Origin of the sequence: Cytobacillus firmus (assembly GCF_023657595.1) — a bacterium.
Taxonomy (GTDB): Bacteria; Bacillota; Bacilli; order Bacillales; family Cytobacillaceae; genus Cytobacillus; species Cytobacillus firmus_B.
In genome coordinates this window covers 4086832-4144502 of sequence record NZ_CP098323.1, presented here as the reverse complement: position 1 = coordinate 4144502, position 57671 = coordinate 4086832, and the positions used below count along the sequence as shown (strand labels likewise).

The 57671-nt window shown below is 39.3% G+C and carries 45 protein-coding genes, 21 tRNA genes and 3 rRNA genes (2 of these 69 only partly in view); 62 read left to right on the top strand and 7 right to left on the bottom strand.

What is annotated here, in order from left to right; translation table 11 throughout:
- From NAF01_RS20945 to NAF01_RS20855, 19 genes are all read left to right on the top strand, one after another.
- A protein-coding gene (locus NAF01_RS20945) for a glycosyltransferase family 4 protein (protein ID WP_226620249.1) crosses the window boundary here: on the top strand, positions 1-1042 show its 3' portion. It extends 110 nt beyond the left edge of the window; 1042 of the gene's 1152 nt are visible here — the last part of the coding sequence; the start codon falls outside the window, past its left edge; it ends in the stop codon at positions 1040-1042.
- Positions 1027-2136: a glycosyltransferase family 1 protein gene (locus tag NAF01_RS20940; protein WP_226620250.1), complete on the top strand. Its 1110-nt coding sequence runs from the start codon at positions 1027-1029 to the stop codon at positions 2134-2136. Before NAF01_RS20945 ends, NAF01_RS20940 begins: the two co-directional genes overlap by 16 nt.
- A 5-nt stretch (positions 2137-2141) precedes the next feature.
- Positions 2142-3032 (top strand): glycosyltransferase family 2 protein, encoded by an 891-nt coding sequence (locus NAF01_RS20935; protein ID WP_226620251.1) that lies wholly within the window; start codon positions 2142-2144, stop codon positions 3030-3032.
- Between the two features lie 39 nt (positions 3033-3071).
- Entirely contained in the window at positions 3072-4151 is a 1080-nt protein-coding gene (locus tag NAF01_RS20930; RefSeq protein ID WP_226620252.1) for an EpsG family protein, read from the top strand.
- A gap of 19 nt (positions 4152-4170) precedes the next feature.
- Positions 4171-5331, top strand: a complete 1161-nt coding sequence (locus NAF01_RS20925; RefSeq protein ID WP_226620253.1) for a glycosyltransferase family 1 protein — start codon at positions 4171-4173, stop codon at positions 5329-5331.
- 1 nt (position 5332) lies between these two features.
- Positions 5333-6535 carry a glycosyltransferase gene (locus NAF01_RS20920; RefSeq protein WP_226620277.1) on the top strand — a complete coding sequence of 401 codons (1203 nt, stop codon included), beginning with the start codon at positions 5333-5335 and terminating at the stop codon, positions 6533-6535.
- A gap of 17 nt (positions 6536-6552) precedes the next feature.
- On the top strand, positions 6553-7644 hold the full coding sequence (gene galE / locus NAF01_RS20915; protein ID WP_226620254.1) for a UDP-glucose 4-epimerase GalE: 1092 nt from the start codon (positions 6553-6555) through the stop codon (positions 7642-7644).
- Between the two features lie 9 nt (positions 7645-7653).
- A complete protein-coding gene (locus NAF01_RS20910) occupies positions 7654-7821 on the top strand; it encodes a YwzD family small protein (protein ID WP_226620255.1) in 168 nt (55 codons plus the stop codon).
- Positions 7822-7824: 3 nt separating this feature from the next.
- A complete protein-coding gene (locus NAF01_RS20905) occupies positions 7825-8439 on the top strand; it encodes a sugar transferase (RefSeq protein ID WP_226620256.1) in 615 nt (204 codons plus the stop codon).
- Positions 8436-9080: an acetyltransferase gene (locus NAF01_RS20900; RefSeq protein WP_226620257.1), complete on the top strand. Its 645-nt coding sequence runs from the start codon at positions 8436-8438 to the stop codon at positions 9078-9080. Before NAF01_RS20905 ends, NAF01_RS20900 begins: the two co-directional genes overlap by 4 nt.
- On the top strand, positions 9081-10244 hold the full coding sequence (locus tag NAF01_RS20895; protein ID WP_250801072.1) for a DegT/DnrJ/EryC1/StrS family aminotransferase: 1164 nt from the start codon (positions 9081-9083) through the stop codon (positions 10242-10244). It begins immediately after the preceding gene.
- Between the two features lie 37 nt (positions 10245-10281).
- Positions 10282-10632 carry an XRE family transcriptional regulator gene (locus tag NAF01_RS20890; protein WP_250801071.1) on the top strand — a complete coding sequence of 117 codons (351 nt, stop codon included), beginning with the start codon at positions 10282-10284 and terminating at the stop codon, positions 10630-10632.
- 41 nt (positions 10633-10673) lie between these two features.
- On the top strand, positions 10674-11864 hold the full coding sequence (locus tag NAF01_RS20885) for a glycosyltransferase (RefSeq protein ID WP_250801070.1): 1191 nt from the start codon (positions 10674-10676) through the stop codon (positions 11862-11864).
- A gap of 18 nt (positions 11865-11882) precedes the next feature.
- Positions 11883-13079 carry a glycosyltransferase gene (locus tag NAF01_RS20880; RefSeq protein ID WP_250801069.1) on the top strand — a complete coding sequence of 399 codons (1197 nt, stop codon included), beginning with the start codon at positions 11883-11885 and terminating at the stop codon, positions 13077-13079.
- Between the two features lie 86 nt (positions 13080-13165).
- Complete coding sequence (locus NAF01_RS20875; protein WP_250801068.1) at positions 13166-14356, top strand: glycosyltransferase; 1191 nt, start codon at positions 13166-13168, stop codon at positions 14354-14356.
- A gap of 14 nt (positions 14357-14370) precedes the next feature.
- Entirely contained in the window at positions 14371-15345 is a 975-nt protein-coding gene (locus NAF01_RS20870) for a glycosyltransferase family 2 protein (protein ID WP_250801067.1), read from the top strand.
- Positions 15342-16241: an SP_1767 family glycosyltransferase gene (locus NAF01_RS20865; protein ID WP_250801066.1), complete on the top strand. Its 900-nt coding sequence runs from the start codon at positions 15342-15344 to the stop codon at positions 16239-16241. The genes NAF01_RS20870 and NAF01_RS20865 overlap by 4 nt, the downstream gene beginning before the upstream one ends.
- Before the next feature lie 53 nt (positions 16242-16294).
- Positions 16295-17842 (top strand): lipopolysaccharide biosynthesis protein, encoded by a 1548-nt coding sequence (locus NAF01_RS20860; protein WP_250801065.1) that lies wholly within the window; start codon positions 16295-16297, stop codon positions 17840-17842.
- A 345-nt stretch (positions 17843-18187) separates the two neighbouring features.
- Positions 18188-19291 (top strand): acyltransferase family protein, encoded by a 1104-nt coding sequence (locus NAF01_RS20855; protein WP_250801064.1) that lies wholly within the window; start codon positions 18188-18190, stop codon positions 19289-19291.
- A gap of 141 nt (positions 19292-19432) precedes the next feature.
- Here the strand turns inward: NAF01_RS20855 and NAF01_RS20850 are convergent, their stop codons facing one another.
- Positions 19433-22006, bottom strand: a complete 2574-nt coding sequence (locus tag NAF01_RS20850) for a right-handed parallel beta-helix repeat-containing protein (RefSeq protein WP_250801063.1) — start codon at positions 22004-22006, stop codon at positions 19433-19435.
- Positions 22007-22900: 894 nt separating this feature from the next.
- On the opposite strand from NAF01_RS20850, the gene NAF01_RS20845 reads away from it, so the two are divergent.
- The 7 genes from NAF01_RS20845 (at position 22901) to NAF01_RS20815 (ending at position 28231) form a co-directional block, all read left to right on the top strand.
- The gene (locus NAF01_RS20845) at positions 22901-23365 is read left to right on the top strand and encodes a VanZ family protein (RefSeq protein ID WP_250801062.1); all 465 of its coding nucleotides are present in this window, start codon (positions 22901-22903) and stop codon (positions 23363-23365) included.
- Positions 23366-23579: 214 nt separating this feature from the next.
- A complete protein-coding gene (locus NAF01_RS20840; protein ID WP_226620269.1) occupies positions 23580-23816 on the top strand; it encodes a hypothetical protein in 237 nt (78 codons plus the stop codon).
- Between the two features lie 66 nt (positions 23817-23882).
- Positions 23883-24665: a hypothetical protein gene (locus NAF01_RS20835; RefSeq protein WP_250801061.1), complete on the top strand. Its 783-nt coding sequence runs from the start codon at positions 23883-23885 to the stop codon at positions 24663-24665.
- Positions 24665-24928: a PqqD family protein gene (locus tag NAF01_RS20830; protein ID WP_226620271.1), complete on the top strand. Its 264-nt coding sequence runs from the start codon at positions 24665-24667 to the stop codon at positions 24926-24928. The genes NAF01_RS20835 and NAF01_RS20830 overlap by 1 nt, the downstream gene beginning before the upstream one ends.
- A gap of 157 nt (positions 24929-25085) precedes the next feature.
- Positions 25086-25373, top strand: coding sequence for a hypothetical protein (locus tag NAF01_RS20825; RefSeq protein ID WP_250801060.1), 288 nt, complete (start codon positions 25086-25088; stop codon positions 25371-25373).
- 20 nt (positions 25374-25393) lie between these two features.
- Complete coding sequence (locus NAF01_RS20820) at positions 25394-27205, top strand: ABC transporter ATP-binding protein (RefSeq protein WP_250801059.1); 1812 nt, start codon at positions 25394-25396, stop codon at positions 27203-27205.
- A 24-nt stretch (positions 27206-27229) separates the two neighbouring features.
- Positions 27230-28231 carry a nucleotidyltransferase family protein gene (locus NAF01_RS20815; RefSeq protein ID WP_250801058.1) on the top strand — a complete coding sequence of 334 codons (1002 nt, stop codon included), beginning with the start codon at positions 27230-27232 and terminating at the stop codon, positions 28229-28231.
- A 49-nt stretch (positions 28232-28280) separates the two neighbouring features.
- Here the strand turns inward: NAF01_RS20815 and NAF01_RS20810 are convergent.
- Positions 28281-28353: transfer RNA gene (locus NAF01_RS20810), tRNA-Ala, on the bottom strand.
- 66 nt (positions 28354-28419) lie between these two features.
- Positions 28420-29118, bottom strand: a complete 699-nt coding sequence (locus NAF01_RS20805) for an MgtC/SapB family protein (RefSeq protein WP_048011874.1) — start codon at positions 29116-29118, stop codon at positions 28420-28422.
- A gap of 131 nt (positions 29119-29249) precedes the next feature.
- On the opposite strand from NAF01_RS20805, the gene NAF01_RS20800 reads away from it, so the two are divergent.
- From NAF01_RS20800 to NAF01_RS20685, 24 genes are all read left to right on the top strand, one after another.
- Positions 29250-30164: a DMT family transporter gene (locus NAF01_RS20800; RefSeq protein WP_250801057.1), complete on the top strand. Its 915-nt coding sequence runs from the start codon at positions 29250-29252 to the stop codon at positions 30162-30164.
- 993 nt (positions 30165-31157) lie between these two features.
- Positions 31158-32707: ribosomal RNA gene (locus tag NAF01_RS20795) — 16S ribosomal RNA — on the top strand.
- A 207-nt stretch (positions 32708-32914) separates the two neighbouring features.
- A 23S ribosomal RNA gene (locus tag NAF01_RS20790) occupies positions 32915-35850 on the top strand.
- A 126-nt stretch (positions 35851-35976) separates the two neighbouring features.
- Positions 35977-36093: ribosomal RNA gene (gene rrf / locus NAF01_RS20785) — 5S ribosomal RNA — on the top strand.
- Together the 16S, 23S and 5S rRNA genes with 20 tRNA genes alongside form the textbook arrangement of a ribosomal RNA operon.
- A gap of 9 nt (positions 36094-36102) precedes the next feature.
- A tRNA-Val gene (locus NAF01_RS20780) sits at positions 36103-36178 on the top strand.
- Positions 36179-36198: 20 nt separating this feature from the next.
- Positions 36199-36274 (top strand) — tRNA-Thr (locus tag NAF01_RS20775).
- Between the two features lie 23 nt (positions 36275-36297).
- Positions 36298-36373, top strand: a tRNA-Lys gene (locus tag NAF01_RS20770).
- Between the two features lie 16 nt (positions 36374-36389).
- A tRNA-Leu gene (locus tag NAF01_RS20765) sits at positions 36390-36474 on the top strand.
- Positions 36475-36482: 8 nt separating this feature from the next.
- Positions 36483-36557 (top strand) — tRNA-Gly (locus NAF01_RS20760).
- A gap of 6 nt (positions 36558-36563) precedes the next feature.
- Positions 36564-36652: transfer RNA gene (locus tag NAF01_RS20755), tRNA-Leu, on the top strand.
- A 15-nt stretch (positions 36653-36667) separates the two neighbouring features.
- Positions 36668-36744: transfer RNA gene (locus NAF01_RS20750), tRNA-Arg, on the top strand.
- 7 nt (positions 36745-36751) lie between these two features.
- Positions 36752-36828 (top strand) — tRNA-Pro (locus NAF01_RS20745).
- A 9-nt stretch (positions 36829-36837) separates the two neighbouring features.
- Positions 36838-36913: transfer RNA gene (locus NAF01_RS20740), tRNA-Ala, on the top strand.
- Between the two features lie 18 nt (positions 36914-36931).
- Positions 36932-37008 (top strand) — tRNA-Met (locus NAF01_RS20735).
- Between the two features lie 17 nt (positions 37009-37025).
- A tRNA-Ile gene (locus tag NAF01_RS20730) sits at positions 37026-37102 on the top strand.
- Positions 37103-37115: 13 nt separating this feature from the next.
- A tRNA-Ser gene (locus NAF01_RS20725) sits at positions 37116-37208 on the top strand.
- A 23-nt stretch (positions 37209-37231) separates the two neighbouring features.
- Positions 37232-37305, top strand: a tRNA-Met gene (locus tag NAF01_RS20720).
- Between the two features lie 3 nt (positions 37306-37308).
- Positions 37309-37385, top strand: a tRNA-Asp gene (locus tag NAF01_RS20715).
- Positions 37386-37411: 26 nt separating this feature from the next.
- Positions 37412-37487 (top strand) — tRNA-Phe (locus NAF01_RS20710).
- A gap of 14 nt (positions 37488-37501) precedes the next feature.
- Positions 37502-37575 (top strand) — tRNA-Gly (locus NAF01_RS20705).
- A gap of 4 nt (positions 37576-37579) precedes the next feature.
- Positions 37580-37656, top strand: a tRNA-Ile gene (locus NAF01_RS20700).
- A gap of 14 nt (positions 37657-37670) precedes the next feature.
- A tRNA-Asn gene (locus NAF01_RS20695) sits at positions 37671-37745 on the top strand.
- 5 nt (positions 37746-37750) lie between these two features.
- Positions 37751-37841: transfer RNA gene (locus NAF01_RS20690), tRNA-Ser, on the top strand.
- A 4-nt stretch (positions 37842-37845) separates the two neighbouring features.
- Positions 37846-37917 (top strand) — tRNA-Glu (locus NAF01_RS20685).
- A gap of 93 nt (positions 37918-38010) precedes the next feature.
- Here NAF01_RS20685 and NAF01_RS20680 read toward each other — a convergent pair.
- Positions 38011-38208, bottom strand: coding sequence for a hypothetical protein (locus tag NAF01_RS20680; RefSeq protein WP_048011086.1), 198 nt, complete (start codon positions 38206-38208; stop codon positions 38011-38013).
- Positions 38209-38431: 223 nt separating this feature from the next.
- Between NAF01_RS20680 and glgB the strand changes: the two genes are divergently transcribed.
- Genes glgB through NAF01_RS20655 form a run of 5 tightly spaced genes read left to right on the top strand, consistent with a single transcriptional unit; the run spans position 38432 to position 46398 of the window.
- Positions 38432-40378 (top strand): 1,4-alpha-glucan branching enzyme, encoded by a 1947-nt coding sequence (gene glgB, locus NAF01_RS20675; RefSeq protein ID WP_250801056.1) that lies wholly within the window; start codon positions 38432-38434, stop codon positions 40376-40378.
- On the top strand, positions 40320-41465 hold the full coding sequence (locus NAF01_RS20670) for a glucose-1-phosphate adenylyltransferase (protein WP_048011088.1): 1146 nt from the start codon (positions 40320-40322) through the stop codon (positions 41463-41465). The genes glgB and NAF01_RS20670 overlap by 59 nt, the downstream gene beginning before the upstream one ends.
- 52 nt (positions 41466-41517) lie before the next feature.
- The gene (locus NAF01_RS20665) at positions 41518-42546 is read left to right on the top strand and encodes a GlgC family sugar phosphate nucleotidyltransferase (protein WP_222500089.1); all 1029 of its coding nucleotides are present in this window, start codon (positions 41518-41520) and stop codon (positions 42544-42546) included.
- Positions 42543-43994, top strand: coding sequence for a glycogen synthase GlgA (gene glgA, locus NAF01_RS20660; protein ID WP_250801055.1), 1452 nt, complete (start codon positions 42543-42545; stop codon positions 43992-43994). Before NAF01_RS20665 ends, glgA begins: the two co-directional genes overlap by 4 nt.
- The gene (locus NAF01_RS20655) at positions 43984-46398 is read left to right on the top strand and encodes a glycogen/starch/alpha-glucan phosphorylase (RefSeq protein WP_250801054.1); all 2415 of its coding nucleotides are present in this window, start codon (positions 43984-43986) and stop codon (positions 46396-46398) included. The genes glgA and NAF01_RS20655 overlap by 11 nt, the downstream gene beginning before the upstream one ends.
- Before the next feature lie 343 nt (positions 46399-46741).
- Here the strand turns inward: NAF01_RS20655 and NAF01_RS20650 are convergent, their stop codons facing one another.
- On the bottom strand, positions 46742-47590 hold the full coding sequence (locus tag NAF01_RS20650; RefSeq protein ID WP_250801053.1) for a dimethylarginine dimethylaminohydrolase family protein: 849 nt from the start codon (positions 47588-47590) through the stop codon (positions 46742-46744).
- Positions 47591-47744: 154 nt separating this feature from the next.
- Between NAF01_RS20650 and NAF01_RS20645 the strand changes: the two genes are divergently transcribed.
- Positions 47745-47957, top strand: coding sequence for a hypothetical protein (locus tag NAF01_RS20645; RefSeq protein WP_048011093.1), 213 nt, complete (start codon positions 47745-47747; stop codon positions 47955-47957).
- A 67-nt stretch (positions 47958-48024) separates the two neighbouring features.
- Here NAF01_RS20645 and NAF01_RS20640 read toward each other — a convergent pair whose 3' ends face one another.
- Positions 48025-48780, bottom strand: coding sequence for a TraR/DksA C4-type zinc finger protein (locus NAF01_RS20640; protein ID WP_197212949.1), 756 nt, complete (start codon positions 48778-48780; stop codon positions 48025-48027).
- Positions 48781-49075: 295 nt separating this feature from the next.
- A complete protein-coding gene (locus tag NAF01_RS20635; protein WP_197248475.1) occupies positions 49076-50008 on the bottom strand; it encodes a 1,4-dihydroxy-2-naphthoate polyprenyltransferase in 933 nt (310 codons plus the stop codon).
- 395 nt (positions 50009-50403) lie between these two features.
- On the opposite strand from NAF01_RS20635, the gene NAF01_RS20630 reads away from it, so the two are divergent.
- The 6 genes from NAF01_RS20630 to menC form a co-directional block, all read left to right on the top strand.
- Positions 50404-51813, top strand: a complete 1410-nt coding sequence (locus NAF01_RS20630; protein ID WP_197212951.1) for an isochorismate synthase — start codon at positions 50404-50406, stop codon at positions 51811-51813.
- Positions 51810-53555: a 2-succinyl-5-enolpyruvyl-6-hydroxy-3-cyclohexene-1-carboxylic-acid synthase gene (menD, locus tag NAF01_RS20625; RefSeq protein WP_250801052.1), complete on the top strand. Its 1746-nt coding sequence runs from the start codon at positions 51810-51812 to the stop codon at positions 53553-53555. Before NAF01_RS20630 ends, menD begins: the two co-directional genes overlap by 4 nt.
- A gap of 6 nt (positions 53556-53561) precedes the next feature.
- Positions 53562-54401 carry a 2-succinyl-6-hydroxy-2,4-cyclohexadiene-1-carboxylate synthase gene (menH, locus tag NAF01_RS20620; RefSeq protein ID WP_197248466.1) on the top strand — a complete coding sequence of 280 codons (840 nt, stop codon included), beginning with the start codon at positions 53562-53564 and terminating at the stop codon, positions 54399-54401.
- An 81-nt stretch (positions 54402-54482) separates the two neighbouring features.
- Positions 54483-55304 (top strand): 1,4-dihydroxy-2-naphthoyl-CoA synthase, encoded by an 822-nt coding sequence (gene menB / locus NAF01_RS20615; protein WP_048011098.1) that lies wholly within the window; start codon positions 54483-54485, stop codon positions 55302-55304.
- Positions 55305-55392: 88 nt separating this feature from the next.
- On the top strand, positions 55393-56880 hold the full coding sequence (locus tag NAF01_RS20610) for an o-succinylbenzoate--CoA ligase (RefSeq protein ID WP_163144808.1): 1488 nt from the start codon (positions 55393-55395) through the stop codon (positions 56878-56880).
- Between the two features lies 1 nt (position 56881).
- A protein-coding gene (menC, locus tag NAF01_RS20605) for an o-succinylbenzoate synthase (RefSeq protein WP_250801051.1) crosses the window boundary here: on the top strand, positions 56882-57671 show its 5' portion. The gene runs 317 nt beyond the window's last position; only the first 790 of its 1107 coding nucleotides appear in the window; it begins with the start codon at positions 56882-56884; its stop codon lies off the right edge, out of view.

Sequence of the window (57671 nt, the reverse complement as noted above, 5' to 3'; positions counted from 1 at the left end):
TGCCGGTGAGTTAGGTCTCCCTTATGTAGATAAGAAATTTAATATACCTATTCAAAGATCTCCCTTCAAGTGGAAGAACATTGTAGCATATAAGCAATTAAAGGCAATTATTGATGAAAACGAGTATAAAATCATCCATTGCCACACTCCGATGGGCGGTGTATTGGCCAGGCTGGCTGCGGGATCAGCCAGAGGGCATGGCACAAAGGTCATTTATACGGCACATGGATTCCATTTTTGCAAAGGTGCATCTCTATTAAATTGGCTTATCTATTATCCTATTGAAAGAGCGCTTTCTAGCCTAACAGACTGTCTTATTACTATTAATAATGAGGATTATAAACTTGCTGTAAAGCATAAGTTTAAGGCAAAACAGATAGAGCATGTTCATGGTGTTGGAGTGGACACAGAAAGATTTTCCCGAATAGAAGGATTTCACAAATCTGTCTTAAGAGCAGAGCATCATTATGATCATGATGCTTTTTTGCTGTTTTATGCAGCAGAATTTAACCGAAATAAGAATCAGCAGTTACTGATTAAGGCAATGGGATTGATAAAAGAACAAGTTCCCAGTGCTAAGCTGCTTTTAGCGGGCGAAGGAGTTTTATTGGAAGACTGCAGACAGCTTGCGAAGAAACTTGGAGTAGAAGATATGGTTCATTTCTTAGGTTTCAGGAAAGATGTGGAATACCTGGTAAAAATGAGTGATCTTGCTGTTGCTTCAAGTTTGCGGGAAGGCCTTCCAGTTAACATAATGGAGGCAATGGCTTGCGGCCTTCCAATAATAGCTGTGGATAACAGAGGTCATCGGGAATTGGTGCAAAATGATATAAATGGCTGGCTCATTGGCAGAAATGATCTAGAACTGGCAGATAGGATTATGACTCTTGCCAAGAACAATAATTTAAGAAGGCAGCTAGGCTTACAAAGCCGAAGAATTATTTTAGAAAAATACAGTTTGAATAGAACACTAAATGAACAAAAGATGTTGTATGCAAAACTCATGGATGAGATGGAGGTGGTTCAGTGGGCAGTCCATTAAGGGTATTACACGTTGTGGTTAATATGAATAGGGGCGGAGCTGAGACCCTGATTATGAATTTATACCGCAATATCGACCGTTCCAAGGTACAATTTGATTTCCTGACATGTAAACCAGGTGCCTTTGATGATGAAATCAGAAAAATGGGCGGGAAGATTCATAGAATTCCTTATGTATCAGAAGTGGGACATTTTAAATATATGCGGGAATTGGATCAATTCTTCTTAGGACATAAATATTATAAGATCGTTCATTCACATATGGATAAGATGAGCGGAATCGTTTTAAGATCAGCCAAAAAAGCAGGATTACCTATTCGAATTTCGCATAGCCATAATACACAAAGTGAGGGAGGGTTGCCTGCAAGGACCTATAAATGGATGGCAGGAAAACTCATTATTCCGAACTCAACAAGTTTTTTTGCTTGCTCTAATTATGCTGCTAAATGGTTATTCAATAAGAAATCCGGGCTTACTAGGATTTTGAAAAATGGAATAGAGTATGATAAATTCTCTTATTCTTCTGAAGTGAGGAAACAAGTACGGAAAGAGTTACAGCTAAATCAAAATAATTTTGTTTTAGGTCATGTTGGCAGGTTTGCTCATCAAAAGAACCATTCGTTTCTTATTGATGTTTTTGCGGATTTTTGTAAGGTAAATGAAAATGCAGTTTTGCTGCTGGTTGGAGATGGGCCATTGCGGAAAGACATTGAAAAAAAAGTTAGCGGTTTACATTTAGATAAAAAGGTTAAGTTTTTGGGAGTGCGAAGTGATATCAATCGGATTCTACAAGGGCTGGATGTATTTGTTTTTCCATCGTTGCACGAGGGTTTGCCGGTTTCGTTAATTGAAGCACAAGGTGCCGGACTGCCTTGTTTTATTTCAGACCAGGTTTCACCAGAAGTTGATCTGGGGATGAACTTAGTTGAATTCGTTTCCATAAACGAAAAGTCTCTTTGGAGGGATAAGCTGGAAAGATTGCCTTTATCAGATACTTCAAGAAGAAGCTTCAAAGAGCCTTTTAAAGCTAAGGGATATGATATAACTGCAACTGCACTTGAAATTGAAGCCTTTTATTTAACGGTAGCGGGGTGAATAGAATGAAGAAAAAGTTAACTGTATTTACCCCCACTTATAACCGTGCCTATTGTCTGGATAAATGCTATCAAAGTCTAATCCGCCAAACCAGCAAGGACTTTATCTGGCTTATCATTGATGATGGGTCTACAGATCATACTCAAAAATTAGTAAATGGATGGATAAAGGAAAATGAAATTGAAATCAAATATGTTTGGCAGGAAAACCAGGGAATGCATGGAGCCCACAACACTGCGTATGAGCTTATTGATACTGAACTAAATGTCTGCATAGACTCTGATGATTATATGCCTGTTGATGCGGTTGAAAAAATTAATTCATTCTGGGGACAATATGGCAGTGAAAAAGTAAGCGGAATAATTGGTTTGGATACAAATACAGATTTTGAAGTTATTGGCACTAGAATGCCTGATCATTTAGAGACGTCTACATTGTTTGATCTTTATAATAATCACGGTGTTAAAGGTGATAAAAAGCTGGTGTATCGTACGGATTTAACAAAACAATACCCCTACCCTATTTTCCAGAATGAAAAATATGTTGGGCTGGCTTACAAGTACTATATGCTTGATCAGCAATATGAAATGCTTCTCATGAATGAAGTACTATGCTGTGTAGAGTATCTTCCAGATGGTTCTTCTTTGAATATGTTAAATCAATATCGGAGAAATCCAAAAGGCTTTGCCTTCTATCGGAAAGAGTTAATGAAGCTCCCATTTGCCAGTCTTTCGTTCAAGTTTAGGCAGGCCATCCATTATGTGTCCAGCAGCTTGTTAATAAATAATAAGAGGTTTATAGCTGAAGCTCCGAATAAAATATTTACTTTCTTAGCCGTTCCTTTTGGAATGCTGCTCTATTTCTATATCAAATCAAAAACAGAGGCTGTAACCTAACAATTATGAATGGGTATCTTTTTTGAAAGGATAGGTAAAATGACGTTTTTATGGATCAATCTTTCTATCGTTTTTATTTGTTCTTTCTTAGCAAGATACTTCTCGAAACCAGTGTTAGCATTTGGATCCATCAAACCTTTAAAACTCAACAAAATCTTGCTGTTAGGAGTTTTATTTTCACTAGTAATTGTATCAGGTCTTAGATCAAACATAGGTGATACATATTTTTATAAACATATTTATGAAATGAATGATTTTACTTGGGACTACATAGCTTCTCAGAAAGATATCGGATTCGGAATACTCCAGATGTTTTTGAAACTGTACTCCGATGACCCTCAGATTATGATTCTAACTACGGCCTTAATTACAAATGTCCTTATTGTTTCTGTTCTCTCAAAGTATTCGAGGTTATTTGAACTCAGCACCTATGTATATATTACAGGCGGATTATTTCTAATATCCATGAATGGAATAAGGCAAGTACTGGCTGCTGCGATTATTTTTACAGGTACAAAGTATTTAATAAATGGAAATTGGCTTATGTATTTTTTTATTGTACTCTTGGCTTCAACTTTTCATCAAAGTGCAATAGTTCTAATACCCATATACTTTTTAGTAAGATATAAAGCCTGGTCCAAAGCCACTTATATTCTCCTGTTTTTTTCGATTGTAATCGTCATCGGATTTGATCAATTTTCATCCCTTTTATTTTCAGCAATAGAAGATACGCAATATGGCCATTATTCTAACTTTCAAGAAGGCGGTGCCAATGTCATAAGGGTGGCAGTAGATGCTGCACCTCTATTGATAGCATACCTGGGAAGAGATAAGTTAAGAGAAATATTCCCAAGTGGCGATTATATAGTAAATATGGCTCTAATTGGATTTGTTTTTATGATTATTTCAACACAAAATTGGATTTTCGCCAGGTTTTCAATCTATTTCAGTTTGTATCAATTAATTCTCATTTCATGGATTGTAAAACTTTTTAATAAGAAAGAACAAAGATTTGTATATTATGCATTATTAATTTGTTATTTTTTATATTTCTATTATGAAAATGTTGTCAGTTTAAACATTATATATAAAAGTGACTTTCTTGATAAATTACTTTAAAGGGCATGGGGGGAAGAGAATGAATAAGTTAGAACATCCGGTTAGAATCTTGCACATTGTCAGTTCAATGGGGCGAGGCGGAGCGGAAAGCCTTATCATGAATATTTATCGAATGATTGACCGTTCAGAAATTCAATTTGATTTTATTACGCATAGCAAGGGAGAAGAAGACTATGATGAAGAAATTAAATTGATGGGCGGAAGAATATATAGGATCGCCAGTCTGGGGGCATCTGGCCCGATAAACTACATGAAAAGTTTGGTCAAAATCATGTCGGCAAACAATTATGCTGCAATCCACGCCCACACCGATTATCAAAGCGGATTTCCGGCATTAGCAGCAAAGCTATGCGGAATAAGTACAAGAATTTGTCATTCTCATAGTAATAACTGGCTAAAAAATAGTAGCTTTAAAGAAATGTTCGTCCTAAGAGGATTGCAAACGATGATTAAGCTTTCAGCTACTAAATATTGCAGCTGCAGTGAAGAAGCGGCAAAGTTTTTATTTGGAAAGAAAAACGTATCAAAAGTACAAATCCTGAAAAACGGAATCAATGTAAATGAGTATACCAATATCGGTACTAGTTCTCGAATTCAAGTTCTGGAGGAATTACACTTACCCGAGACTGCAAAATTAATAGGCCATGTAGGGCGGTTTTCAGAATCAAAGAATCATATTTTTATATTAAAAGTTTTAAAAAAGCTGCTGGAAACCGATCCTAGTTTTATAGCCTTATTGATAGGTGAAGGGCCTCTAAGGAAAGTGATTGAAGAGAAAGCAGAAAGAATGGGGCTGAGCGAGAATATCAAATTTTTGGGAGTGCGGACTGATATACCAAGGCTAATGAAATCATTTGATATTTTCTTTTTTCCTTCACTTTTTGAGGGATTTGGCATTGTAATGCTGGAAGCACAGAGCACAGGAACACCATGTATTGCCTCTTCTTCTGTTCCAAAAAGTACAGATATGGAATTGGGGTTAGTACAATACCTTGACTTAGGTGATAACTTGGATAGCTGGGTTGATGCAGTTAAAGAAACTGTTAAAGCAAAAAGACCAAGCAAACAGGCAATAATAAACAACTTTACTAAGCTTGGATTTAATATCCATGAGAGCTTAAATGATTGGCTGGGCTTGTATGAAATGAAAATCTATGATTTAAGTTACGGGCGAGGTTAACATAATGAAGAAAAAAATATTAATTTCTTCTTTTGATTTGGCCATTGGCGGTGTAGAAAGAAGTTTGATAGGTTTACTAAATCATATTGATTACAGCAGATATGATGTAGATCTCATGCTGTTCAAGCAGGAAGGAGAATTTCTTCCCCTTCTTCCATCAGGCCCCAACTTGTTGCCTGAAGTTCCGCAGTATACAACATTCAGGAAGTCGATAAGCCAAATTGTGAAGGAAGGGAATTATTCGATTGGTTTTTCCCGGCTATTAGCAAAAATGCTTAGCTCCATACATGGAAAAGTAAAGAGAGTAGATGAACCAGGATATTTAACCATTCAGTATGGCTGGGAACTGACAAATCCTTTTTTGCCAAAATTTAACAAAGAATATGATGCGGCCATAGGATTCCTGTGGCCGCATCACTTTATAGGACAAAAAGTTAAGGCGAAGAAACGGATCGGGTGGATTCATACAGATTACTCTAATATTTATTTAAATTCAGATATAGAAAAACGCATGTGGGATAAGGTAGATGATATCGTAGCGGTCTCGGAGGAGTGTTCAAAAACATTTTTGAATCATTTTCCGGATTGCACAAAGAAAGCAACCGTCATAGAGAACATCCTATCGTCCCAATTTGTCAGGCAGCAAGCTGATGAGGATGTAACAGGAGAAATAAAGACCAACCCTGGAAGAACGATTCTTCTGACAGTAGGACGCCTTTCACATGCAAAAGGTTTGGATAATGCTATAAAAGCATGCAGGAAATTGATTAATGATGGTTATGATATTGAATGGCATGTGGTTGGGTATGGCCCTCTTGAAACTGAGTTAAAAAACTTAATCAGCGAATTAGATCTTCACGATCGATTCTTCTTATTAGGAAAAAAGGTTAATCCATATCCTTACATTAAAGCGTGCGATATTTATGTTCAACCATCCAGATATGAAGGGAAGGCGGTCACAATACGTGAAGCACAGATTTTGGGGAAACCTGTGGTTTTAACCAACTTTCCAACGGCAAAAAGCCAGGCACAAGATGGTGTTGATGCGTTGATCACTCCACCCAATATTGAGGGAATTGTAAATGGGATTAAAAGAATGATAGATAACAATGAACTGAGAAAAGCACTGATTTCAAATATTAGGGAAAAAGAATATGGCAATGAAAAAGAGGTAGAAAAATTATATAAACTAATTGAGGCTTAGGGCGGGGAGGTTGTAGAATGACTATTCTAGTCACTGGCGGTGCCGGCTATATCGGCAGTCATACTTGTGTAGAACTATTAAAAGCGGGTTATGATGTTGCGGTGGTTGATAACTTTGTTAACAGTAAGCCGGAAGCACTGAAGAGAGTTCAGGATATAACAGGGAAGACTTTTAAGATTTATAACATTGATTTGCTTGATGAGGAGAAGCTTGAAACAGTATTCATAAATAATAATATTGAAGCAGTTATCCATTTTGCTGGTTTAAAAGCAGTAGGTGAATCGGTTCATTTACCGCTTAAGTATTTTCACAATAACATCACAAGTACAGTAACTCTATGTAAGGTAATGCAAAAGTACGGAGTGAAAAATCTGGTCTTTAGTTCATCTGCAACGGTTTATGGGACGCCAGAAAAGGTCCCGATTGTTGAGAATTCACCTTTGTATGCGACCAATCCATATGGCAGGACGAAATTAATGATAGAAGAAATGCTCAGGGATTTATATGAATCAGATAATAGCTGGAGTATCGCCCTATTAAGATATTTTAATCCAATTGGCGCCCATGAGAGTGGATTGATTGGAGAAGATCCTAACGGAATTCCCAATAATTTAATGCCTTATATTACTCAGGTAGCAGTTGGAAAACTAAAGGAATTGAGTGTCTATGGAAGCGGCTATCCGACAAAGGATGGAACCGGAGTAAGGGATTATATCCACGTGGTTGACCTTGCAAATGGCCATTTAAAAGCACTTGAAAAAGTGGCAACTGCAACTGGAATTGAAGCCTATAATCTTGGAACTGGAAATGGCTATAGTGTGTTGGAAATGGTTGAAGCTTTTGAAGAGGCTTCTGGTGTTAACATATCTTATAAAATTACAGAACCACGACCTGGAGATGTCGCCATTTGTTATGCAGACCCTGCTAAAGCCCATCATGAACTGGGATGGAGGGCAGAAAAGGGAATTGAAGAGATGTGTACGGATTCCTGGAGGTGGCAATTCTGCAATCCTAATGGATTTGAAACAAAAAATAATATGAAATTGGAAGAAAATCCTCGCTTAATTACTAAAAGTGAGGATTTCTCTTTAGAAAGCTTAGTAAAGTGAGGAATAGTAATGAGCTTATCCAGAAAATTTTCGCAGGAGCAGCTAAAGGAATTACTGGAAGATGTTTATAAAAAGGTAAATCAATCAGAGTACATCAAAACAGAAGAAGTTTTGGATGAAATACAAAATAGGATTCGCAGCTTTATAGGAACATCAGAACAAAATTGGGAGTTGTAGGCTTTGAAAAGGCTGTTAGATCTTTTTGCATCTACTCTGCTGCTTATAATTTTCTTTCCAGTAATTTTAGCATGTGGATTATTAATAAAAATAAAATTAGGCAGTCCAATCCTGTTCAAACAAGAAAGGCCGGGGTTAAACGGCAAACCTTTTTATTTATATAAATTCCGAAGTATGACAGAGGAAAGAAATGACAAGGGTCATTTGCTCCCGGATCACACCAGGCTGACCTCATTTGGGGAATTTTTAAGAAGGTACAGCCTGGATGAGCTGCCTCAGCTTATAAACGTTATCAAAGGAGATCTTAGTTTGGTCGGTCCCCGTCCACTATTAATGAAATATCTGCCATTATACACACCAGAACAAGCGAAGCGTCACCTTGTCAGGCCAGGTATAACCGGATGGGCTCAAGTGAACGGACGCAACGCATTAAGCTGGGAGGAAAAGTTTGAGCATGATGTGTGGTATGTAAACAACCGAAACCTGCTGCTGGATCTAAAAATATTAATATTAACCATTAAAAAAGTAATCAAATCTGAAGGGGTAAGTCAGCCAGGAAATGCAACTATGGAAAGCTTTAAAGGTTCAAAGTCTACTTTGAAAGAGGGACATGGATGAAATTAGCCATAATTGGTCAAGGCGGACATAGCAAAGTTATTGAGGACCTTATTTCGTTAAATCACAACCATAAAATTGTTGCCTATCTGGATGATAAATATGAAGAATTACACATGAAACAGGAAATCTTTTATGGCCCCATTTTATCTGCTATAACACTAAACGATCTCTTTAGAGAATTGAAATTCGTAATAGCAATTGGAAATAACAAGATTCGAAGATTAATTACTGAAAGTCTCCAGCTTTCTAAAGAGAATTATGCAACAATTATCCATCCTGCTGCTATCATTAGCCAACGAGCAGAAATAGATCACGGTACAGTAATAATGGCTGGTTCTGTCATTAATGCTGGAGCCCGTATTGGTGCCCATACCATTATTAACACCGGTGCCATCGTAGAACATGACAATAGGCTGGGAGATTTTGTTCATATTTCTCCGAATGCAACCTTAACAGGAAACGTCCAAATTGAGGATGGCGTACATGTTAGTGCTGGAGCAACCATTATTCCAGGGATAGCAATTGGAGAATGGTCAGTTATTGGGGCCGGAGCAACTGTTATCAGTAATATTCCTTCCCATTCTACCGCTGTAGGAGTTCCAGCTGCAGTGAAAACAAAACAAGTGATTGAAGGTGTATAAATGATCCATACATCAAATAAAAGCAAAATTTATCTTTCACCGCCTCATTTATCCGGCAATGAGATCAAGTATATCCAGGAAGCGATGGAATCTAATTGGATCGCGCCGCTCGGACCTAATGTAGATGCTTTTGAAAAAGAAATAGCTCAGTATACAGGAGTCAATGAAGCAGTAGCTGTAAGTTCAGGGACAGCTGCAATTCATTTGGCTCTTTCTTTATTAGATGTAAAAAAAGGTGATACTGTTTTTTGTTCTTCACTTACATTTGTAGCAAGTGCCAACCCGATTCTTTATCAAGGAGCAGAACCTGTCTTTATCGACTCGGAGCCGGAAACGTGGAACATGTCTCCGGAAGCGCTTGAAAGAGCATTTGCAGAGGCAGCCAGAGAAAGAAAGATTCCAAAAGCGGTTATAGTGGTCAATTTATATGGACAAAGCGCAAAGATGGATGAAATTCTCGCTATTAGTAATAGATACGATGTTCCCATTATTGAAGATGCGGCTGAATCTCTTGGTTCAAGCTATAAAGGAAAGCCTAGTGGAACCTTTGGAAAGTATGGGGTATTTTCATTCAACGGGAATAAGATTATCACTACATCAGGCGGAGGAATGCTCATTTCAGATGATACAGAGTTATTAAAAAGAGCCCGCTTCCTGGCTACGCAGTCAAGAGATCCAGCCCCACATTATCAGCATAGCCAAATAGGATACAATTATAGGCTGAGCAATATTCTGGCAGGAATTGGCCGAGGTCAAATGGAGGTTTTAGATGAAAGAGTGATGGCACGAAGGTTAATATTCTCACAATATTTTCAAGAGCTCTCTCATCTTCCGGGCCTTCAGTTCATGCCAGAACTGGAAAACACATTCTCAAATCGCTGGCTCACCGCATTAACAATAGATGAACATGCAGCTGGTGTCTCATCAAGTACACTCTTGGAAGCTTTAACTGATGAAAATATTGAAGCCAGGCCAGTTTGGAAACCACTGCATCTGCAGCCGTTATTTAAAGATGTGAAATATTACTCTCATAAAGTAGACCAAAGTGTGTCAGATGAATTATTTTTGTCGGGCATATGCCTGCCTTCAGGATCAAATTTATCTGAAGAAGAACTCACAAGGGTAACTGAATGTATAAAAAGTACAATGAAAGTAAAGGTGTAGACCTAAACCAAACCCTAGGGATAAAGAGGTATCAAGAATGATAGGAAAAAATATTTATGAAATTCGCAAAAGAAGAGGTCTAACCTTAACAGAGCTTGCAGATAGGGCGGGGATTGCAAAGTCATATCTAAGCAATATCGAAAGAAACCTGAATAAAAATCCTTCGGTAAATGTAATGGAAAAACTGGCTTTGGTTTTGGATGTCGAGCTTAAGGAATTATTGAACACAGAGAAGCCAACCGAGACTCAAAATCACCAGCTTGATAAAGAATGGTTAGAATTTGTAACGGATTTAAAGAATTCGGGAATTGATAAGGAACAATTGGAAGAATATAAAAAATTACTGGAATTTATTAAATGGCAGAATATAAAGGATTTAAATAATTAATGTAAGTAAAATAAAGCAGCTAATTGTGGGTGAATTAAAATATGAAAAAAAACCTATTATTTGTTATAGACTCATTAGACTGTGCAGGTGCAGAAAAGAGTTTGGTAACGCTATTATCACTTTTGGATTATTCTAAATACTCAGTGGACCTTATGTTATTTGGGCATGGTGGTGTCTTTGAGAAATTAGTTCCTAAAGAGGTAAATATTCTAAGACCTTTAGAATATACAGCATTCACTAAATTAAACTTAAAAGAAGCCTTCTTCTATTCTTTAAGAAACTTTAAATTTAATTTGCTAGTTACAAGACTTAATTACTCCCTTCGAATTCGTTACCAACAATATGAAAATTCACAAATAGCGAGGATTTTTTGGCAGAGTGTTTCTAAAGTTATTGAAAGTAATCCAAAGATTTATGATATTGCAATAAGTTATGCACAAGGGGTCCCAACTTTTTATGTAGCTGAAAAAATAATAGCAAGAAAAAAAATAGGATGGGTTAATACCAGTTATAGGTTAAATAATCAAGAGAAGAACTTCCAAAAAACATATTATGATCAATATAATAAAATAATAGCGGTCTCTAAATCAGCTCATGACATCTTTTTAGAAACATTTCCTATATACACCAATAAAATAGATATTTTATATGACATAAATAACCCTGACTTTATCAATAACATGGCTAATGTAGGGCAAAGTTTTGAAGATAATTTTAATGGTGTTAGACTTTTAACCATCGGACGATTTGATGCCGGAAAAGGTTATGATATGGCACTTGAAGCATGTAAAAAACTGAAAGAGAAAGGTATTAATTTTAGGTGGTATGTTATGGGAAAGGGTCCCCTTATAGAGGTAATCAAAAAAAGTATTAAAGAAAATAACCTTTGTGACCACTTTATTTTAATTGGTGTAAAAGCCAATCCATATCCATATATAAAAAATTCCGATATTTATGTTCAGACATCTAGGTTTGAAGGGTTCGGCCTTGCAATCGCAGAGGCACGAATGTTAAATATACCAGTTGTAACAACCAGGTTTGATGCCGTATATAATCAAATGGTAGATGGTAAAAATGGTCTTGTTGTTGATATGAACGCAGAGGCTATTTGTGAAGGGATAATAAAATTGATAAATGATGCTGATTTAAGGGAAGAAATAATTGAATACTTGCAATCTGAGAAAAAAGGGAATGTTGAAGAAATTGATAAGTTCTATCAGTTAATAGGGTGAGGAAGAGAGTGTAATCTAATGAAAAAAAGTATACTTTTTATGCTCATAAATATGAATGTGGGTGGAACTGAAAAGGCGCTGCTTAATATGATATCAGAGATGCCGAAGGATAACTTTGATATAACTTTATTTATGCTAGAAGAGTACGGTGGGTTCCTGGATTCTATCCCTAATTGCGTAAATATAGTATATCTTAAAGGGGATGATAGCCTTAAGGTACTCTTAAAAAGACCTTTACATATATCAGCATTACATTTCTTAAAAAATGGCAAAGTCATAAAAGCTCTTATTATATTTTTTCTTTATTTTATTACTAAGATTACAAAAGAAAGGAATCTATTTTTTAAATATATTTTACGTGAATATCCAATAGGTAAAATTCAATATGACATTGCAGTAGCTTATGCTGGTCCTATGGACTTCATAAGCTATTTTATTGTCCACAAAGTTAAAGCTAAAAAGAAAATTCAATGGATTCATTTTGATGTAACAAAGATTGGGTTTAACAAGTATTTTGCAGAAAAAATATACAAGAAGTTTGATAAGATTTTTGTCGTATCAAAAGAAGGAAAAGATAAGTTGATTAGCGTGCTGCCAAAAATAAATGATAAAATTGACCATTTTCCAAATATTGTATCAACAGTGTTGGTTGAGAAAATGGCTGAAGAAGGCACGGGCTTTGAAGATCAGTTTGAAGGTGTACGTATCTTAACAGTTGGACGATTAAGTAAGGAAAAGGGTCAGGATTTAACCATTCCTGTACTTGCCAAACTGAAAAAAGAAGGATTTAATGTTAGGTGGTATTGTATAGGTGATGGAAGCGCAAGAAATGAATATGAACAACTTATAAAGTCGTATAATCTTGAAAACGACTTTATTCTATTAGGGGAACAAACTAATCCTTACCCATATATGAAACAGTGTGACATATATGTCCAGCCTTCCCGTCACGAAGGCTATTGTATCACTTTGGCTGAAGCAAGATGTTTTGATAATCCAATTATTAGCACAAATTTCACAGGTGCTGCTGAGCAAATATTGAATGAAGAAACAGGAATATTAGTCAGTTTTGATGAGAATCAAATGTATAAAGCTATTTGTAGAGTATTAAATGATGATAAATTAAGAAAAAAGATAAAGACAAACCTCCAAATAGATCTTATAAATAACAAAACAGCGAAAGAAAAGATATTTAATTTAGCGGTAGATTTTTAAAACCTCAAGTCATGTTCCATGTAGCTTGGGGTTTTTGCATTTATTTAAAATAAAAACCTTTTGCCGGGGGTTGAGGTGGAATAAAGATGAAAAAGAAGGTTTTATTTATGGTTTCTAGCATGAATATTGGTGGCGTTGAAAAATCATTGATTTCCCTATTATCGGCTATTCCAAAAGATAAATATGATATCACCCTTATGCTATTAGAGAAAAAAGGCGGATTTTTAGAATACATTCCTGAATGGGTTAAAGTAGAAGAATCTACATGGTTTAAAGATGTAAAACCAATAATCATGCAGCCACCTCAACAAACAGTTAAACATTTTCTTAATAAAAAGATGTTTCTAAAAGTTATTTCTTTTATTAATGCATATTTTATATCCAAGTACTTTAAAAATAGATACTTGTATTATCAAAATGTGTTAAAGGCTGTACCTAACAATCTAAATAAATATGACATTGCAATCTCCTACCAAGGTCCGACGGATATTATTGATTATTACATAGCAAATAAAGTATCTGCTAAAAAGAAAATATCTTGGGTTCACTTTGATGTATCTAAACATACGATCAACGAAAAATTGTATGAAAAATTATATCGGAGTTATGAAAAGATATATGTAGTATCAAAACAGGCTAAGAAGAACCTTATAGAAAAATTACCTGGTATAAATAAAAAAGTTGAAGTGTTTATGAATATAATTCCAAAAGAAGTTATAAAGGAAATGTCAAAAATCCCAGTGGGATTTGATAATGACTATAAAGGTCTTAAGATTGTAACAGTAGGAAGGCTTTCAAAGGAAAAGGGTCAAGATATTGCTATTAAAGTATTATCTCGATTAAGAAGTGAGGGGTATGAAGTCAGATGGTACTGTATTGGTGAAGGTATAGATGGTGCAGAGTATGAACAACTAATTCAAAGGTACAGTTTAAAAAATGATTTCATTCTTTTAGGAGCAAAACCCAACCCCTATCCGTATATCTTACAGTCTGATATTTATGTTCAAACATCTCGGCATGAAGGTTATTGTCTAACTTTAGCTGAAGCAAAGTGTTTAGAAAAACCTATTGTGACAACAAACTTTATTGGAGCATATGAACAGATTGATAATGGATATAACGGATTTATTGTAGGCTGCACTGAAGATGATGTTTATAAAAAGTTAAAATATTTAATTGATGATAAATATAAGCGAATGGAATTTAAAAATAATTTATCAAGGCAGGTTCTTAATGGAAACGAAGATTTTGAAAGGTTTCTATCCTTTGTTGAATAGAGAGGAAGTACAGTATGAATACTAAAATTAGTATTATTGTTCCAGTTTATAAAGTAGAACAGTATTTACATAAATGTATTGATTCTATATTAGCTCAAACTTTTAAAGAATTTGAATTGATACTTATTAACGATGGCTCTCCTGATAGGTGTGGAGAAATTTGTGAGGCTTATGCTAAAAAAGATACAAGAGTTAAAGTAATTCATAAAGAAAATGGAGGTCAAGCATCTGCAAGAAATATGGGATTAGATATAGCCTGTGGTAAATATGTTGGATTTGTTGATAGTGATGACTGGATAGAGCCAGATATGTATGAGTTACTCTATAGTCTTTGTGAAACTTATGAGTGTGATATTGCAAATTGTACCAGTAAAATTCATTATAAAGATCGACTAAAGATCAACGGTACACATTCATTAATAATACATGATAAAAAACAAGCAATGAAGGAAATGCTTAAGGGCGAGTTATATGATGAAGTTGTTTGGACAAAGTTAATTAAAAGAAGCTTATTAGAAGATATACGATTTCCAGTTGGTATAACCTATGAAGATACTGCTTTTACTTATAAACTAATTCATAAATGTAATAAGGTTTGTTGTATTGGCTCCCCCAAATATAATTATATTAAGCATGAAGGAAGCACAATGGATAATGCCGTAAAGAATATAAAGATTGATGCGGTTCTAGTGTATGAAGAAATGTATAAGTTTATTAGTAAGTATTACTCTGAATTAACTAGTTTGGTAGTTTTAAAATTATCAAATAGCTCACTTGTTGTTTTAAGAATGATCGTGGAAAATGGTGATTTCAACCAGCATAAGAAAGATTATTATAAGGTAGCAATGATATTAAATAGTTACTTCAATCAAACAATAAAACTTAATTACTTACCTAGAAATGTAAAGATATTATTAGCAGCTCTGAGAGTTCACCCAAAAATATATAAATTCCTTATAGGTTTTATAAATAAAGGATGGTTAATATGAAAAAATTTATATTACTAATTTACAATAAATTTGTATCTGCAAAAGGGAATTTAATGATTTTTTTTAATAAAGTTATTGCCAGAATAATACCACGACCGATGGTAAAAACAACTGATGAGACATTAACCAAATTAATAAATGGTAGTTTTTCCATGAGTAGATTCGGGGATGGTGAATTTGGACTAATGCAAGGGAAGAGTTTGTTGTTTCAACCTTACTCAAAAGAATTAAGTCAAAGATTAAAACAAATTATAAAGAGTAACAATAAACAACATTTAGTATGTATTCCCAATGTTTTTGATAATGTAGATTGGTGTACAGAAAATTCAAAGACTTATTGGATAAAATACTTAAATCGAAACCGTAGCAAAATATATAAAATAATAGGTAAGAGGAAACAATATTATGATTCCTTAGTTACTAGATTATATATAGATCATAAAGATAAAAGCAATGCTGAAGAAAGGTTTAGGAAATTTAAGAAGTTATGGACTAAAAGAGAGATAGTCATTGTAGAAGGTGATAAAAGTAGACTGGGAATAGGTAATGATTTATTCCATAATGCCAAATCAATGGAAAGAATAATTTGTCCATCTACAAATGCGTTTGATAAATACGAAGAAATTTTTGAAGAAGTTAAAAACCAAAATAGGTCAAAACTAATCTTAATTGCGCTTGGGCCAACAGCAACAGTTTTAGCATATGATCTATCATTATTAGGATATCAAGCCATTGATATTGGTCACATTGACATAGAATATGAATGGTTCTTGCAAAAGGCTACCGAAAAGCGTCCTATACAAAATAAATATATTGGTGAAATTCCTAACGGAACAGTGGTGAATGATATTAATGATGAGAAATATGAAAGCGAAATTTTAACCAGAGTTGGATAGTACAAGTTACTTTAAGGTTTTTTGTAAAAAATATAAAAAGGACTATTTTATATATGAGAACTAGTAATTCAATAAAGAATATTTCTATAAGTATTTTATCACAAATAGTTATTGTAATTTTAGGGTTTGTATCAAGGAAAGCTTTCCTAGACAGTCTAGGTATTGATTATCTAGGTGTTAATGGCCTTTTAACGAATGTATTATCGATAATGGCATTAGTTGAAGGCGGCATCGGGATAAGTATTGTTTACAACTTATACAAGCCACTTGCTGAGGATGATAGAAATAAGGTTATCGCATTAGTTCAATTATACAAAAAAGTTTATGGTATTTTATCAATAATAATTTTATTTATTAGTATATGTATATATCCCTTTTTAGGGACCTTAATAAAGAATGGCAATTCTATTGCTGATATTACATTAATCTATTCCTTGTTTGTTTTAAAGAATATAGTCTCATATCTGAATGCTCATAAGTGGTCCTTAATTAATGCGGATCAAAAAGGTTATGTACTAGCGAAAATTGATTTGATGTTTCAAGTTTTTACTTCTATAGCTAAGATAATAATCCTTATTACAACTAAGAGTTATATTCTTTATTTGATATTCGAATTAATAATTTATGTAATTCAAAATTTAATAAATGGCAGCATTGTTAACAAAAGATATTCATATATTAAAACTAAAGAAAAGTATCCTTTGGATAAGAGTACTAAAGAGAATTTAGTTAAAAATGTAAAAGCAATGTTTTTACACAATATAGGAGGTTTCCTTGTATTTGGAATAGATAATATTCTAATATCTTCCTTTATTGGATTAGCAACTGTAGGAATTTACTCGAATTATACAATGATCATTAATCAATTGGCAGCTTTAGTAAAACCAGTGCTAGGTGGAATTGATTCAAGTATAGGAAATCTAATTGCTACTGAAAGCAGCGATAAAAACTATTCGATTTTTAAGGTAACTTATTTAGTTAACTTTTGGCTCTATTCATTATGTGTGATAGTTTTATTTAACTTATTAGAGCCATTAATTAGTTGGTGGTTAGGAAGTCAATATATTCTTAATAATCTAACCTTTATAATAGTTTTGCTTAATTTCTACTTGACAGGAATGAGAACAGCAATTGCAACTTTTAAAAATAAAGCAGGTTTATTTGTCCAGGATAAGTATGCACCATTATTTGAAGGTTTTATAAATTTAATAGCATCTTTATTTTTAGTAAAATACTTTGGTTTAGCAGGAATATTTATAGGGACAACAATTAGTACTCTTACAACTGTGTTTTGGACGCAGCCAGTAATAGTATATAAGTATGTGTTTAAAAGATCTGTTTTTTTGTATTTCAAAAAGTATATTGTATTTGGATTATTAACATTAGCTGCTTGTTTTATTACAACAATAATATGTAATAGCCTAATAATTGGAGATAACTTTTTGGCCCTTGCTGGAAAGGGATTAATTAGTTTAATAGTACCTAATGTAATTTATATTGTCATTTTTTATAAAAGTAAGGAGTTTCAGTACTTAATTAATATTGCTCTTTCAGTATTGAAAATTAAGTTGCCGAGAGGTAAAACTAAGGCCGTTGGATAAGGTTTAAACTTTATTATAAGGAATCAAAAAAGATTAAAGTATAACTTTAAAGTAACGGGATAAAGAACAATTTTTAAAAGAATATAAAATGACTTCAGCAAACTCCTAAGCAAACAGATAATCTTTCTAGAGGTTATTTTGAACTTAATTTTGATCCAAATTTCTACTCAAATTAAATTTAACTTCTTTAAAAGTAGTCGTTTTTGCTTATTACCCTTTCTTTCAAATTATTAAAGAAAGGGATCTATTTAGAGTGAAGAACGTAAAAAAGTTTAGTAAAATAAATGACTAATATTATAAATATATACAATAAACCTATAAAAACAATAAGTGAAAGGGAAAAAAATGAATAATAATTCTACAATAAACTCTGTATTTTGGCTTCGCGCAATTGCGTGTATAGCTGTTGTTATGGGGCATAGCATTCAATTAACTAATGTTGAATTTAAACATTTAAGCAATGACTTCTACAGTTTATTTTTAAACTACCTCTTAGCAGCTGGTCTATTTGGCACACCTATATTTGTATTTATCTCAGAATTACTATTATCTAAAAAGTATCCTGTACAATTACCGAAAGGTTTTTTTAGAAAACGATTCGGTTACATATTATTGCCTTATATTTTTATGAATATTATTTATGCGATTATTGAGGTAAAAAGAATTAGCATAGAAACCATATTGCTTGAAATAGTGAAAAATATTTTCCTAGGGCACTCTGTATTGTATTTTGTTTTAATAATTTTCCAGTTTTACTTTTTACATGTAAAACTAAATAAATTCCTCAATAGATTTTCCCCTTCTGTTGTTTTGCCTTTAGCTTTATTAGTCAATGTTATTTATTTAGGAATATTTAATTTTACAAATCCACCCAATTTTTTTATTGCACAAGAAATTTGGAGATTTGGATATTGGTTACCTTTTATTGGCTGGGTATTCTATTTTTCATTAGGATTTTATTGTGGAAAGTATTTTAACGAATTTTTATCTCTTATAATAAAAAATAAATATATTATTTTGTTATTACCAGTTTTCACTTTCTTATTATTTGTAATTATTAATAAATACAATCTAATTAATTTTACAAATTCTAAAAGAATAGATATGGTTTTATATACAACGAGTGTCATTTTCTTAATAATTCTCTTTACAACCATTTTTATTAAAAAGGTACCTAAAATAATAATGATAATCAGTAACTATTCTTTTTGTATTTATTTAATGCATATGCTATTCATCCACCTAATAGAATTAGCATCCCCCCCTATGTTTTTTAACAAACTTAGCTATTTAATAATTGTACTGATTACTAGTATTACTTGTTCAATATTATCTGCACACATATTTAATAAAGCTGCCTTTGGAAAATATCTTATTGGTAATGTTAATAGATATAAATCCGATACACACAGACAAATCAGACAAAAAAAAGTAACTGAAATAGTATAGGGATTCCCTAAGTTCTTATTGGGCCACTAAAAAAAGGAGGTAGGATTCTCCATGAAATCATACCCCTTTTTACGTTCCGATTCACCCCTCGATTTAGTTTATGGAAAAATAAATTCTTCTATAGTTTAGAAATTGTATTGATTATGAAATAGAACCGTAAGTTTTAAACACTGCTTTAACTCCTATATTTTTCCAAGTTATTTGTTTGTCGATAACCGTTTCACCTAATACAGTAGGCCAAGGAGGAGCTGTTGAACCTGTTGAACCCTCATTTGTTAAAGACACAAAGAAATGGTTATTCATATATATTATAGTCCCTTTAAAGAGATAGGTATTTGGAGTCCATAAACGGTACGTATTAGCGATTCCTTCTGTTGTTGTAATCCAACCCATAAATCCTCCGCTAATTGGATTGGAATTTGGAATCAGCTGACCTTTTTTAAAGTATCCAAATGTAGGTTCTGTGGCTTGCCCGATTACTCCATTTATTTTGTTTCTATCAATACATATCAATCCGTTATTTGAAACATTCATGTTATCTATAAAATTGTCTGTTAAATCTATCCGCGCTGCTGAATTTGACTGTTTTATAATATCCATAGGTAAGCTTGCCTTAAACCGATTATCAGTCAATACTACATTTTGAGTGTTAGAATAAAATAATTCAATTACTGAGTTAGTCTTTGTATTATCAAATTCAAAAATATTATTAATAAATTCTATCCTAGCAGCCTGCCATATAAAGAAAGCTGGTTTGTCTTTTCCTTTGAACGTGCAATTTTTTACTTTTAGTAATTTAATATTAAAATCAGATTCAAAGAGATTGGAGGTACTCCATTCAAAGTGACATTCATCTAACTCAACAACTGCGTTTGGGTTAGTAACTACAACTATTTTTCCAGGATTAATAAATGTGCACCGTTTGTAGGTAGCATTCCCTAGTTTAGCCCCTTTACCATTTGTAAAGAGAATACCCTCTATTACCCAACCGTTTCGAACATTGGTAGTTGCACTAAATTCTCCACCATAAATTGTACAATCTCGTATCGTTTGAGGATATTCCCCTATTACTACCAATGTTCCCATAAAACTTTCATCTGCAAAGAATGCACAATCGGTTACAAAGCTACTATAGTCTTGCTTGTTCTGGAAATTAAGGCTGGAATTGTGAAAATAACTCCCAGATACTTCAACTCTCCTCGGAGTTCTATCCTCCCATTCAGGCTCTCCTATAATAAGTTGGCTGTTAAAAAGAATATTATTCGTAAATAATGTCTCTGCATATAAAAAGGCTCCACTGCTAATAAAGGTATTTCCTGCTATCTCAATTTTTGATGTTCCTACCATGTTTACAATGGGTCTGTCATGGAAAGTGTTATTTTTTATCCGAATATGCTTTCCATATACAAGGATAAGACTCCAATTTAGGTTATTATAAAAATTGTTATTTTCAATGAATATATGCTGATTCAATCCTCCACCATCTTCTATATCTAATCCACTGTTCGGTCCTGTACCTGCAACTCCGTTGTTAATAGTACCGTTATCATGTATGGTGCAATTTTTCAAATGCACGTCTTGACCAGAGAGCATAACACCAAGTCTTCTATTATGATGAAGGTTACATCGGTCAATATGGACATTTCTAGGGAAATCCTGCCACCTGACAGTTAAAGAGGTATATGGTGGAACAACACTTTGTCTTAGAGACATATACGCGTAATTTGCACCTTCGGGAATGGGTATCCTTTCAAAGAAAGTAGTAGATTTCAATTGAATAAATGTATTGTCGCTTGCATAAAACGCAACGTCAATGATACTTGCAGTTACAGGATCCCCTATTACTCCAAAGTCATTTCCTCCAAACACGAATGCTCTCCCGTTATTAATCATACTAGGGACTGTTACATCAATCTTAGTGGCAGATCTGATTCTGTTTGTATTGGTATTAAATGTTCCATCATTATTGATACCGCCCTGTACATATCCCCCATTATCTAAGAATGACCAATGGTTACTTCCTGGGTCACCTACATACCCTGTACCGCACTGTACAGAAATAGCATCTCCAGTCATACTATGAATATCTAAATTATCTATTGTAATATTGTTATTGCTATAACGTATTAGTATACCGAAACCATGCTCATGAGTACCTGGGTTTGTATGATAATCATGTGTATCTCTATCACCTTCAAGAATACCGTTAGTAATACGAATGTGCTCCTTACCTCGTTCTATAGCTATAAGTATATAACCAGATGAACCGTTTGTTTCCATTTTTAAGGTTGATCCATTTAGATTAATTGTCGTAAAACTTTGTGGTCTTAATGCCTCATCTTTACTTATTAGATACGTACCTTTTGGCAATACGACCTCTGAGTAGTTTTGTCCAGCTGCCCATATAAAAGCTTCGTTGATACCTTTTGATGTATTAATAGCATCGGTACCGTTATTTTTCACTCCCCAACGACTAAGTTCCAGCATATAAATACTTGCATTTGATAAACTTCCTTTCACTACCGATCCATTATATGTCAGTTCCCCTTGAGTGTTTTCTCCTATTTTGTCTAGTTGTACAGTGTTGGTATGAGTATGAAGTTCCAGGTGGGTATGTGTCTTTTTAGCTGTATCCTCTAATATGGCTTTAATTGCTGAATCATCATAAACAGAAATTTCTTGACCGTTAATTGATATATTTCCATTCTTAACCATCAGTAATCACATCCTCTTTTAGCTCCCCCTTGCGTCTAGGTCCATAATGCTATTCTAAATATGGGGATTATTTACTTCTCATATTTTTATATGCACCCATAGTAGATATGCTTGTACTTTTACACATAAAAATTAAATTTGGTTCCCTTGAAAGGAGTGTAATCTCCATATAGTAGACAAATAAAGCCTTCAATCTTATTACGCCTTCTTTAAACAGATAAATAATTACTTAAAAATACATTGTTGACTTATTATAAAATAGGAAATATTATTACTATTATATGAATGTTCTTTATAAAGAACCACGTTATCCTGTTCAAAGATATTTTCAGAAGAATATAAATGAAAAAACAAGATAATAAAATTATAAAAAGTCAGTAATCTGAATTAAACTAAGAACGAGATTGACATGTTCAAACATAGATCGTTGATTTGGAGTATCTCGGAAATCTAAATTAATATTCATGCTTACCACGCCACACCAGAAAGCTTATTTCGAAGTAATTTCCTAATTAGCAAGTGAGGGAATTGATATACGAAAAGCTGATGATTGAAAATCTTGACATTTATTCATATCCATAAGCCCTATATTAGATATTTTAATGGAAGGTGCCTATTCAATATAGAATGCGTAGGATTACCATTCAACTGTAATAAAGAAAGCATCTTTATTGTATTGGAGACATAAATAATGGAAGCTATCAATATCAGACTTCAAGTTGATTTTAATATGAATAAAGTTATTGAACAGTATATTTAAATTATCCAAATATGCCGAAATGATGACAGGTATAGTTTTAGTGGTAAAGTATATTATTTTTTCTCAAAATACTTTTTGGGTTTTTTTAAAATTCCCTTAAGACGTAACTCATCATAATTGATAGCAGGTGAAGTATGGTAATAATAAGGTGTTTTCTTTTAATTCTACCCTTTTTGTATATGGGTTTTATTTGGCTCCAATCAAGCCATTTTAACCCTGAGTCTGTTTCTGCATTATCAAGCCTTTTAGATATGAGGGTTATTTTGTTAATAGGAATATTATTAGAGCTGGCACATTTTTTTGAATTCGGTTTGTTTTATTTGTTACTCATAATGTCTTTCCTAACCCTTGGGAAACTGAACAATACAAAAGAAATTCTGGCTGCCAGTTTAGCCCTAGCTTATGGGTTAATAGATGAGATTCATCAGATATATGTTCCATTTAGATCTTTTTCTTATTTTGATTTGTTTAAAAACTGTATTGGCGTATGGGTGGTTTCATATATTGTTCATAGGTGTTATTTTATTAGGAAAAATTCTCGATTTGGAGCTGTCCTAAGGAAAATCACAAAACAAGATAAAAATAAAGCGGCCTTTTAACTATCAGTAGTCAGACAAAGACCACATTATTAGAAAAACTTTTTCGAGTGAATCTTACCATACTAAGTATTAATAAGGAATTTTGTCGAAAATTTGTTCTTTAAAAAGAACAAATAGTACTTTATAATTAACTATTATTAAATATATTTTTAATTCTTGTTTAAAGAACCCTAAGAAGTAATCGATTTTTTGAAAAAATATTGGAGTTGATTAAATGAAAACGCTGGATTGTCATGAAATAAAAGAAATTATTCGCCCAATGGTTTTAAGCCATCAACCAATTCGTTTTGAAACAGCTCATAGCTGGAATAAAGGGGTTGGGAACAAGGATCCTAATGGAGATGGCAATGGAGGAATTAATTATCCTAATGATCCTAGACCTCAAAAACCTGGAACAGGACCTGGTTCAGGTGGGGGTAAGAGAAATGGAAAAGGTAGAGGAAATAATTAGTTATTTTAAATAAGAGGTGAGTCTAGGTTATTCCCTTTTTATTTATATATAAGGAGTTTCGTAATTATGGAGTTACTTTATACGAAAGTCGGTACCCATGAGATAGAGATATCAACAGAATCAAAAGATTTTAAGGATTTCATTCAAAGGAATTTCAGTATCTTTAGGGGTAAAACAAGTGATCCAGACCTAAAAATAATTATTAAGAAAGGATTTGGAAAACCATTTGTTAACTACCAAGTTGAAGTTTCCAAGCATGAAGAAAAGATAAATTTCCAGCGTTCTGATTATCTGATTGAGACAGGATCGGACTACAGGTATTCTGTTATCTATGCTCATAATGAATTTGCTTTAAAGCACGCGATAACAAATTTATACAGTTCCTTCATCGTCTACCACAACTGGGGTCTCTTAATCCATTCATCCTGTGCCTTAGAAAATAGAAAAGCCCATATCTTTTCAGGTCAATCAGGCGCAGGAAAGTCGACGGCAGCGAAACTGTCTGCTCCAAGAGAGCTGCTTTCTGATGAGGCAACAATTTTAAAGATTGACGATGGAAAAGTAACTGTTTTTGACTCACCCTTTAGAAGTGAGTTTCAGGCAACTGGAACCAATAAATCAGCTCCACTAGCAAGCATACAGCTTTTACACCAGGCTTTACATAATAATAGAACGAACCTTAAAAAGTCTGATGCGCTAATTCAATTATTAGATAAAGTATTCTACTGGGCACATAGCCCAGAAGAAACCAAGCAAGTTATCAAGCTGCTAAATAAATTAGTAGAAACTGTTCCAGTATATGACCTTCATTTTCAAAAAAACAATCGATTTTGGGAGTTGATTTCTTAATGGCCAGATATGTTCAAAAAAGCAGCTATGAGACGACACATCTGGATAATGAGTGGATTATATTGAATACGGAAGAATATACGGTTACTACGTTAAATGATGTAGGGGGATTTTGCTGGTCTTTGCTTAAGGAGGAACAAACATCTGAGTCGCTAACACAAGCTGTAGGACGGGAATACCAGGCAACTGAAGTCAGTGAAAGAGAAATAGAAGAGTTCCTCTCTCATTTAATGGAATGCGGGCTGGTCAAATATGCTGTTTGACGGAGAAGTGATTAACTTATTAAAGAGGACCATCCAAAAAGACGGGTGCATTGATCTTCCTTCCGTGGGAGATAGTATGTACCCGTTAATTCAAAAAGGCGAAATTTGCCGGTTTATCCCTTGTGAACCTTCCTTATTAAATAAGGGGGATATTACATTGTTTTGGGCAGAATCTGGTCAATTAGTTGCCCACCGATTTTACCATGCAGAAATGATTCATGGCTTACCCCAATATGTGTTTAAAGGGGATACCAATCTTGGATTTGATCTGCCTGTAGGTAAGGACAAGATTGTCGGGAAGCTGCTTTATGTTCAGAAAGCAAGCCGGAAAGTAAACGTGGAGGACCTGCATGCCTATGCCTGGGGAAAGTTAATTTTGGCGATTCCTGTTTTATCAGGCTTATTAAGGAAGTATTTAAATAAAAGAAAAAGACCACAATTTTAGATTTAATTTGGAGTGTCCATATGAATACCACTAGAAGGCAGCGGCTGATCATGCTTATGAAGGAATATTTTACAATAAAGGATATTTTAAAGACGTTCACATTACTTAAGCCTTTTTTTGTAAAGCATAGGAATGCTTACTTTGTTTTATTTGGGCTATTGGCTGTGGATATTTTCTTGACGATTGCCTTCGCTGCATTTTTCGGAAAAATTGCCGATGCAGCCGTTCAGGCTGACTTTACCCAAATTAAAGCGTTAGTGCCAATCGGAATCTGCCTTGTGCTGGTCAGCATTGTTACATCTTTTATGGATATTTACTTTGAAACTGTGGCAACCAACGGCGTCAAAAAGGATCTTAAAAACCATTTATTTAGCCACATTTTACGCCTGCCTTCAAGTAAAGTATCGAATATGAGGTCAGGAGAAGTCATCTCTCATTTTACGAATGATGTACATAGTCTTGATGGAGTGATTGGTTATAGTCTTATCAATTTGGTGAGGCTGCCCCTTATTTTTATTGCGGTATTTATTTTTCTTATCCAAATCAATGTTACTCTTTCACTTCTTAGTTTGTTAATCACCCCTATTGCTCTTGTGGCTGGGCTGGTGTTTGGCTTGCTGCTTCGCCGGAATAGCAGATTGATACACAGTCTATTCGGAAAAATAAATACTCATATAAACGAGACATTTAATGGCATTGGGGTTATCCGTTCCTTTACCTTAGAAAAATCATCCTTTGAAAAGTTTAAAAGTAAAAATGAAGAGTTATTCAAACTTGAGAAAGAAAACGCAAAACTTCAGGGCTGGTTTTATTCAGGGGGAAGTTTAATCAGTTCTGTCACTTTTTATGTAAGCCTTCTCCTTGGAGCCTATTATGTTTCCAAAAACATAATGACAGTGGGGGCACTATTAACCTTTGTAAACCTTGTAAACCATTTGGTTTATCCGCTAACTGGTTTGGCTGGACAGTGGGCAGGGTTTCAGCGTTCGGTTACGGCAGTAGAGAGAATCATGGATGTATTGGAGAAACCTGCTGATACAGAGGAATTGCCATCTTATTCTGTTTCAAAACCATTGGAGAGTTTTATAGAATTTCACGACATCACTTTTAGCTATGATGAAAGCCATAAAGTGTTTGATGGTTTAAATTTAACCATCCCTGCCGGCAAAGTAATTGCGATTGTCGGGCCAAGCGGCGCTGGAAAAAGTACATTATTTAATCTGCTGCAGAGCTTTTATAAGCCGCAATCAGGTGGAGTATACATTGATCAAGTCAGCGTGGGAGATATTACTTTATCAAACTTGAGGAGCATGATTTCACATGTTCCGCAGGAAACCTTTCTATTTGCGGGGACTTTTCGTGAAAATTTAATGCTTGCTAAGCCTGGAATCAGTGAAACGGAAATGGTTTCAGCGGCGAAAGATGCGTATATACATGATTTTATCATGTCGCTCCCGGAAGGTTATGATACCGAAATTGGAGAAAGAGGCATTAAATTATCTGGAGGGCAAAAGCAGCGCTTAGCAATTTCAAGGGCAATATTAAAAAATGCATCTATTTTATTACTGGATGAAGCAACATCTGCCTTGGATAGTGAAACGGAATTCCATGTCAAAGAAGCATTGGGTGACTTAATGAAGGGCCGGACGACACTTGTTATTGCCCACCGGTTATCAACCGTTGAAAATGCAGACATCATTGTTGTTATGGATCAGGGAAAAATTGTCCAAACGGGATCCCATCAGGAATTAATTACTCAGCCGGGGCTTTACAGAAAGCTTCATAAAACCAAATCCCAAAGTAAAAAGTCTTCTGCCTTATCGCTTGCTTAACTGTTTTAGAAAGGATGTATTTTTATGAGCATGAGATGGATTCAGGCATTATACGACCCAGGCTTTCCACTGCCAGAAAATTTAAGCTTTTTTAAGAAGACATTAAAAGATATTATTCATTTCGGTGTCTCTTCACAGGTTTATTATCTATTAAAAGAACAGGGAAAGTTAAACCAAACGCCGGTTTATTTTCAGGAGCGATTGAAGGAGAAGTATAATGAGTCATTGTATCTTAATCTTTTTATTAAAAGTGAATTAGGAAAAATTCTAAATCACTTAGATAAGTTTGAAGTGGAAGCTATCCCGTTAAAAGGAGTGATCTTTGCCGAAAAGTATTTCGGGCATATTGGATCAAGGGGAACCTCTGATATTGATTTATTGATAAGGCCAAATCAACTTGAAAAAGCCATTAAGTCCATAACTTCCTTGGGCTTTACAGTTGAAGAGGAACCTATCCCATCTCATTTCCATTGCAGCTTCAGCAAAAAACTCCCAGGGTCGCAAATTCCATTAACAGTTGAATTGCATTGGAATTTGTTAAAGGAGAATTCTTCTTCTCTAAAGATTAATGAATTTTGGGAAAAAGCAAAGCCGATGCACCCATATAGATTCATAAGAGAATTAACGGATTACCATACTTTCTATATGATATGCCTTCATGGATGGCGTCATAATATGGATTCTTTAAAATATTTTATAGATATCATTCAAATGATAATATTTTTAAAAGATCATTTAGAATATGAAACCTTATTTAGGGATGCTAAGGACCACAAGACCTTAAAAAGACTAGTCAGGACATTATCGATTGTGTATAAAGAAAATCCTTATTTGCAGAATGTGAAAAAACTTCCGAAAAGGCGACCTAATTTTTGGCATTTAGATGCTTTTAAAAAAAACACAGATAAATCTTTAAGAAATTACATGGACTTCCTAGACTATCAATTTTTTAGCTATGATACTGTTAGGCATGGTTTAAGTGAATTTTTCGAATGGATAAGGTTAAATGATTTAAGGGGTCAATAAAAGCAAAAAGATGCAAGGCCTGAAAGGCCTTGCATCTTTTTGCTTTTTATGGAGAATAGGGGGCTCGAACCCCTGACCTCAACGCTGCCAGCGTTGCGCTCTCCCAGCTGAGCTAATCCCCCGGGTGGTGGTACAAGAAAAATTATAACCACATCGGGGCTATCTTGCAAGAGGAATTATTAAAAAATTTACTGCATACTATCGATTTCCATGCACTGTACTCCAGGAATACTTGAAACACTGTAATAAACATCTGTGGTTCTTCTTTTGTAGTCGACGGCAACGATCAGCTGCACAAGATGCAGATTCTCATCCTCTAAATCTTTAATGCGAATATGTTTTATAGATATATCAAGGTCTTTTACCGCTGGGATGATGTCTGCGATATTTTCTTTATCTCTTACTTTCAGCTGCAGGTTTATCTCTTTTTCCCTTAAACGTTTAGGACCAATTAAGCCCATTATAAAAGGAATTACCTCTACTGAAATAATCAGCAGTGCTACTCCAGCCATTGCTTCAATATAAAAGCCTGCTCCTACAGCAATTCCAATCCCTGCTGCCCCCCAGATTAAAGCAGCTGTTGTAAGACCCGAAATGCTGTCATTTCCGCGCCTTAAAATAACGCCTGCACCCAAAAAGCCAATTCCTGAAACAATTTGGGCAGCTAAACGCAGTGGATCCATCGTAATGTTGATGTCATCATTACCCGGAAACATATATGCTGATTCAATGGACACAATGGTCAAGAGGCAGCTTACTATGGAAATTACTAAGCTGGTCTTTAGGCCGACGGGCTTTCTTTTTAATTCTCTCTCCAGTCCGATAACAAGACCCAGTACTGCTGAAATCCCCAGCTTCATTAATATTTCTATCTCTAAACTGCTCATAATATCTCCCGCTTTTTAAAGTATTATATATCCAAAATAGGATCTAATAAAACCGTAGTAAAAGTTTGGCTGTACGTTGTAAAATGAAATATACCCTAATTATTAGGAAACCGTAACAAGGAGTATAAAAAATGTCTAATACAAAAATAAACCCTTATGTTGTCTTGGCAATTGGCGTCGTTTCTGTCTCTACTTCGGCAATTTTGGTGAAGGTATCCAGCGCTCCATCGGGAGTCATTGCTTTTTACAGATTATTTTTTTCTGTTCTTTTCATGTTGCCTGTATTTCTTATAAAGTATGTTCCCGAACTTCGTCTTATTACAAGGCGGGATTGGATCTTTTCTATCATTGCCGGTGTGTTTCTTGCCTTCCATTTTATTCTTTGGTTTGAGTCGCTGAACTACACCTCTGTAGCCAGTTCTACAGTTCTTGTGACTCTTCAGCCCCTTTTTGCGTTTGCAGGTACATATTTCTTCTTTAAAGAAAAGTTTACCTGGAAAGCAATATTAAGCGGGCTTCTTGCAATTGCAGGCAGTGTCATTATCAGCTGGGGAGATTTTCAAATCAGCGGGACTGCTTTGTTCGGGGATATACTGGCAATCATTGCATGTGCCCTTGTAACGGCTTACTTAATGTTTGGTCAGACAGTCAGAAAAAGACTTTCACTCATCACTTATACTTTTGTTGTTTACAGTATTAGCGCTATTACATTGTTCTTTTATGTGTTAATCGCCGGAGAACCTTTACTCCCGTATGGAACCAGTGATTGGGTATATTTTATCCTGCTCGCACTTGTTCCCACCCTGCTGGGACATACATTATTTAATTGGTCAATAAAGTGGCTCAGCACTTCCACCATTTCTATGGCCATCTTATTCGAGCCGGTTGGTGCTGCTGTTTTAGCTTATTATTTGCTTCATGAGTCAATTATATGGACACAAGTTCTTGGGGGAACAATCGTAATTGGAGGAATAACTCTCTTCTTATTAGATGAGAGAAGGATTCGAATGAAAGAATTGAAGAAAAAAACAACGGTTTCCGGATAAATGGGAGCTGTCTACAGGTATATTAGTGAAAAAATCTCCCTAAACGGGGAGATTTTTTTTATCTAAATACATAGGTCAGAGCTGAAAAAATAAAAGCAGCTGTAACTGAAAAGATGAAGGTGCCTCCGTAGACCTCTTCATCTGAGTCTGCAATTTTAATTCCCTCTGCATAAGCATAAGCAAACAAAAATACGGCCATGATTACTGATAGGTATAGTGCTGCGGTTTCCAGTATAATTCACACCTTCCGTTAAAAGTAGAGTTAATAGATATTATGAAAATTAACTCAAACTATTACTATTTCTTCTATATACTGGTTATATTTTAATTTTGAGTTTGTACTTCAATAAGCAGCTATTAAAATTTCTTATAAAAATTATTATTCTTTATGGTTGCTTTTAAAACTGTGGAAAAGTGAACAAAGTTATCCACAGACTGTGTGTAACTCTGTTGACAAGTGAAATAATAAGTATTTCACAGTGGATAAGTATGTGGGCATGTCTGATAAAGCTTTCGAATAATATTTTATTGATATAACTTATTATTGAAAGTTTAAGTTAAATACGCATTAATTTGATTTGTAGAACATGCACCTATAATGAGATCAGGGTGCATATTATTTAGATTTTCTGCCGCTTTATTAAAGGTATTCTCTAATAGGATGGTTCCGTATCAATCATCTAATAGAGAAGAGATTAATAACAAGATGCATCGAAAATATAAAAATAAACATTTTTGAAAAATTATATTGCAAACATTTAATGAATCATGGTATATTAATTCTTGTCCTCAACAAGGCAAGTTTGAAAGAGAAAAAAGTTGTTAAAAAGATATTGACTTGTTTGCGGGTAACATGTTATATTAATAAAGTCGCTTCTGGGCGACAAGGGAAAATATAACAAGAGAAATTGATCTTTGAAAACTGAACGAACAAAACGTCAACGTTTAATCATTAGTCTTTTTTGAAAAGACAAAACGAGCTTAATCAACTCTTATATGGAGAGTTTGATCCTGGCTCAGGACGAACGCTGGCGGCGTGCCTAATACATGCAAGTCGAGCGGACAGATGGGAGCTTGCTCCCTGAAGTCAGCGGCGGACGGGTGAGTAACACGTGGGCAACCTGCCTGTAAGACTGGGATAACTCCGGGAAACCGGGGCTAATACCGGATAACTCTTTTCTTCACATGAGGAAAAGCTGAAAGATGGTTTCGGCTATCACTTACAGATGGGCCCGCGGCGCATTAGCTAGTTGGTGAGGTAACGGCTCACCAAGGCCACGATGCGTAGCCGACCTGAGAGGGTGATCGGCCACACTGGGACTGAGACACGGCCCAGACTCCTACGGGAGGCAGCAGTAGGGAATCTTCCGCAATGGACGAAAGTCTGACGGAGCAACGCCGCGTGAGTGATGAAGGTTTTCGGATCGTAAAACTCTGTTGTCAGGGAAGAACAAGTACCGGAGTAACTGCCGGTACCTTGACGGTACCTGACCAGAAAGCCACGGCTAACTACGTGCCAGCAGCCGCGGTAATACGTAGGTGGCAAGCGTTGTCCGGAATTATTGGGCGTAAAGCGCGCGCAGGCGGTTCCTTAAGTCTGATGTGAAAGCCCCCGGCTCAACCGGGGAGGGTCATTGGAAACTGGGGAACTTGAGTGCAGAAGAGAAGAGTGGAATTCCACGTGTAGCGGTGAAATGCGTAGAGATGTGGAGGAACACCAGTGGCGAAGGCGACTCTTTGGTCTGTAACTGACGCTGAGGCGCGAAAGCGTGGGGAGCAAACAGGATTAGATACCCTGGTAGTCCACGCCGTAAACGATGAGTGCTAAGTGTTAGAGGGTTTCCGCCCTTTAGTGCTGCAGCAAACGCATTAAGCACTCCGCCTGGGGAGTACGGCCGCAAGGCTGAAACTCAAAGGAATTGACGGGGGCCCGCACAAGCGGTGGAGCATGTGGTTTAATTCGAAGCAACGCGAAGAACCTTACCAGGTCTTGACATCTCCTGACAACCCTAGAGATAGGGCGTTCCCCTTCGGGGGACAGGATGACAGGTGGTGCATGGTTGTCGTCAGCTCGTGTCGTGAGATGTTGGGTTAAGTCCCGCAACGAGCGCAACCCTTGATCTTAGTTGCCAGCATTCAGTTGGGCACTCTAAGGTGACTGCCGGTGACAAACCGGAGGAAGGTGGGGATGACGTCAAATCATCATGCCCCTTATGACCTGGGCTACACACGTGCTACAATGGATGGTACAAAGGGCTGCAAGACCGCGAGGTTAAGCGAATCCCATAAAACCATTCTCAGTTCGGATTGCAGGCTGCAACTCGCCTGCATGAAGCCGGAATCGCTAGTAATCGCGGATCAGCATGCCGCGGTGAATACGTTCCCGGGCCTTGTACACACCGCCCGTCACACCACGAGAGTTTGTAACACCCGAAGTCGGTGGGGTAACCTTTTGGAGCCAGCCGCCTAAGGTGGGACAGATGATTGGGGTGAAGTCGTAACAAGGTAGCCGTATCGGAAGGTGCGGCTGGATCACCTCCTTTCTAAGGAATATTTACAAGAAACGTGACGTTCTTTGTTCGTTCAGTTTTGAGAGTTCAATCTCTCAATGAAAGATTCGTTCTTTGAAAACTAGATAATGATTATGAAGAAGCAATAACCGAGTAATCGCCATTTTAGTGAATTCTCTCTATGTTAAATAGAGTTAAAAACCTTTGATACTGTTCATCTTCGATGAACCAGTCAAATACGGTTAAGTTAGAAAGGGCGCACGGTGAATGCCTTGGCACTAGGAGCCGATGAAGGACGGTACTAACACCGATATGCTTCGGGGAGCTGTAAGTAAGCTTTGATCCGGAGATTTCCGAATGGGGAAACCCCCTATCCGTAATGGGATAGGATCCTTACCTGAATACATAGGGTATGGAAGGCAGACCCGGGGAACTGAAACATCTAAGTACCCGGAGGAAGAGAAAGCAAACGCGATTCCCTGAGTAGCGGCGAGCGAAACGGGATTAGCCCAAACCAGGAGGCTTGCCTCCTGGGGTTGTAGGACACTCTATACGGAGTTACAAAGGAACGAGGTAAATGAACAGGTCTGGAAAGGCCGGCCAGAGAAGGTAAAAGCCCTGTAGTTGAAACTTCGTTCCCTCCAGAGTGGATCCTGAGTACGGCGGGACACGAGAAATCCCGTCGGAAGCAGGGAGGACCATCTCCCAAGGCTAAATACTCCCTAGTGACCGATAGTGAACCAGTACCGTGAGGGAAAGGTGAAAAGCACCCCGGAAGGGGAGTGAAAGAGATCCTGAAACCGTGTGCCTACAAGTAGTTAGAGCCCGTTAATGGGTGATAGCGTGCCTTTTGTAGAATGAACCGGCGAGTTACGATTACATGCGAGGTTAAGTTGATAAGACGGAGCCGCAGCGAAAGCGAGTCTGAACAGGGCGAATGAGTATGTGGTCGTAGACCCGAAACCAGGTGATCTACCCATGTCCAGGGTGAAGTCCAGGTAACACTGGATGGAGGCCCGAACCCACGCACGTTGAAAAGTGCGGGGATGAGGTGTGGGTAGCGGAGAAATTCCAATCGAACTTGGAGATAGCTGGTTCTCTCCGAAATAGCTTTAGGGCTAGCCTCATGTAGTAAGAGTCTTGGAGGTAGAGCACTGTTTGGACTAGGGGCCCCCATCGGGTTACCGAATTCAGACAAACTCCGAATGCCAAAGACTTATCCATGGGAGTCAGACTGCGAGTGATAAGATCCGTAGTCAAGAGGGAAACAGCCCAGACCACCAGCTAAGGTCCCAAAGTATACGTTAAGTGGAAAAGGATGTGGAGTTGCTTAGACAACCAGGATGTTGGCTTAGAAGCAGCCACCATTTAAAGAGTGCGTAATAGCTCACTGGTCGAGTGACTCCGCGCCGAAAATGTACCGGGGCTAAACGTATCACCGAAGCTGTGGATTGACATCTTTCGATGTCAGTGGTAGGAGAGCGTTCTAAGGGCGTTGAAGCCAGACCGCAAGGACTGGTGGAGCGCTTAGAAGTGAGAATGCCGGTATGAGTAGCGAAAGATGGGTGAGAATCCCATCCACCGAATGCCTAAGGTTTCCTGAGGAAGGCTCGTCCGCTCAGGGTTAGTCGGGACCTAAGCCGAGGCTGAAAAGCGTAGGCGATGGACAACAGGTTGATATTCCTGTACCACCTCTTTACCGTTTGAGCAATGGGGGGACGCAGGAGGATAGGGTAAGCGCGCTGCTGGATTAGCGCGTCCAAGCAGTTAGGCCGGTAACGAGGCAAATCCCGTTACCATACAGGCTGAGCTGTGACGGCGAGGGAAATTTAGTACCGAAGTTCCTGATTCCACACTGCCAAGAAAAGCCTCTAGCGAGGGAAAAGGTGCCCGTACCGCAAACCGACACAGGTAGGCGAGGAGAGAATCCTAAGGTGAGCGAGAGAACTCTCGTTAAGGAACTCGGCAAAATGACCCCGTAACTTCGGGAGAAGGGGTGCTCATTAGGGTGAATAGCCCTGATGAGCCGCAGTGAATAGGCCCAGGCGACTGTTTAGCAAAAACACAGGTCTCTGCGAAGCCGCAAGGCGAAGTATAGGGGCTGACGCCTGCCCGGTGCTGGAAGGTTAAGAGGAGAGGTTAGCGCAAGCGAAGCTTTGAATCGAAGCCCCAGTAAACGGCGGCCGTAACTATAACGGTCCTAAGGTAGCGAAATTCCTTGTCGGGTAAGTTCCGACCCGCACGAAAGGCGTAACGATCTGGGCACTGTCTCAACGAGAGACTCGGTGAAATTATAGTACCTGTGAAGATGCAGGTTACCCGCGACAGGACGGAAAGACCCCGTGGAGCTTTACTGTAGCCTGATATTGAATTTTGGTACAGCTTGTACAGGATAGGTAGGAGCCTGAGAAGCCGGAGCGCCAGCTTCGGTGGAGGCGTCGGTGGGATACTACCCTGGCTGTATTGAAATTCTAACCCGCGCCCCTGATCGGGGCGGGAGACAGTGTCAGGTGGGCAGTTTGACTGGGGCGGTCGCCTCCTAAAAAGTAACGGAGGCGCCCAAAGGTTCCCTCAGAATGGTTGGAAATCATTCGCAGAGTGTAAAGGCACAAGGGAGCTTGACTGCGAGACCTACAAGTCGAGCAGGGACGAAAGTCGGGCTTAGTGATCCGGTGGTTCCGCATGGAAGGGCCATCGCTCAACGGATAAAAGCTACCCCGGGGATAACAGGCTTATCTCCCCCAAGAGTCCACATCGACGGGGAGGTTTGGCACCTCGATGTCGGCTCATCGCATCCTGGGGCTGTAGTCGGTCCCAAGGGTTGGGCTGTTCGCCCATTAAAGCGGTACGCGAGCTGGGTTCAGAACGTCGTGAGACAGTTCGGTCCCTATCCGTCGTGGGCGCAGGAAATTTGAGAGGAGCTGTCCTTAGTACGAGAGGACCGGGATGGACGCACCGCTGGTGTACCAGTTGTCTTGCCAAAGGCATCGCTGGGTAGCTATGTGCGGAAGGGATAAGTGCTGAAAGCATCTAAGCATGAAGCCCCCCTCGAGATGAGATTTCCCATAGCGTCAAGCTAGTAAGATCCCTGAAAGATGATCAGGTTGATAGGTCAGAGGTGGAAGCGTGGCGACACGTGGAGCTGACTGATACTAATCGATCGAGGACTTAACCAAGTCATTGGTGAATACTCGGCAAACACTTCTTCATGCATTATCTAGTTTTGAGGGAATGAAAAAATGAAATTTCCTCTTGAAAAATCCTGAAAAGACGGTATAATAAAACTTGTCTTTGAAAAATAGTCTGGTGGCGATAGCGAGAAGGTCACACCCGTTCCCATACCGAACACGGAAGTTAAGCTTCTCAGCGCCGATGGTAGTTAGGGGCTGTCCCCTTGTGAGAGTAGGACGCTGCCGGGCATTAATAATGGAGGATTAGCTCAGCTGGGAGAGCATCTGCCTTACAAGCAGAGGGTCGGCGGTTCGATCCCGTCATCCTCCACCATTAATTTAAATGTACAAGCTGCCGGTGTAGCTCAATTGGTAGAGCAACTGACTTGTAATCAGTAGGTTGGGGGTTCAAGTCCTCTCGCCGGCACCACTTCAATTCTTTTTATAGAATATGAGCCATTAGCTCAGTCGGTAGAGCATCTGACTTTTAATCAGAGGGTCGAAGGTTCGAGTCCTTCATGGCTCACCATTTTTAATTTCATATTGCGGGTGTGGCGGAATTGGCAGACGCACCAGACTTAGGATCTGGCGCCGCAAGGCGTGGGGGTTCGACTCCCTTCACCCGCACCATTTTTTATGCGGAAGTAGTTCAGTGGTAGAACATCACCTTGCCAAGGTGGGGGTCGCGGGTTCGAATCCCGTCTTCCGCTCCATTTATTGCCGGGGTGGCGGAACTGGCAGACGCACAGGACTTAAAATCCTGCGGTAGGTGACTACCGTACCGGTTCGATTCCGGTCCTCGGCACCAGTAGAATTTAATAATGCGCCCGTAGCTCAATTGGATAGAGCGTTTGACTACGGATCAAAAGGTTAGGGGTTCGACTCCTCTCGGGCGCGCCATTATTAACGGGGAGTAGCTCAGCTTGGTAGAGCACTTGGTTTGGGACCAAGGGGTCGCAGGTTCGAATCCTGTCTTCCCGACCATTAATCTTTGGGGCCTTAGCTCAGCTGGGAGAGCGCCTGCTTTGCACGCAGGAGGTCAGCGGTTCGATCCCGCTAGGCTCCACCATAATTATTTTAGTATTTTGGCGGTGTAGCTCAGCTGGCTAGAGCGTACGGTTCATACCCGTGAGGTCGGGGGTTCGATCCCCTCCGCCGCTACCATTTAACTAAACAATGCTGGACCTTTAGCTCAGCTGGTTAGAGCAGACGGCTCATAACCGTCCGGTCGTAGGTTCGAGTCCTACAAGGTCCACCACTTTTCATTATTCGGAGGAATACCCAAGTCCGGCTGAAGGGATCGGTCTTGAAAACCGACAGGCGGGTCAAACCGCGCAGGGGTTCGAATCCCCTTTCCTCCTCCATATTTTATTCTTAATAATATTATCGCGGGGTGGAGCAGTCCGGTAGCTCGTCGGGCTCATAACCCGAAGGTCGCAGGTTCAAATCCTGCCCCCGCAATCTGGTCCGGTAGTTCAGTTGGTTAGAATGCCTGCCTGTCACGCAGGAGGTCGCGGGTTCGAGTCCCGTCCGGACCGCCATTTTTTTACAATATAAATGAATTTATGGCTCAGTAGCTCAGTCGGTAGAGCAAAGGACTGAAAATCCTTGTGTCGGCGGTTCGATTCCGTCCTGAGCCACCATTTCATAACTTTATGCGGGTGTAGTTTAGTGGTAAAACCTCAGCCTTCCAAGCTGATGATGAGGGTTCGATTCCCTTCACCCGCTCCAAAATGGGCCTATAGCTCAGCTGGTTAGAGCGCACGCCTGATAAGCGTGAGGTCGATGGTTCGAGTCCATTTAGGCCCACCATTTTATTTTATTGTTCCGCAGTAGCTCAGTGGTAGAGCATTCGGCTGTTAACCGAACGGTCGTAGGTTCGAATCCTACCTGCGGAGCCATATATGGGGAAGTACTCAAGTGGCTGAAGAGGCGCCCCTGCTAAGGGTGTAGGTCGGGTAACCGGCGCGAGGGTTCAAATCCCTCCTTCTCCGCCATATTGGCCCCTTGGTCAAGCGGTTAAGACACCGCCCTTTCACGGCGGTAACACGGGTTCGAATCCCGTAGGGGTCATACAAAAAAGCTGTCAACAATTTGTTGGCAGCTTTTTTGTTGTCTATGTTTGTATTTGTGTAACTCTGCTTTACAGTTCATTTCTGCTCCTGGTTAATCAAATTTCTCTTCTTCCCTGCTTAATCTATTGCCGGGATTATTCAAATCAATATCAGAAGATATTCCCGTATAGGGGCCTCTAAACATATCACCAGTGGCCATAATCTTTCCATCCGGTGCTTCAAATAGTGGGATCCTTATTTCCTTTTTGGATGCCTCATTCAATAAAAACTCCTCTTCTTTATTGCCCAAAATATTATTCTCCTTTCATTTTTTGCTTGCATATTTTGTTTTATTTTGTCTAAGTTTACCGGAGATTATGTCGAAGGCTGTAAAAATGGGGAAAATGCTATCGTATATTAGCGGAATATGAACGTTGTTGTCATAAAATTAAAAAAACTTTTACAAGGACTTTTCAAAGGTGCATCGAATATAACAGGAAAGTCAAAAGAAACGAGACTGGGTGGGGAGAAGGATGGTAGTGGATACTTTGTTTCCAACCGATTATCAGCTGCATTTGTTCCATGAAGGGACGCTTTATGAGAGTCACCAGTTATTTGGAGCACATGTAGTTTCAGACGGAGGAGCAGTGATTACCCGTTTTTGTGTATGGGCACCGAATGCTGAAATTATCAGATTAGTCGGTGATTTTAATGATTGGAATGGAGAAGGCTACACCTTACATAGAGTGAATAAGGAAGGTGTCTGGATTATTCAGCTGGATGGAAACATGGAAGGTGCCTTGTATAAGTATGAAATTACTACAAAGAAAGGAGCTATGCTTTTAAAGGCTGATCCTTATAGTTTTTTTTCAGAAGTAAGGCCGAATACAGCTTCTAAAGTATATTCGCTGGACGGGTATCAGTGGAATGACAGCAAATGGATGCAAAAAAAAGAAAAGAAGGCTATTTTTACAGAGCCTGCGGTCATTTATGAGGTCCATCTTGGTTCGTGGAAGCAAAAAGAATCGGGCAGTCCCTATACGTACCGGGAGCTTGCAGGGGAATTAATACCTTATGTGGTGGAGCATGGGTTTACACATATAGAATTGCTTCCTCTAATTGAGCATCCGCTCGACGCTTCCTGGGGCTATCAGGGAACAGGTTATTACTCGGTTACCAGCCGTTATGGCAGTCCGCATGATTTTATGTATTTTGTTGATCAATGCCACCAGCATGGTGTTGGGGTGATTCTGGACTGGGTGCCGGGGCACTTCTGCAAAGATGCCCATGGCCTTTATCAGTTTGATGGTTCGTATTTGTATGAGTATGAAACAGAAGGTGACAGAGAGAACCGGGTATGGGGAACTGCCAATTTTGATCTCGGCAAAAATGAAGTGCAGAGTTTCCTTATTTCCAACGCTGTTTTTTGGATGGAGAAATACCATATTGACGGCTTCAGGGTTGATGCAGTTGCTAATATCATTTATTGGCCGAACCGGGATGGAAAAACAGAAAATCCGTTTGGTACCGGCTTTCTTCAAAATCTCAATAAAGTGGTTTCACAATATGATTCTTCCTTTCTCATGATGGCAGAGGATTCAACAGACTGGCCGCAAGTGACTGCACCAGTTAATTATGGGGGGCTGGGTTTTCATTACAAGTGGAATATGGGCTGGATGAATGACGTTCTTACATATATGGAAACAGAGCCCGAGAGGCGATCTGGTGTGCATGGGAAAATGACATTTTCGCTTTTGTATGCTTTTACAGAGAACTTCATACTGCCTTTTTCACATGATGAAGTTGTCCACGGAAAAAAATCGCTGCTGGATAAAATGCCGGGCGATTACTGGCAAAAGTTTGCCCAATACAGGCTTCTCCTTGGCTATATGATTGCCCATCCCGGCAAGAAGCTTCTTTTCATGGGGAGTGAATTCGGGCAGTTTTCCGAATGGAAAGACAAAGAACAGCTAGATTGGCATCTGCTGGATTACGAGATGCATAAAAAAGCAAATGATTATGTGAAAGAATTATTAAAGGTCTATAAACGTTCCAAGCCTCTTTTTGAGCTTGATCATCTTCAGGATGGCTTTGAATGGATTGATTGTCATAATTCGCACCAATCCATCTTTTCTTTTATCAGAAAAGGCTCTAAAGAGAGTGATTATCTCGTGATTGTCTGCAATTTCACACCGGCTATATACCCAAAATACCGTATAGGCGTACCAAATATGGGTTCTTACCGGGAAATACTTAACAGTGACAATGATAGCTTTGGAGGATCAAATTGCACAAACAAGAGGGTCCTTAAGAGTGAGGAAATTGAGTTTCATGGCAAGCCGTTCAGTTTAGAGATGTCTATTCCGCCATTTGGCATTTCAATATTACGCCCTGTAAAACATCGGAAGGAGAGGAAGGGAAATGGGAAAGAAAAAGTGCGTGGCAATGCTATTAGCAGGAGGGAAAGGGAGCAGGCTTAGTTCTCTGACAAAAAGTCTGGCGAAACCTGCAGTTCCTTTTGGAGGAAAGTATAGGATCATTGATTTTACATTGAGCAATTGCACCAATTCGGGAATTGATACAGTCGGGGTTCTGACACAATATCAGCCGCTGGTTTTGAATTCATATATTGGCATAGGCAGCGCATGGGATCTTGATAGAAAGAACGGCGGCGTGACAGTGCTGCCCCCTTACAGCGAGTCATCAGAAGTCAAATGGTATACAGGAACAGCCAGTGCCATTTATCAAAACCTTAACTATTTAAAGCAGTATGATCCTGAATATGTCCTGATTTTATCAGGTGATCATATTTATAAAATGAATTATGAGCTGATGCTGAATTATCATATTGAAAAAGGTGCGGATGCCACTATTTCTGTTATTGAAGTACCTTGGCCGGAGGCAAGCAGGTTCGGCATCATGAACACGGATGATGAGATGCGGGTCGCAGAATTTGAGGAAAAACCAGCATATCCAAAAAATAATTTGGCCTCCATGGGAATATATATTTTTAATTGGTCTGTTTTAAAGGAATATTTGGAAATGGATGACCGCAATCCGGAATCAAGCCATGACTTTGGAAAAGATATCATTCCATTAATGCTTGACGAAAATAAAAAGCTGTTCGCTTATCCGTTCAATGGCTACTGGAAGGACGTTGGTACAGTTAAGAGCCTGTGGGAAGCAAATATGGATTTACTGGATGACGAATGCGAGCTGAATCTTTTTGATCATGATTGGCGGATTTATTCGGTGAATCCGAATCACCCTCCGCAGTATATTTCAACTCAGGCAGAGGTTGCAGAGTCATTGATAAATGAAGGCTGTACGGTTGAGGGCGAAGTTGAAAAGTCAGTGCTTTTTCAAGGGGTTCTGGTTGGGAAGAATTCGGTGATCCGTGAATCGGTCATCATGCCTGATGCTGTGATTGGCGAAAATGTCTATATTGAAAAGGCGATTGTGCCAAGCGGAATGAACATACCTGATGGCGTGGTGATTAGTGCTTCCGAAGAAGATGACGAAATCATTCTGATAACACAGGAAATGATACAGGGAATTTGTTCTTAATTTACAGCTGGATGCCAAAACGGATCCTGGCCAATAAACGGGAGGGAATGTCATGAAGAAGAGAATGCTTGGTGTAATAGACGCAACAACCTACCATGAAGGTTTAGAGGAATTGACAGTACACAGGTCGCTCGCAGCTGTTCCGTTTGCAGGCCGCTATAGGCTGATCGATTTTGTTCTCTCAAATATGGTCAACTCGGATATTGAGAGTGTTGCCATATTTCCGAAGTATCAATATCGCTCTCTAATGGATCATCTTGGTTCAGGGAAAAACTGGGACTTAAACAGAAAAAGGGATGGGCTATTCTTTTTTCCGTCTCCTTTGCTGGATAGTCCTAGTAAAGGGATCGGATCTTTCAATCACTTTGCTGCGAATTTGGATTATTTTTATCGCAGCAAGCAGGAGTATGCCTTGATCTCAAACTGTTTCACCGTTTTTAATATGGATTTCAGGCCTGTTCTGGATAGACATATTATGACGGGGTGTGATATTACAGTTGTTCGCCAGGATGGACGCTCGCTGGAAATGTACCTTGTAAAAACCTCGCTGCTTATTAGTTTAATAGAAAATAGAAACGAAACAGGATACACGTGCATGAGTGATGTTGTTACAGATATCCACCATTCGTACACGATATGCAATTATGAATATACCGGCTTGGCTGTCATGATTGATTCCATTGAAAATTACTTTGCTGCCAGCATTGGGCTATTGGAACCGGAGGCATGGAAAAATATTTTTCTGCGCAGCCAGCCCATTTACACAAAAGTAAAAGATGAACCGCCAACCCGTTATGTAAAAGGTGCGAGCGCAAAGAATTCGATGATTGCAAATGGATGCATGATTGAAGGAACAGTCGAGAACAGCATTATCTCCCGCGGCGTCAAAATTGGCAAGGGCTCAGTCGTGAAAAATTGTATAATCATGCAAAAAACCCAAATTGGCGAGAACTGTGTTTTAGACTCTGTTATTTTAGATAAAGATGTTAAGGTAGAATCCGGTGCCAGAATTGAGGGAAGAAGTGAAATGCCTCTGGTAATTCGCAAAGGTACCGTACAAGGAGCGCTGATGAACTCGTGAAAGTATTGTTTGCTGTTTCTGAATGTGTTCCATTCGTCAAATCCGGAGGTCTTGCCGACGTAGCCGGTTCACTCCCGAAAGAGCTTGCCAAACAGGGGACTGACGTACGGGTGATTCTTCCGAAGTATGGTTCCATATCAGATGACTTAAAAAAGAAAATGTCTAAAAAGTGCGAGTTTACAGTTCAGGTTGGCTGGAGAAACCAGTATTGTGGAATTGCAGAACTTGAGCACCAGGGAATTACATTCTATTTTGTGGATAATGAATACTATTTTAACCGTGAAAAATTATATGGCTATTTTGACGATGGAGAGCGGTTTGCCTATTTTAACCGGGCCGTGCTGGATGCTCTTCAGCATATTGATTATTGTCCAGATGTTATTCACAGCCATGATTGGCATACCGGGATGATTCCTTTTCTGCACAGGGTTGAGTATCGTGCGAAAAAGGGGTATGAATTCATTCGGACAGTCTTCACCATTCATAACCTTCAGTTTCAGGGGATTATGCCAGGGGCTGCTCTTGGGGATTTATTAGGGCTTGACTATAGCCAATTTCATCCGGATAAGCTTGAATTCTTCGGAAATATCAATTTTATGAAGGGCGGACTTGTCGCTGCTGATAAAATTACAACAGTCAGCCCTACCTATAAAGATGAAATTCAAACCGAGTATTACGGTGAGAAGCTGCATGATTTATTGAAGCGCAGAGCTTATGATCTGGAAGGAATCTTAAATGGAATTGATGATGAGTTTTATAATCCTGAGAAGGATCCATTTATAAAAGAGAACTATACCTTTGAAAAGCTTCAGATTAAAAAAGAAAATAAGATGGATCTTCAGAAAAAATTCAGCTTGCCGGTGAAGGAAGAGGTTCCTCTGATAGCCATGGTTACGAGGCTGACAAAGCAAAAGGGCCTGGATCTGGTTAAATGTGTGTTCCATGAGCTTATGCAGGATGACATTCAAGTCCTTGTTTTGGGGACTGGAGATCCTGAGTTTGAGCAATTTTTCAGGGAGGTGGAAGCGGCCTACCCGGATAAGTGCAAAGCATATATTGGGTTTGATGAAGGCCTTGCACATGAATTCTATGCAGGGTCCGATTTATTCTTAATGCCTTCCCAATTTGAGCCCTGCGGGTTAGGGCAGATGATTGCGATGAGATATGGCTCCATTCCCATCGTAAGGGAAACAGGCGGGTTAAATGATACTGTTCTTTCTTACAATGAAGTCACAGGAGAAGGAAACGGTTTTTCCTTCAGCCATTTTAATGCCCATGACATGCTGTACACCATTAGAAGAGCAATAAACTTTTACAGTGACAGCAAAACATGGGAGAAGATTATGAAAAATGCAATGGGTATGGATAATAGCTGGGCGCAATCTGCTTTCAAATACAATCAGCTATATGCAGGCCTTGTTTCAAGGAGTGAAAGCCATGTTTTCTGATCGCGATGAGTTCAAAGAGGAATTCCTGAAAAAATTGGAGATGACCTGTGGAAAAAGCTTCGGCGAAAGCACAGAAAGAGATCATTACTTCACGCTCGGAAATATGATCAGGGAACATGTGAGCACAGAGTGGATTAATACAAATGAGCGGTACCGCATCGACCGTGAAAAGCAGGTATATTACTTATCCATCGAGTTTTTATTGGGCCGCCTGCTTCATCATAATCTGATAAACCTGGGAATTGAGCAGGTTGTAAAAGATGGCCTGGCAGATCTGGGCATTGATCTCAACCGCCTTGAAGAAATTGAAGCAGATGCAGGGCTGGGAAACGGGGGACTGGGACGTCTTGCGGCTTGCTTTATGGACTCGCTGGCATCCTTAAACCTACCCGGCCATGGCTGTGGAATTCGCTATAAGCATGGCCTTTTTGAACAGAAAATTGTGGATGGCTATCAAGTGGAGCTTCCGGAGCAGTGGCTGCGAAACGGCCATGTATGGGAAGTCCGAAAAGCCGACCTGGCCATTGAGGTTCCTTTTTGGGGCAAAGTTGAAACGGCAGAGGACAACGGCAGGCTTGTGTTCCGCCATGTAAATGCGGAAACTATTTCGGCTGTCCCCTACGATATGCCTGTCGCCGGCTATCAAACAGATACGATTAACACTCTCAGGCTATGGAATGCTGAACCGTCACCTTATCCTGTAAATCATGATATTTTAAAATATAAACGGGAAACCGAATCTGTTTCCGAGTTTCTATATCCTGATGATACCCATGATGAGGGGAAGATCCTGAGGCTAAAGCAGCAATACTTTCTTGTTTCGGCCAGTATCCGTTCCATTGTGCGTTCCTATCGAAAGCAGCATGCCAGTTTAAGAGATTTCCATGAATATGTGAGCATTCATATTAATGATACACATCCGGTTCTTGCCATTCCTGAACTTATGAGAATCCTGCTGGATGAAGAGGGAATGGGCTGGGAGGAAGCCTGGGTTATTACAGTCCGGACGATAGCCTATACAAATCATACAACTCTTTCAGAGGCTTTGGAGAAATGGCCTGTCCGCATTTTCCAGCCTTTGCTGCCGCGGATTTTTATGATAGTGAATGAAATCAATGAACGTTTTTGCCGCGATCTTTGGGACAGATATCCGGGTGACTGGAAGCGGATTGAGGATATGGCGATCATCGCGCACGACCAGGTAAAGATGGCACACCTTGCCCTTGTCGGAAGCTCCAGCGTAAATGGTGTTGCCGCCCTTCATACAGAAATCTTAAAGAAGCGGGAAATGATTCAGTTTTATGAAATTTTTCCTGAGAAATTTAATAATAAAACCAATGGGATTACACACAGAAGATGGCTGCTGAAAGCCAATCCGCTTTTATCTGGTCTTATAAATGAGACCATTGGGGCAGGCTGGATTCGGGAACCGGAAAAGCTTCGCGAGCTGGCAGATTTTAAGAATGATAGGGTTTTCCTTGGTCAGCTGCATCAGATTAAGCAATTGAACAAGGAAAGATTGGCGAAGCGCATTCAGGAGCAGCAGGGCATTAAAGTTGATACGTCTTCGATTTTTGACATTCAGGTTAAGCGTCTGCATGCTTATAAACGCCAGCTGTTAAATATTCTGCATGTTATGCATTTATATAACAGGCTGAAGGAAGATTCCAATTTCCGCATGCACCCGCGGACTTTTATTTTTGGAGCAAAAGCTTCCCCTGGCTATTACTACGCAAAGAAAATCATCAAATTAATTAATACCGTTGCTGAAAAAGTGAACAATGACCCGCAGACAAGAGATGTTCTAAAGGTTATCTTTCTTGAAAATTACCGGGTTTCACTGGCAGAGGAAATTTTCCCCGCTGCAGATATCAGCGAGCAGATTTCTGCAGCAAGCAAGGAAGCTTCCGGTACAGGGAATATGAAATTCATGATGAATGGCGCTTTGACAGTTGGTACACTGGATGGAGCCAATATTGAGATAAAAGAAAAAGCAGGAGATGACAATATCTTCATCTTTGGATTAACGGCAGATGAGGTGCTCAGCTATTACCAGAATGGCGGTTATAATTCCAGAGAGTATTACCATCATGATAAGCGAATCCGCCAGGTCATCGACCAGCTTGTGAATGGATTTTTCCCGGATGCTGATGATGAGTTCGAGCCTATATTTGACTCCCTGCTGATGGAAAATGACCAATACTTTGTGTTGAGGGATTTTGCTTCGTACGTAAATATCCAGAAAGAAGCCGGGATGGCTTATGAGGATCGGGATCATTGGCTGAAAATGAGCTTAATGAACATTGCCGGCTCAGGCTATTTTTCAAGCGACCGCACAATCAGCGAATATGCGCGCGAAATCTGGAAAATCAAACCCGCTGGCGTTGAGTTGATGAATAAGTAAAAAGAAGAACAGCCCTTCTTGTGAGAAGAGGCTGTTTTTGTTTAGTAGTGCGAATAACGCCCAAAAGGAAAGTGCTCAAGTGAAAAAGGGAGTTAATCAGCGGGAATAACGCCCAAAATGAAAGTGGTCAAGAGAAAATGGGAGTTAATCAGGGGGAATAACGCCCAAAATGAAGGTGCTCAAGAGAAAAAGGGAGTTAATCAGGGGGAATAACGCCCAAAATGAAAGTGGTCAAGAGAAAATGGGAGTTAATCAGGGGGATTAACTCCCAAACTGTAGAAGCCTATGAGAAAATAGCAGTTAATCATAAAAAGGCGTTTTTCTGAGATTCTATAATCATTATTTACCCTTTACTGCGCCTAACCGGCATGGTACAGCAGCGGAAGGCACCTCCGGATTTAATAATTTCAGTAATGTCTACCTCAATGACTTCATAGCCCTTGGACCTTAGTTCTTTATTGACATTCTTATTAATGGGAAGGCTGAAGATTTTTTTATTGCCAATTGAGAGGACGTTCGTTCCGAGTGTGAATTGCTCCTCTTCCGACACTTTTATTAAATCATAGCGCGATTCCAGCATTTTTACTTTCTCCCCATGAATCTCTCCTGGAAAAATAAGAGCTTCCTCAGGTGAAATGATATTAAATACACAATCAAGGTGAAGATATGTATCAGTGAAGGGGACGGATACGACTTCATATTCAGGCATAAGGCTGCGAAGGTGCTCAATTGCTTCCTCGTGGGTCCGGCTGCTGACTCCGGCATATATAGTTTTGCCATCGATGAGAACGTCACCTCCTTCTATACGATCACCCGTAAGGTTGTAAAAAGGAACCTGATTTACTTCCAGCCATTGTCTCAGAACATTTTCCTCCCCCTGCCGGATATCAGCAGCCATTTCGGCAACATACACCTTTTCTCCAAGCGTAAATCCGATGTCACGGGTAAAAACCTGCTCAGGGTATTTTTCAAACGGGGGCAGTAAAACGACTTCGATCCCCTGATCCTTCAATGCACTGACAAAGTGCCTGTGCTGTTTCATCGCCACGTCGATATTAATTCCTTCTTTTTTATAATGCTTCTGTGTTTCGTTAATAGTATCCACAATCGTCATGTACTTCGGTTCACATAACACCACTTGTTCAAGGTTGTCATATTCTGAAAAGCATGCTGCTTTCATTTGTGCGGACATAATGAACCTCCCAGCAATTTATTCTAAAACTAATATTTCCTTTGTGGCAAAGTTTTACTCTGCAAAGCGAAAATATTAACAATAATTTCCACTACAAAAAAGGTTTAAAAACCCTGATAATGAAATCATTAGATATAAAGGGGGTAGCTGTTAAATGTACCAAATCGAGAGAGGATCAATGGAAGAAGTTTTGCTGCATCTTCAAAATATTGGACTGCAACTAAATGAATTCGAGAAAACAAGTGATTCTATTCCGGTGAAAAATTATAAAGAACTGCTGGAATTCAGCATCTCCATTGCCCGCCGCACAAACGACGTTTCCGATACGATTGATGAGATTATCCAGGATATCGAATCCAAACTATAAATATAAATAAGGGTATCTTATTTTGCCATTTGACATAAAAAAGCGATGCAGCTGCATCGCTTTTACTTTAATCCTTATCTTCATCCACATAGCCGTCAGTCTCATGATACGGCACATCCCCGAAAGGTGCTTCGATATCATTTTCATCCAGCATGGCTTCATACTCTTCCTGTTTCTTGGAAGGATAGATTTTTCTCTCCTTGCCTTCAAGGTCATTTCCGACAAATGTCTCATAATCTTCTGTAAAACCTTCGTCATCATGACCTTCATTATAAAGGGAATTGTAATCTTCATAGTCCCCCCTTAAATCAGAGGGTGTCTCAGAAGTGCCAAAACGGGCAACTTCCTGAAAGCTGTCTTCATTATCTACTACTTCCCTGAATTGATGATGCTGAAAGGTATTCCCATGAGCAGGTTCAAGCACATCTTCCTCAACAGGACGGTCTCCCGGCACATTTTGTTCAGGACTATGATCCTTACAGTAAAGGGTTGCCGGAATCACTTCCAGCCGCTCGTATGGAATATCAGAACCGCACTGTTTACACTTACCGTATGAACCATCTTCAATTGCCTTTAGTGCAGCATTCACTTTATTGAGTTCAGAGTCATGGTGCTCTTCTAATGCAAAATCCTTTTCGCGTTCATAAAGTTCAGAACCCATATCTGCGGGATGGTTATCATATAGAGATAGCTCTCCTACTGCATCTCTGGCGCTTGCTCCTTCCAGACTGCCTTCTTTATTGCCCTGCAGCTGGGACTCCAGTGATTCCTTTTCATCATTCAATTCCTTTTTTAAAGTGCTGATCTGTTCATTGGTCAACATATTATGTCACATCCTTAGTTTTGATGATTTTTATAAATGCCTGTTGATCTGATAGTCAAGCTTATAATAAAGCCGAGCTCTGACAGTTTTGCTCCGCCGGATATCAAATCTTAGTCCATATGGGTTTAGTATGGACGTAGTTTGCAAAATCATAACGGAAGAAGTAATTTTACGGCCTGCATCTTCCTTAAGTAAAAATTACCCGTTAAAAAGGGGATGAAACCAGGATGACGGCATCTGCTGATTTTTTCCAAACAAAAAACCCCTGCCTTAGAAGCAGGGGTTTATTAAATGATTATAGTAGATATCCGAGAAACAGGCCTACTGATAAAAGGAAGCCAAAGATTGTATTTGTCTGTGCAGTTGCTTTCATCGCAGGCATCATTTGCATCGGAAGTGTTTTGCCGATGAAGCCTTTCGTTGCTTTAATGGCCTTAGGCGCACTAAGGACAACGATAGCAAGCCATGGTGTTATGATGCTCATGGCGATTAATATGAAGACCCATGCATAAGACACGATGAACATACCGGCAAGCAGGTTAATTGCTCCTTTTTTTCCTAAAAGAATAGCCAATGTTTTACGGCCGAACTCCTTGTCGCCATCCAAGTCTCTGATATTATTGGCCAGCAGAATGGCGCCAACAAGAATCAATATAGGGAACGAAACTAAAACACTTGTTGCGGTTACGGTTCCTGCCTGGATATAGAAAGAAATAAGAATGATTAGCATGCCCATGAAAAAACCTGCGAATAATTCACCAAATGGTGTGTAGGCAATCGGAAGAGGACCGCCTGTATATAAATATCCTACTGCCATGGAGGCAAGTCCGATTGCTGCAATCCACCAGCTTGTGTTCATGCAAATATAGAAACCAAGCAATATCGAAATCCCGTAAAGCCCAAAAGCCAAATTCAGGACCGTTTTTGGTTTGATTCCTTCACGGACAATCGCTCCGCCGATTCCAACAGAGTCTTCCGTATCAAGCCCTCTTTTGAAATCATAATATTCGTTAAACATATTGGTAGCAGCCTGAATCAGCAGACTTGCTGCCAGCATGGCAAAAAACAGGCTGAAATTTATTTCGGTAAGTTCCATTGCAAGAGCTGTTCCAAGTAAAACCGGAACAAAAGCAGCGGTCAAAGTATGCGGCCTGGTCAGCTGCCACCAGACTCTCCAGTTCTTTGAGCCGGAAGCAGGCGGAAAATTGGTCTGTGCTTGTGGTTGCATGATAACTCTCCCCTTAATTATCTATTCTGTAATGGTATCAACCATTGCATCATTCAAACTTGTTTATTTTAACTGATTATCAGGGTATTGTCAAAGTAACCCCCCATAAGCCAACTATACCAAACACCTTAAGTTTAGGTAAATACCGCAGGAGTGTCAACGTATTATTGCCGTAAAATGTACCGGTATTTGCCATGGTTGTTATAACGTAACAGTTATTTACAGTGAACCAGAGTTAATTGATATTATAGATGCCGAAAGTAAGCTATAATATAAAGGATACAATAAAGGAATGGCAGGATTGACATCATTGACATTCCTTGAATCACAGGTGTATCTTAGAATAAGTTTAAAGTAGGATAACGGCAATTTAAGCTGTTATTGGAGGGATTTTTTTGGTTACGATACAAGATACGGAACTAAAAGAAGGGATCCAGGAGGCGATTGAAAGGGCCAAAGCCTTATCAAAGCCTGTTTTAGTGAGTGAAGTGAAAAAAATAAATCATATAGACCCCCTTTCTTTTTATGCGGCAGGAAAGAGCCGTTTTTTTGGTGAACGCTTTTTCTGGAAGGATCCTTCCAGTGAAGCTTATATAATCGGGCTTGGCATCTGCAGGCAAATCCAGTCAGACGAAAGTACAGACAGATTTAAACGGGTTGAAAAGGAATGGAAGCGTTTTATTAATAACAGTATTATTTTTAACCCTTATAATGAAAATGCAACAGGGCCCGTGATATTTGGCGGTTTTTCTTTTGACCCGCTGAAGCAGAAAACAAAGCTTTGGTCAAAGTATTCCAATTCCCTTTTTCATGTGCCGGCTTATATGTATAGTGAAATCAATGGACAAGCCTTTTTGACAACAAATGTTGTCTGTACACAGCATGATAGTGAATCACTTTTTGAAAAGATAGCCGCTGAAAGAAGCATGCTAATAGGTTCAATCAATGATTATCATCCTGAGAGTGCAAACACTCTTCAGGAAGAAGCGGATATCAATCCGGAAAAATGGATGGAGACAGTGGATGAAATTGTTGATGAACTAAAAACAGGATCCCTATTAAAAAAGGTTGTGCTTGCGAGGGAATCCAGGCTCATTTATGAAAAGCCGATTGAGATAGAAAGAGTTCTCCAGAATCTCATGAAAATGCAAAGTGAAAGCTTTATCTTTGCGTTTGAATCGAACGGTGACTGCTTTATTGGAGCCTCTCCTGAACGCCTTATAAAAAAATACGGGGAAAACGTGTTTACAACTTGTCTGGCAGGTTCCATCCCCAGAGGCAAAACGGAAGATGATGATCATATCCTTGGAGAAACATTACTGCATGATCAAAAGAACTTGACTGAACATCAATATGTGGTGGATATGATAAAGGAAGCTATGGAAGAATCCTGCACAGAAGTTGAACTGCCGAATGAGCCGCAGCTGATGAAAATGCGGGATATTCAGCACCTATATACCCCTGTAATAGGAAAGACCAGGGAAGATGCTTCACTTCTTGCTTTAGTCGACCGTCTTCACCCGACTCCTGCTCTTGGTGGCCTGCCTAAAAGAGAAGCAGTAGAAAAAATCAGAGAAGCAGAAGAGCTGGATCGCGGCTTTTATGCTGCTCCATTAGGATGGATGGATTTTAGAGGAAATGGCGAATATGCTGTGGCAATAAGATCCGGTCTAATCCAGGGGAATGAGGCATCCTTATTTGCAGGCTGCGGAGTGGTACAGGATTCAAATGCCGAAAGCGAATACCAGGAAACAAAGATTAAATTCCGGCCAATGCTTACGGCTCTTGGGGGTTATGAAAAGTGAATCATCAGGAAACTTTAACTTCATATATAGCCGCATTTGTGGCTGAACTAGTAAAAAGCGGGGTAGAGGATGTCGTGGTCAGTCCCGGCTCCCGTTCTACCCCGATGGCAATGGTAATGGCAGAGCATCCGGAGCTTCGTGTACATATTCATGTAGACGAGCGTTCGGCTGCCTTTTTTGCGTTGGGAATTGCTAAAGCATCCCAAAAACCGGCAGCTTTGCTGTGTACATCCGGAACAGCTGCAGCCAATTACTACCCTGCCATTGTGGAAGCCAGGTATTCCAGGGTGCCGCTAATCGTGCTTACGGCAGACCGGCCTCATGAATTAAGGGATGTAGGCGCTCCACAGGCGATCGATCAGATCCATTTGTACGGTAATAATGTAAAGTGGTTTGTTGAAATGGCCCCTCCCGAGAATTCAGCAGAAATGCTGCGTTATGCCCGGACAGTATGTGCGAGAGCAGCTTCCGCCGCTAAGAGTTCGCCGGCTGGGCCTGTTCACCTTAATTTCCCTTTCCGTGAGCCGCTAGTTCCCCAGCTGGATCGTGCTGATTTATTTGAGCTTAGTGAACGAAGAGAAGGGTATGTAAATATTCAGGGTGGCAAGCTTAGTTTGCCTAACGAAGAGTACAAAGAAATGGCACAGGTTTTAAACTCCGCACAAAAAGGGATTATAATTTGCGGTCATCTGGAAAAATCCGGCTTCCCGGCTGCCGTTATTAAACTGTCGGAAAAGCTGAACTTTCCGATCATTGCCGATCCATTATCACAGTTGAGAAGCGGACTGCACGATGGCAGCTTTATTATGGATGCATATGATACCTTTTTGAAAAATGACGATGCAAAAAAAGCGCTTAAGCCGGATGTCATAATTCGCTTCGGTGCTACGCCTGTATCAAAGCCATTGTCCATTTTCATGAAAGAAAACAGTACTGCCCGGCAGATTATTGTTGATGGGGGCGGCGGATGGCGTGATCCTTCACTGCTCTCGACTGAAATGATTCATTGCGATGAGCTGCTGTTCTGCGAATCTGTCACCTCGTATTTAAACACTTCCGAGAATGATGAATTCATTGCACTATGGAAAAAAATCAATGATCTTACAAGAGTAAGGCTTGCTGATATTAATGAAGCAGATGAATTGAGCGAGGGTAAATTATTTTTCCAGCTCGCTGAAATGCTGCCGGAAGGCTCGACATTATTTGTAGGAAACAGTATGCCTATTCGGGACCTGGATACTTTTTTCCATTTTAATCAAAAAGGCATTAAAGTAATGGCTAACAGGGGAGCAAATGGCATTGATGGCACTGTTTCAACTGCTCTTGGTGCCGGAATGGCATCCCAGCCGCTCTATCTTGTGCTCGGTGATTTAACCTTCTTTCATGATTTAAATGGTTTAATTGCCTCTAAGCTGTATGGAATTGATATCAATATATTGCTGATTAATAATAATGGAGGCGGAATCTTTTCATTCCTTCCTCAGGCGAATTACCCCAATAACTTTGAAAAACTGTTCGGAACACCGCTGGATCTTGATTTCAGCCATGCCATTAAGATGTTTGGCGGACAATATGATTTAATATCAGATTGGGAACATTTTATTTCAGCCTTCAAACGGAACATGGGCATACCTGGCTTGAAGGTATTGGAAATTACGACAAACCGGGACAGGAATTTAACCGAGCATCGAGAATTGTGGAATTCTGTTTCCCGGGAAATAAGTCGATTGCTGGAAGGGTGAATGCCGATGAAATATGTCATGAATGGAGTTCACTATCATGTCGATACGTGGGGTAAGGGATTTCCGCTCCTGCTTCTTCATGGCTTCACGGGAAATAGTGAGGGGTGGAAAGAGTTCGTTCCCTTCTGGGAAGGTCATTCGAAGACAATAGCTTTGGATATCATCGGCCATGGGAAGTCTGGAGCACCATCTGATATTGGCCATTATCAAATAGAAGAGTGTGCCGCTGTGATAAACAGTCTCTTAGAAGAGATGGGAATCGGGAAAATTGATGTTCTTGGATATTCCATGGGAGGGCGGCTTGCGCTGACTTTTGCAGTTAAATATCCTGAAAAAGTCCGAACGCTGATTTTGGAAAGTGCTTCCCCAGGGCTGAGGACAGAAGAGGAAAGGCATGAAAGAAGAGTGCAGGATGCCAGGCTGGCTGCCAGAATCAGGAAGGAAGGCATTGTGAATTTTATCGATTATTGGGAGAATATCCCCTTATTTCAAAGCCAAAGAAATCTTCCTGATCAAATCCGAACACGAATAAGAAACCAGCGTATGGCCAATTCTATTGGTGGTCTGGCAAACAGCCTGAATGGCATGGGCACCGGCACACAGCCATCCTGGTGGGAGGAGCTCGGTAATCTGAAAATGCCAGTCCTTCTATTGACCGGGGAGCTGGACCAAAAATTCTGCAGAATTGCAGAAGAGATGTCGAAAGCATTGCCAAATGTTCAGTGGAAGGCCGTTAAAAATGCAGGACATGCAATTCATGTGGAGAAACCTGAATTATTTGGTACAATAGTAAGTGGGTTTTTGTCGCAATTAGGGGAGATTAATACAAAAGCAGTAAAGATTTAGGAATGATGTCCTTTGCTGGCGCAAAGCTGTGCGGCAATTATCGCGCTATCTAATACAATACATATTGAGGAGGATTCATGTATGTCAGCTGTAGAATGGGTTGCAGGAAAAAAGTACGAAGAGATTATGTATGAAACATACAATGGAATTGCGAAAATTACCATCAATAGACCACAAGTCCATAATGCCTTTACTCCAAGAACCGTAATGGAATTAATTGATGCATTTGCGTACGCACGTGATGATGAAAATGTAGGTGTTATTGTCCTTACAGGTGCAGGAGATAAAGCATTTTGTTCAGGCGGAGACCAATCTGTCAGAGGACATGGCGGATATGTAGGAGATGATCAGATCCCTCGTTTAAATGTTTTGGATCTTCAGCGCTTAATCCGTGTCATTCCTAAGCCGGTTATTGCGATGGTAAAAGGCTATGCGATTGGCGGAGGCCATGTTCTTCATATCGTATGTGACTTAACGATTGCAGCTGATAACGCTGTATTTGGCCAAACAGGTCCTAAAGTGGGAAGCTTCGATGCAGGTTACGGTTCAGGATATCTTGCAAGAATCGTCGGCCATAAGAAAGCACGCGAAATTTGGTACCTGTGCCGCCAGTACGGTGCCGAGGAAGCTCTGGATATGGGGCTTGTTAATACAGTTGTGCCACTTGAGAAAGTGGAAGAAGAAACAATTAAGTGGTGTGAAGAAATTCTGGAGAAGAGCCCGACTGCTATCCGCTTCTTGAAGGCTGCTTTCAACGCCGATACAGATGGACTCGCTGGAATCCAGCAATTCGCCGGTGATGCAACTCTTCTATACTATACAACGGATGAAGCAAAAGAAGGCCGTGACGCATTCAAAGAAAAGCGCAAGCCGGACTTTGGCCAATTCCCGCGTTTCCCTTGATTTTGAGGGTATACTATTTTTTTCAGCTTGATGGCCAGTCCATCAGGCTGTTTTTATATGAAAAAATTGCATGAAATGAGGTTTTAGGATGGAAGCTCACATAGTACCGAATTTCCTTCAAAAACGGGCATTCTTAACACCTGAACGCCCAGCCCTTTCTTTTTTGGAAAAAACCTATACATTTTCCGAAGTATATGATCGTGCATACATGATAGCAGGGCAATTACAGGCAGCCGGATTAACGAGAGGCCAGTTTGCAGGTGTGCTGCTGAGAAATCATGAAGACAGTGTTTTTATCCTTTTGGCGCTGCAGCTAATCGATGTGAAGGCCGTTATATTAAATAATAGGCTGACTGCCGAGGAATTAATTTGGCAACTGGATGATTCGAAGTCCGCTTTCCTTTTAACAGAGAGTTCCTTTGATGGAATTAGCCAAAAGGCTGTAAACTCTTTACGGGGAATTTCAGCGATACATAAAGAAGAGCTCTTCAGGAAAGATCCTGCCGAGCCGGCATTAATAGAGGAAGTAAGTCTTAATGAGGTTTGTACGGTCATGTATACATCCGGCACAACGGGGAATCCGAAAGGCGTTCTGCAAACCTACGGTAATCATTGGTGGAGTGCAGTGGGGTCTGCATTAAACTTAGGGCTGAATGAAAACGACAGCTGGCTGTGTGCTGTTCCGATTTTTCATATTAGCGGCTATTCCATTTTAATGCGAAGCATTATCTACGGCATGAAAATGGTTCTTTTTGAATCTTTCCATGAGAAAAAAGCCATCAAAGCCATTTCCGGCGAAAAAGTGACCATCATGTCTGTTGTGAGTACGATGCTTACCAGGATTGCAGATGAACTAAAAAATGAGCAGCTGCCGGACTATTTTAGATGTATGTTATTAGGGGGAGGTCCAGCAGCGAAATCTCTTCTGGAAGTTTGCAGGGAGAAGGCTATTCCTGTTTACCAGACTTACGGAATGACGGAAACTTCTTCACAGATTGTTACTCTGGCCCCGGAATACAGTTTCAGCAAATTAGGTTCAGCCGGAAAGCCTTTATTTCCTTCCCAGCTGAAAATTGTTAATCCGAATGGGGAGCTTGCGGATCCTGGAGAAGCGGGTGAGATTCTTGTCAAAGGTCCGAATGTGACGAAAGGGTATTTAAACCGTGAAGAAGAAACTGCGAAAAAAATAAAGGATGGCTGGCTCTCAACCGGAGATATAGGCTATGTCGATCAAGAAGGATTTTTATATGTACTTGATCGGCGTTCAGACTTAATCATTTCAGGCGGGGAAAATATTTATCCTGCTGAAGTTGAGGGTGTTCTTGCTTCACACTCCCAAATATCAGATGCAGGGGTGATTGGCATGAAGGACAAGGTTTGGGGTGAAGTGCCGGTCGCCTTTATTGCCGGAGAAGAAAGCCTGGATAAAAAAGAAGTGACAGAGTACTGCTTAGAGAAGCTGGCAAAGTATAAAGTGCCTAAAAAGATCATCATGATTAATGAAATTCCCAGGAATGCTTCTAAGAAGATATTAAGAAGGAAACTCCGGGAACTGCTCGGGGAAAGCGGGAAATAGCATGGATATAAAAACTATTACTTTGTATAGAATTGCGATGCCTTTAAAAACGCCATTTTCCACTCATTTAGGAACTGTTAAGGACAGAGAGGGAATTATAGTTGAAGTAACTGATAAAGAAGGACGGAAGGGATATGGGGAAGGAGTCGCCTTTTCTTCCCCCTGGTATACAGAGGAAACGGTTGAGACGAGCTATCATGTGCTAAAGGAGTTTCTTATCCCTATCTTGCGTAATTCGGATATTAAGCATCCTTCAGATGCAGGACGTGTTTTTAATGACCTGAGAAGGAATCAAATGGCGAAAGCAGCGCTGGAAATGGCTTTATGGGACTTGGCTGCAAAAAAAGAAGATATTTCTCTTTCTAAATTTATAGGCGGTAAGAGGGAACAGATCCTATCCGGCGTAGTTGTTGGCGCCAAAACTAAGGAAGAAGTTAGAAGACAAATTGAAAACTATCTGGAAAGCGGCTATCAAAGGGTCAAAATAAAGATCAGCCCCGAAAATGATTATGAATTGATCTCAGAGATCCGCCGCTATTACCCAGATCTGCCAATCATGGCTGACGCCAATTCAGCTTACTCATTGGAGGATATAGACCAGTTAAAAAGGCTTGATGACTTCGGGCTTATGATGATTGAACAGCCGCTTGAATATGATGATATTGTTGACCATGCAAAGCTTCAGAAGGAATTGCAAACACCGGTCTGCCTGGATGAAAGTATTGTTACCTTTAATGATGCCAGAAGAGCTGTCGAGCTTGGAAGCTGTAAAGTTATTAATATTAAAATTG

Bases quoted from the DNA above. Each gene is read 5' to 3' on its own strand.
- NAF01_RS20655 (WP_250801054.1), top strand. From the start codon at position 43,984: ATGTTTTCTGATCGCGATGAGTTCAAAGAGGAATTCCTGAAAAAATTG.
- NAF01_RS20670 (WP_048011088.1), top strand. From the start codon at position 40,320: ATGGGAAAGAAAAAGTGCGTGGCAATGCTATTAGCAGGAGGGAAAGGG.
- NAF01_RS20870 (WP_250801067.1), top strand. From the start codon at position 14,371: ATGAATACTAAAATTAGTATTATTGTTCCAGTTTATAAAGTAGAACAG.
- NAF01_RS20835 (WP_250801061.1), top strand. From the start codon at position 23,883: ATGGAGTTACTTTATACGAAAGTCGGTACCCATGAGATAGAGATATCA.
- NAF01_RS20840 (WP_226620269.1), top strand. From the start codon at position 23,580: ATGAAAACGCTGGATTGTCATGAAATAAAAGAAATTATTCGCCCAATG.
- NAF01_RS20830 (WP_226620271.1), top strand. From the start codon at position 24,665: ATGGCCAGATATGTTCAAAAAAGCAGCTATGAGACGACACATCTGGAT.
- NAF01_RS20845 (WP_250801062.1), top strand. From the start codon at position 22,901: ATGGTAATAATAAGGTGTTTTCTTTTAATTCTACCCTTTTTGTATATG.
- NAF01_RS20610 (WP_163144808.1), top strand. From the start codon at position 55,393: ATGGAAGCTCACATAGTACCGAATTTCCTTCAAAAACGGGCATTCTTA.
- NAF01_RS20895 (WP_250801072.1), top strand. From the start codon at position 9,081: ATGATCCATACATCAAATAAAAGCAAAATTTATCTTTCACCGCCTCAT.
- NAF01_RS20910 (WP_226620255.1), top strand. From the start codon at position 7,654: ATGAGCTTATCCAGAAAATTTTCGCAGGAGCAGCTAAAGGAATTACTG.
- NAF01_RS20800 (WP_250801057.1), top strand. From the start codon at position 29,250: ATGTCTAATACAAAAATAAACCCTTATGTTGTCTTGGCAATTGGCGTC.
- menB (WP_048011098.1), top strand. From the start codon at position 54,483: ATGTCAGCTGTAGAATGGGTTGCAGGAAAAAAGTACGAAGAGATTATG.
- NAF01_RS20890 (WP_250801071.1), top strand. From the start codon at position 10,282: ATGATAGGAAAAAATATTTATGAAATTCGCAAAAGAAGAGGTCTAACC.
- NAF01_RS20815 (WP_250801058.1), top strand. From the start codon at position 27,230: ATGAGCATGAGATGGATTCAGGCATTATACGACCCAGGCTTTCCACTG.
- NAF01_RS20930 (WP_226620252.1), top strand. From the start codon at position 3,072: ATGACGTTTTTATGGATCAATCTTTCTATCGTTTTTATTTGTTCTTTC.
- NAF01_RS20880 (WP_250801069.1), top strand. From the start codon at position 11,883: ATGAAAAAAAGTATACTTTTTATGCTCATAAATATGAATGTGGGTGGA.
- NAF01_RS20900 (WP_226620257.1), top strand. From the start codon at position 8,436: ATGAAATTAGCCATAATTGGTCAAGGCGGACATAGCAAAGTTATTGAG.
- NAF01_RS20665 (WP_222500089.1), top strand. From the start codon at position 41,518: ATGAAGAAGAGAATGCTTGGTGTAATAGACGCAACAACCTACCATGAA.
- NAF01_RS20645 (WP_048011093.1), top strand. From the start codon at position 47,745: ATGTACCAAATCGAGAGAGGATCAATGGAAGAAGTTTTGCTGCATCTT.
- galE (WP_226620254.1), top strand. From the start codon at position 6,553: ATGACTATTCTAGTCACTGGCGGTGCCGGCTATATCGGCAGTCATACT.
- NAF01_RS20650 (WP_250801053.1), bottom strand. From the start codon at position 47,590: ATGTCCGCACAAATGAAAGCAGCATGCTTTTCAGAATATGACAACCTT.
- NAF01_RS20635 (WP_197248475.1), bottom strand. From the start codon at position 50,008: ATGCAACCACAAGCACAGACCAATTTTCCGCCTGCTTCCGGCTCAAAG.
- glgB (WP_250801056.1), top strand. From the start codon at position 38,432: ATGGTAGTGGATACTTTGTTTCCAACCGATTATCAGCTGCATTTGTTC.
- menH (WP_197248466.1), top strand. From the start codon at position 53,562: ATGAAATATGTCATGAATGGAGTTCACTATCATGTCGATACGTGGGGT.
- NAF01_RS20885 (WP_250801070.1), top strand. From the start codon at position 10,674: ATGAAAAAAAACCTATTATTTGTTATAGACTCATTAGACTGTGCAGGT.
- NAF01_RS20640 (WP_197212949.1), bottom strand. From the start codon at position 48,780: ATGTTGACCAATGAACAGATCAGCACTTTAAAAAAGGAATTGAATGAT.
- NAF01_RS20935 (WP_226620251.1), top strand. From the start codon at position 2,142: ATGAAGAAAAAGTTAACTGTATTTACCCCCACTTATAACCGTGCCTAT.
- NAF01_RS20860 (WP_250801065.1), top strand. From the start codon at position 16,295: ATGAGAACTAGTAATTCAATAAAGAATATTTCTATAAGTATTTTATCA.
- NAF01_RS20855 (WP_250801064.1), top strand. From the start codon at position 18,188: ATGAATAATAATTCTACAATAAACTCTGTATTTTGGCTTCGCGCAATT.
- NAF01_RS20850 (WP_250801063.1), bottom strand. From the start codon at position 22,006: ATGGTTAAGAATGGAAATATATCAATTAACGGTCAAGAAATTTCTGTT.
- NAF01_RS20875 (WP_250801068.1), top strand. From the start codon at position 13,166: ATGAAAAAGAAGGTTTTATTTATGGTTTCTAGCATGAATATTGGTGGC.
- NAF01_RS20820 (WP_250801059.1), top strand. From the start codon at position 25,394: ATGAATACCACTAGAAGGCAGCGGCTGATCATGCTTATGAAGGAATAT.
- NAF01_RS20925 (WP_226620253.1), top strand. From the start codon at position 4,171: ATGAATAAGTTAGAACATCCGGTTAGAATCTTGCACATTGTCAGTTCA.
- NAF01_RS20805 (WP_048011874.1), bottom strand. From the start codon at position 29,118: ATGAGCAGTTTAGAGATAGAAATATTAATGAAGCTGGGGATTTCAGCA.
- NAF01_RS20865 (WP_250801066.1), top strand. From the start codon at position 15,342: ATGAAAAAATTTATATTACTAATTTACAATAAATTTGTATCTGCAAAA.